This window comes from Aeromonas enterica (assembly GCF_054052465.1).
Genome location: NZ_JBSTYL010000003.1, coordinates 55009 through 110465 on the forward strand (window position 1 = coordinate 55009; position 55457 = coordinate 110465).

The following is a 55457-nucleotide window of genomic DNA, read 5'->3' on the forward strand; positions in this document are numbered from 1 at the left end:
ACAATGGCCAGGAGACGGGTGATGCCCTGGTCGAACGTACCGACAAGCTGCTCTACAAGGCCAAGGATCTGGGCCGAAACCGGGTGATGCCACTGCCCTCCTGAGGGCATCAGCACGCAAAAAGGCCGGTCAATGACCGGCCTTTTTCATCGTTGCAATACCCGGTTCAGAGGCTTTTCAGCTTCTCTTCCGGCAGGGCCAGCTCGTCGTTGTGGTTGACGCCAATGCCGCGCTCCAGCACGTGACGGGCGATGGCGTGAGCCTCTTCCAGCGAGTGCATGCTGAAAGTGCCACACTGGTATTCGTTCAACTCGGGGATCTTGGCCTGATCCTGTACGGTCAGCACATCGGCCATGGCCGCTTGCCAGGCTGCGCCAACCCGGGCCTCGTCCGGTGCGCCGATCAGGCTCATGTAGAAACCGGTACGGCAACCCATGGGGGAGATGTCGATGATCTCCACACCGTTGCCGTTCAGGTGATCACGCATGAAACCGGCAAACAGGTGCTCGAGCGTGTGAATGCCGCGTTCGGAGAGGATCTCCTGGTTCGGCACGCAGAAACGCAGATCGAACACGGTAATGGTGTCCTTGTTCGGGGTCTGCATTGTCTTGGCCACGCGTACCGCAGGGGCTTCCATGCGGGTGTGGTCAACGGTAAAACTGTCCAATAACGGCATTTCTGACTCCTGATTTGGTTACCAGAACCAGCCCCCGCTGGAGAGCTGATCCTTGCATTGTCGATACTGGGCGCCGTAGCGCTGGGCGCGAGCCTCTACCTTGCGGGAGGTCTTCATCAACCACCCCTTGCTGCGGTAGCTGCCACGCCGGTAGCCACCCCACCCTTCGTGATAGTTGAGATACTGGCCATAGGCATCCCACTTGGAGGTGCCGTTCAGCCGCTGGGCCTTGTTAGTGTACCAGCCCATGAAATCGATGGCGTCGGCAAAGTCGTCGCGACTGCTCCAGCCGTTGCCGGTTTCCCGCTGGTAATCGTCCCAGGTTTCGTCTTTCACTTGGGCATAACCATAAGCGGAGCTGGCCCGCCCGGTCGGGATGAAGAGGAAGTATCCCATCGGTGGCTGGGCATCGTGTACGAAGGAGGACTCCTGGTACATCATGGCCATTACCACCTGGATCGGTGTACCCCACTTCTCGTTCATCTTGAGTGCCGCCTTGTGCCACTCGGGTTTCTCCCGAAAGATCTGGCACAGGTTCTCCGGCTGGGCCGGCGGCCGGGTACTGCAAGCGGTCAGGCCGGCCAGCAGGCCTGCCACCGCAGCGAGGCGCATCCATGACATCAGCCGTGTTGCATCTTCGTTCTCTTGATCGTTACGAGGCACATGCATCACATCAAATCGCGTCTTCGTTCTCTTCGCCGGTACGAATACGAATGACCCGTTCCACCTCGCAGACGAAAATCTTGCCGTCACCTATCTTGCCGGTGCGGGCAGTGTTCTGGATGGCTTCCAGGCAGGCATCGAGATCCTCGTCCTGCACCACCAGCTCCACCTTCACCTTCGGCAGGAAATCCACCATGTATTCGGCGCCGCGATAGAGCTCGGTGTGCCCTTTCTGGCGGCCGAAGCCTTTGACTTCGGATACCGTCATGCCGTTGATGCCGATCTCGGCCAGGGCCTCGCGCACATCGTCCAGCTTGAACGGTTTGATGATGGCTTCAATCTTCTTCATGGTGACTCCTTACCAGTTCTGTTTGCCAAACCCGGATGTGATGGGGTAACGGCGATCCTTACCAAAGTTGCGGGCCGTGATACGGGGCCCGACGGCGGCCTGACGGCGCTTGTATTCGTTGAGATCCACCAGCCGGATCACCTTGCGCACCACCGCCTCCTCGAATCCCTCTGCCACCAGATCGGCGACCGAGGCATCCTCTTCCACGTAGCGCTTGAGGATGGCATCCAGGATGTCGTAGGGGGGCAGGCTGTCCTGATCCACCTGGTCTGGCGCAAGCTCTGCCGAGGGGGGACGGTCGATGACCCGCTGCGGGATCACGTAATCGACCGAGTTGCGATATTCGCACAATTTGAAGACCAGCGTCTTGGGCACGTCCTTGAGCACGTCGAAACCGCCCGCCATGTCACCATACAGGGTGGCATAACCCACGGCCATCTCGCTCTTGTTGCCCGTGGTCAGCACTATGCGCCGACGCTTGTTGGAGAGCGCCATCAAGAGCACGCCACGGCAGCGAGCCTGCAGGTTCTCTTCCGTGGTATCCCGGGCTGTGCCGGCAAACAGCGGTGCCAGCTGGGTCATGAAACCTTCGAACATGGGCTCGATGGAGATGATGTCGAACTCGACCCCCATCCGCTCGGCCTGCTCCTTGGCATCCTCCACACTCATCTGGGCTGTGTAGCGGAACGGCATCATCACCGCCTGCACCTTGTCCGCACCTATGGCATCGGCGGCGATGGTCAGGGTCAGGGCGGAATCGATACCGCCGGAGAGACCCAGCACGGCCCCCTGAAAACCGTTTTTGGTGATGTAGTCACGCACCGCCAGCACCAGTGCCTGATAGGTCTCGGCCAAAGGGTCGAGCGACGCGGCAGGCTCACGTTCTTTCAGCGGCTGCCCGGCGGCAAAGCGCACCAGCGCCAGCTCTTCGGCAAACGGAGCCAATTTATGGGTCAGCTCGCCCCGACCGTTGAACACCTTGGAACAACCGTCGAAAATCAGCTCGTCCTGGCCACACACCTGATTGAGATAGACCAGCGGCAAACCTGTCTGGTGACAGCGGGTCGTCATCAGCTCATGGCGGATCCAGGGTTTCTCCTGATCGTAGGGCGAGGCATTGATGGTGAGCAGCAGCTCGGCTCCCGCCGCCTTGGCGGCCAGCGCCGGGCCCGGTTGCCACAGATCTTCGCAGATAAGCAGTCCCAGCTGATGACCACGGAAGGGCACCACGCAGCTATCCGTGCCTGCGGTGAAGTAGCGCTTCTCGTCGAATACTCCGTAGTTGGGCAGATCCTGCTTGAAGTAACGGGCGATAAGCTTGCCCTGCTCATAGAGAGAAGCCGCATTATGGAGCGCAGCCCCCTCACGCCAGGGGTGACCCACCAGAATGGCACACTTGCCCTGCCAGGCCGCGATGCGAGCCAGCGCAGCGTCGACCCGTATCATCAGATCGGCACGCAACAGCAGATCCTCCGGCGGGTAGCCGGTCAGGGCCAGCTCGGAGCACACCAGCAGATCAGCACCTTGCTGCTCGGCCTGGGCGGCCGCAGCCAGCACCTTGTCACAGTTATCTTCGATGGCGCCTACCGTCAGATTCAACTGGGCAAGCATCAGAGAGAGGGCTTTTGCCATGGCGATACATCTTAAAATCGAAAATGATGGGGAATGATAAAGAAAAGGCGCTGGCTGTGCCAGCGCCCAAGGCTCAAGGGGTGCAAGTCAGGTTGGCAGCGTTGGTGACGCCATTGTCCACCAGCAGGGAACAGGGCCCGCTCAACACCTGATTGTTGGGCTGTGGCGTCATCTGCACGCTGAAAGAGGGCGGCTGCAGCATATAGGTAGTGCTGCCCTGATTGGTGTAGGAAAGATTGATGGCCAGCGTCGCATTTTCCGGGGCCTCGCACAGATAGGCTGCGGGCTGGTTGTTCGCCTGCGGTTTGTCGATACGGCAGGTCGCCCCCGAGTTTGGCGTGCTGATGCTCAGGTTGTTGAAGGTGTTCTTGCTGCAGGCCACTGGCGGTGCATTTTTACCATTTCCCCGCGTCAAACACTCGATCCGCCCACCGACCTTGATGGTCGGTACCGTCTGCTGGCTTGCATCGATTTTCACCAGCATGTCGGCACTCAATGCCAATGATTGATCCCGCGGGGAGATCAGCGAAGCGGTGATCCCCGAGTTCCCCTGATAGGCGGTAACCCGTATCGTGACGTCCCGCAGTACCTGATTGCTATCTTTGGTCGATTTTTTCGCCGTCATATAACCGCGACTGTAACTGCCGAAATAGTAGTTATTGAGATCCACCACTGTTTTCACCGCTTCATTGGTAACGGTCGCGTAATCGGTGGCGCTGCCGGTCAGCAGGGTCAGCGGCCCCATGGCCCACTCTGCCAGCATGGTCAGGTTGATATCCTGAAACGGCACCTTGGTCAGATAGTCCGTCGCGCTGGTGTCAATGCCAACCAGATAGACAGGGTCGAGCACGTCCACATAGATGCCGCGGGCGATGAGTTGCGCCGTGCCCGTGCTGACGGTGATCCCGGTCGTGGTATCTCCCCCGGCTTCCGCGCTGGAGGCCAGCCAGGCCGAAAAGTCAGTAATGGACGGCAGAGTGGCGGATGTCCCTTGGGTCCAGTTCAGGGTCGACTTCTGCCAATCGATATAGGTCTTGACCACATACTTGATGTATTTCTGATAGCTGGCCTGATTGGCAGGTTTAGCCAGAAAATCAGCAGTGGTGACCACTACCTTGGCCAAGTTCCAGTCAGGCAGAGGACGGTAATAACCATCCAGCCGGACAAAACGACAGGCATCCACATATTTGCCGCTGCTCGCCGTGCTCAAACTGCTGTTGTAACGTACCCTGCTGGTATTGAGCGGGGCATAGAAGTTGCCGAAACTCGAACCGCTGCCATCGAAGTGATCCTTGCAGCAACTGGTGCAGAGAGTGGGCTGGCCATTGACGCTGCTGTCGAGCGTCCCTGTGGTCTTGCTCTGCATCGTTCCCGCTTTCCAGTACAACTGATTGCTGGCCGAACTGTAGACCTGTCCAGGCAAATAGGCCGTCAGGCTGGATCCGTAACTACATGAGCAAGAAACTGAAGCCATATCCTGCAACACCTGCTGGGTGTTGCCTCCCGCCGCTGGCTTGTAGGTCACCGTCTCGAACTGGACCAATTTGCCGACCTGTCCATCTTTTGATGTCACTGTAGGCAACGGCTTGCTTGTCTCCTGTTTGTTGCCATCTCCCAACTCGACCGAAATGACATCCGGTGCAACCCCTGGCGTGTAATTGACCTTGGGGCCCTGCCTCGCCGTATTCAAGCCGCCATCCAGCTGAGCAGAACTCAATGATTCGATGGGCGAGACATTACCCGCCAATTGCAGCGTCCGGGTCTGTCCTTCGCTGTCTGTCCAGCCGACGTTGACCGTGATCGCCTTGCGTCCGGGGTAGCTGAGGCGATAACCCGTCGGTGCCACGTTTTGCCAATTTGAGCCATTCAGATACTGATTGGCCACCGTCCAGGTTACCGAGTAGGGCTCTCCAGACAGAGTTACGGCAGCACTTGCCGAGGTGATTTGGTTATAAGCCGTCAGCGGCGCCGTTGCGCTCACCACACCATTGAAGTTGCGAAACTCGTCCAGCTTTGACTCCGCCAACCGCATCGCCGTCTCATAGCGACGTCCATCCTGCGACACTGTCAGCGCCGACTTCGACATGGCAACCAAGCCGACGATGCCCACTCCCAGCACGACCAGCGTGATCAAAATCTCAAGCAGGCCAAATCCTTTTTGCCTATTCATCGTCATCTTCCTCTACCAGTCCCGCCAACTGCCAGGCACCTGATTTACGACCTGGAAAGCGGCGCCATTCGAGATGTTACTCAATACACTGGCATCGAACTTTGCATCATAGGTGCCGTTGGCATTTCCCAGCTGATAATTGGATACCATGGCGCCGTGCACTATGGCCCCCCCAGTCAGCTTCACATCCGTTCCGGCCGCAGCCGGATTGGATGAGTAGGCAAAGACCAGGCCGTACAACACAGTGTTGCCATTCACCGCCAGATTGCCGTTGCGTACGATCAAAATGACCGGTGCCGTTTCGGAACCTACATTGGCAGAGGGCTTGCAGTCACCATCCACTATGATGAGTCCGGTTGATGCAGGACCAAGCGAACTGCAGTCAGTCAGTCTTTGAGTGGCCCGAGCCTCCAGATTGGCCCAGCCGTTTGCGTCATCCTTTTCATTAAACAGATACCAAACCAGATCCGTCGGAAAAGAGGTGTCGTTGTCCTTGATATCTGACTGTTTATCCCCCTTTTGGCTGATGTTGGCAGAACAGCCACCGTCATAGTCACCTTGATGACAAGTTTGACCCGTGCCCGTGATGAGATCGACGTTGCCACTGGTCCAGACCGACAGAGGAACCCCAAGACCACCGCCATTGGGGTTGGCCACAATGGTGAAGTTGCCGCCAACCGCCATGCCACCTGCAACGGTCAGGGGGGCCGCAGGGGTACCGGCCAACACACTGAACCGAACAACTTTTGTTCTAACTACGGCCTCTGCCTGCGTATCGTTCAATGTTGCAGTAGAACTCACGGCGATTGGCATCACGGTTGTTGAACCTACAGCAATAGAAGGTGGATCATCTGCAACGGAAAGCACATAGCTCCCCGTTGTCAACGTGGTTGTTGCGCCGCTGGTTCGCCAAGCCGGGTCCAGTGTTAGTCGCCCAAGCCCATCCGCCAGCCCCACTTCCGCCATCGCCATGGCTTGGCGATAAAGCACTTCGTTGAGGGTCACCCGCCGATCAGCGACCAGCATCTTGCCAACCAGCAGTGAAATACCCAGCAAGATCAACATCAGCAACAAGGTGATGGTAAAGGTGGTAAAACCGGACTGTCGGCGCATATCAGTACCCATCATTACGCAATTTGATGTCCCGCTGCAGATTCAACGTCAATGCAGGTGCAGATTTGAAGCGGCCGCTCATCATCAACTGCAGCGCTCGCGCACCACTGACCTGACTGCTCGGCAGCAACCTGAGTGTCATGGCCGTTATCTCTATGGTGTCATCGGTAGAGATGAAACTGCCGTTGCCACATGTAGTGGCTCCCGTACCCTGTTTTATCCCCTTGTCTGCACTGCTGAAACTGTAAAGCAGAGTGTCACCCGTACTCAGTACACCATTGTCATCATTGTCATAGCGCACCCTGATACAGGTGTATAGGCCCGATCCCGTCGCCGTTTCATTCATCAGATCCGTTGCCGCATCAAAATAGAAACTGGAGCGGCTGCCGGATGGAGCGGCAAGAAACTGGGTCGCAGTGGCATCATAACCAGCTCGCTGAATATCGCGCGCTATCATGTCCGTCAGTAGCTGGATCTCCTGATTCAGGCGACTGGTCTGCATAGCGGTATAATTGGCCTTGAGGATAGTCGCGAACAAGGAGATGACTGCCGCCACCAGCAACAGTCCAGCCACCATGGCGACCATCAATTCGACCAGGTTGAAGCCTCGAGCCATCAATCGCATGGAGATGCTCCCGTTACTTGCTCGGTTCGGATACGTCCATTCGAGGCAATAATAACCCTGTATTCAGACGTCCCACTTTTTAGACAAATGGAACCATTTCCTAGGCTGCCATGTAGGTCTTTGAATACGCCACGGCGATTATTAATCTCAATCGCGCTTTCAAAACCCGATAACTCATAGTTTGTCGTCAAGATAATCCCATGAAACTCGCTGGCATCGACCCCCTTCCGACCTTCAATGACAGCACAGGAGTCGGCACAACTGCTACAGGATGTATCGATAGCAATGCGGTAGCACCAATTAGCATGCCCCGCATTGAATATTTTGAATGTAATGGGTTTATTGCGCTTGAGCGCTTCGGATTTGAGAAGCATCACGTCCGTATAGACGGCCTGCGTCGCCGCCTTGACCATTTGATCCTGGCGCAGCGATTGATAACTGGGGATGGCCACGGTCAACAGCAAAGCGACCAAGGCCAGAGCAACCATCAGTTCGATCAGGGTAAAACCGGCGGATCTGCCCTCTGTGCATTCCATTAGCTCAAGACTCCTTTCTTTTTGCTCATGCCAGTAGAGCGTACTGTCAGTACTATCCTATAGTATCAACCTGTTTCACGAACCATGCCGCCCATGAGAATCAAACAATCAGGTATCACGCTGCTAGAACTGATCGTTGTTGTTGCTATCGTCGCCATCATTGCGTCGATCGCCTATCCCAGCTTTACCGATGGCTTGCGCAAATCGCGCCGAGCCGAAGCCTTCAAGGGATTGCTCAGCATGCAGCTCAAGCAGGAAGAGTTTCGGGTCTCCAATACCAGCTATAGCGCCACCCCCTCCCAGGTGGGCAACCCTGTCAGCGATTACTACACCTTCACCATTTCAGGGGCGACCGCAACCGCCTATTCCCTGATCGCCACCACCAAAGGGGCTCAGGTCGGAGACAAGGCCGGCAGCACTGCCTGCGATACTCTGACCCTCAACAAGGCCGATACCAAGACACCGGCCGATTGCTGGTAACAAGCGACCGGTATTGACACCCTACCAGCACTCTGCCGCTGTCATGGTGGCACCTGACACCCCTTGCTGCCCGCCCTGATCCAGAGTCAGCAGACCGCAGGGGTCACCATTCATGACTCCGGTCGGAATCGCCGTCAGGGTATAACGGCCCCCACTGGCATCGAGTGCCAGATTGTAATAAGCCGTCCCACCATCCCTGGGCAAGGAGGCCAACCCGGCTGAAGCCAGGTTGCCGCCATCATAGTTGCCCTCGGCGGTAAACTGCCGTTCCAGATATTGGGCGGCTTCCAGCAAAGCCGCCCTGGCTTCGGCCCGTTTGGCCGAGGCGATGTAGTTGTTGTAACTGGGGTAGGCGATCACGGTCAGGATGGCCATCACGGCCACCGCAATCATCAACTCCATCAGGGAAAATCCACGTTCCATGCCAACCTCTACTCCAGTTGCAACCAGGATTGACGACCGCCCAGATCGCCCGCCCCCTCTTCCAGCGTGACCGAAATGTTGCCACTGGATCCACTGATGTATTTACGCTCCATGTCCGCATCCTCCACCACGCTCGGGGTCGTGGTGAGTTCGTCAAATTGCTTGCCACTGACCGGCACCTTGACGTCATTGCCGGCATCATCTTTGATCCCCACATAGTCGTCATCGTTGACGGCACCGTCACCATTGACATCGAATACCGAATAGGTCAAACGGGCCCCCGACACGGGATCCAGCTCCATCAACCAGGAGCGGCCGCCAAAGTCACACGCATCCGCCGAGGGGATCAGGGTGTTGAAGATCAGCCGCTTGTTGCGGTAAAGCATCTCTGAAACGGCTCGCTCCCCCACCCCCTTGCTCAGACCGGGCGACTTCAAGACCAAGTACCATCCCTTCTGGCTGGTGTAGTTGACCGCCGTGTTGGACACTACACGCACATTGAACTTGATGGTGGTGCCATTGGCGGAGTATTCGTGGGTGATGCTCTGCTGTAACAGCTGGCTGCTGAGCACGGTGGCTCCCGTATCCCAGATGCCGTAGACGGCTTCCAGCCTGGGGGTCGCCGGCAGCAACTTGTCGTCATTGGTGAAATAGCTGCCCGTCCCCATCAGCACCATGATCCCCCCCTTGGGATGGCGGATCGCCAGTGGCCGCATGGTGATGGGCTGGCGCGTACCGGCCGAGCAGATACCATTACAGGCTTGGAACAGCGGCTTGGGCTTGTTGCCGGTCTTGAAGGCGCTGCCCCACTGGGTGCTATTGTTGTCAGTCAGATCAAACTTCCACAGGTTGCCCTGCAGATCGCCGGCATAGACATAGTCAGCCACCCGATCGCCATCCTCATCCACCGGCAAGGGGGAAGAGAGGCCATTTGGCTCGCTGGCCGACCCCACCTGGGTATCTATCTCCTTGATCACTGCACCGGTTGCCAGGTCCAGCACGAACAGGCGCGCCGTCTGGCTGGTACTGTTGTAACCATTGGCCACCAATGCCACCCACTTGCTGCCTGACTTGACCCTGACCAGCGTCGGTGCCGCCAGTGCTACCCCCATCTCGACATTGGTGAACTCCCACAGCATCTTGTCGGCGGTGAAATTATCCGGTGACGTCACGTCGATGGCGAATACCGCCTTGCCGCCGGCTCCCGTCGACCCCAGCAGAACCGTTTTCCAGTTGCTGCCAAGATAGGCATCGCCCACCTTGGGTGTCCCGTCCACATAGTAACGGTGGCTGTAATCAGGCTTGGTCAACAGGCTCAGATCCCCCAGCAGGCTGGCGGGAATGTAGGCCAGCTTCTCGACGCCGTTGGCGACGCGAAAACCATGCAGCATACCGTCGTTGGCCCCCACGTAGAGCATGGGGGTACGACGGGTGATGGCCGTCGAGCCGAGGAACGTCTGGTAGCTGTCACGCTCCGTCTGGGTCAAGCCGGTAGCGCTGGCATAACCGTAATCCCGGGCCCCCACATAGACGGGATCCGAGTTGATGATGTCCCCCAGCAGATCGCTGCGGCTGCGAAACAGACCACCATTGCTTTGCTCACGGCTGCGGTCACCGCGCAGATAGGCAACCCGATTTTCCGCCTGGTTGTCGCCGGCAAGGTTGAACAGGGCACGGTTGGTGGCATTGAGATCGGCCCACGTGAAGGGAATGCCGACCCCGTTTTGCCGGGTAAAGATGCTGCGGGACGTGTGTGCCGGGATCAGCGTCGCTGCATCCCAAGCCATGGAGCCCAGCGAACCATCGCTGTTGAGGGGAATGGAAACCAGCTGCCCCGACCAGTCCCCGCTGTTGTAGCGGGCCTGATAGATGTGGGTATTGCTGTCCAGCCGGGTTGCATTGGCAGTCACCGAGCTGGCGGAGCTGTTGCGGGCCGCTATCTGGGCCAGGGTACTGCTCAGGGCCGTAGCAAAGGTGTCTGGGTCAGCGGCGCTGAAGAAATTTCCCTTGCTGTTGAGCGCCGCGTGCCACAAGTCATCGATCTTGTACTCCGGAATATAGGGCGCATTCTTGTACTCCTTGTCATCCGGATCATGGGGATTGGGCCAGCTGCTCGGGATGCCGTTGGCCGGATTGAGCGAGCCATTCACTCCCAGCCCGACGGTGAAATTGACCAGATGCTGCCAGTTGGCGGGATCCGCCGTGCTGGTCGGCACCTTGTCGGCCAGATCGGTACGCAGGTCAGTCTTCCAATACTTGTAGGCTACGTCGGCCAGGGTATTGCTGTAGCCGTCCTTGTCCTGATCCCCTACCGCAGGGGTGTCTCCGTTCCAGTAGCCATCCGTCATCAGAATGTTGTAACTCTGGCGGCAGGTGAGGTGGGGCAAGGTGCTGCTGGCACTGGCTGCCCAAGGGCCATTGTTGTCGGTGCGAGAGAAATACTCCCCCACATCCTTCAGACTGGTGCGCAGGGGCGTACCGGACGCCAGAATGTCGCGACTGTAAAGGTCGCTGAAAAATGCACTGCGATCGGTGCCGGAGAAAGGCGCTACGCCGCGGATCACGCTGCCGCTGGCATTGATGGTGGCAAAGCCCACCCGCAGGGCCTGCCCCTGACTGGCAAAGGCACGGCCGACCCCGGCTCTGGCTGCCAGGATCCGGGAACGATAGTAGGTGTACCAGTTGGCGAAATTCTGGATCTCCTCGTCATAGCTGCAGACAGGCACGCTTTTGCAGTCGCTGCGGTTGGGACGTCCGCCATAGGTACTGCCCGACTTGATCTCGACCCGGGTGTAGCTACCCACCTTTTTCACATCGCCACTGCCTTTGTAGGCAAAGTAGACGGCGGGCCAGAACGTCTCGTCACTGTTGTAGTCGCTGGAGGAGAATCCGGTGTAGTAACGCAGCGATCTCGACCGATTGTTCGTGGTGAGGTCACGGCAACCTGCTGCCGTATTGAACGGATTGTGCGGCGCACAGCTGATGCTGGCATTCGCCATCAGGGTGCCATCCGCCTTGGCCCAGGGGCGGTAGCTCTGCTGCGGGTTGTAGTAGAGTTTGTTGTTGTTGCTCGAGCGGGTATAGGCGTTGCGGTCGTTGTTGCCGGTGAAGGTCACGGTCCGGTTGTCATAGTCCTCGCTGCCATACACGTTGTCGGCACGAGGATAGACGTAGCGAGCACTGTTTTCGATCAGCCCCTCCGGCATCAACTCAAAATGCATGGAGCCGGAATCATCGAGGCTGAACATGATGTTGGGTTCGGCCCGAGTACCGAGATAGAGAGGAACCTGGGCAATATCGAGCGCGGCCTGCACCGACGAGCAGAGCAGCAAGGCCGAAAATCCGTAGCCAAACGCACGCATGGGTGGCCCTCCTAGCGGCTGTAGGTCGATTGCAACAGCACCCGGCTCTCATCCGAGAGGCCGAATCCCCTTGCCGTGATGCGATAGAGGCGACGCTCGCCTATGGGTTCGTCGACCGCCAGACTCTCGTTGCCTGCCTGGGTGTAGGGCAGTCGTTCGATGAAGTACTCGGGGGCGCGCCCCGCCAGACCGCTGTTGGCATAGGTACGCCAGGCCGTGGAGGGAGACGCGGGATCCACCGCCACTGTGACGAACTCGTACAAACCGGCGCTGTTGTCATAGGGGCCTGAATTACCGGCTTCCAGATAGCGCTCGGCGGCACGCAAACCGGCCTCCGCCGCCTGCAGCGCCTGCAGCGACTCCTTCTGGTTGCCCGCCATCTTCTCCTGCAACAGTGCGCCCTGCATGCTGGCCATCGCCAGCAGGCTCACCATGGCCAGAAAAATCAGGCTGATCACCAGCGCCATTCCCTGCTGTCGATGCATCATAGGTTCCATCCTCATGGCAGCCGGTTACGCAGAGCGACCGTGGTCTCGGCCACCCAGTACCAGTGGCTGTCGGTTGCCTGGAAGGTCGCACCGGCAAAGCTGATGGCCTGCGGGTCCGACACCACATTGCCCTGAGCGCTGCGCATCAAGAGCTGGACACCAATCCCCAGCACGTTGTCCCAGTTCGGATTGCTGGCGGCGCTCACGTAACGATCCGCCGCCCGATCCCGATTCTGATCCTCGCCGAAGGTCAGCTGAATATCGGTCACCCCTTCGACCAGCGGCATGCCGGCGGCGAGACCACTCTTGCGATAGAGGCTGTAGGGGGCGGTGGCCGAGGCGCGGGCAATGTAATAGATCCGGGTTTCCATCCGGCTCAGTATCGAACCGGCACCAAAGCGCTCCTCGACCGGGCTGCTGGCCCCGCCCCAGGAGCTGATAGCATTGCCTGGGGTGTATTTGTTGTCATTGGAGTGGCCTATGTTGACCTCGGTCCCCGCCCCCACCACCTGGGTCTGGGTGATCTGGAAGATCCGGGCCTTCTGGCAATCGGAGACCATGACGATGTCCCCCTCGCACAGGTCGCTGTAACCCTGCTTGCCGGTGCCACAGTAGTTCGCCTTGCTGGAGATCTGCTGCACGAACAGCTGGGCGGCGCTGTTGTTGCGAGTCACCGGCACCCCGGCCCCGGTCGGCCCCTGGATCAACAAGACGTCGCTACCCGACCTGGGCTTGGGCTCGCCTGCGGTGAACAGGGCAGACAAGGCGGTGGGCAGAGTGGCGGTGACATTGTCATAGCCGCGCAGATAGACGGTGAAGTTGTAGGGCAGCGCAGTCCCGCCGCCGGTGAGGGTATTGGTGATGTTCACCCCCTGCTTGCTCAGACACCCCTGATAACCCACCATTCTCAGCTCTTTTTGCAGCAGGTTGACGGCAAATCGGCTGTCTTCCTGCACCCGGGCGATGGCCTCGCCAGTCAGGTAAGTCTTATGATTACCCAAAAGAACCTGAATGATGATGCCCACCGTCAGCAGAGACAGCACCAGCGCTATCATGACCTCCACCAGACCGACCCCGGCCTGATGTCGCAGTGACGGGCGCCCGCTCATAGATCCGTCCTCAGCGTCATACTGCGCAACGAAGGCTCGGTCGGCAGCCGACTGCTGTCCCACTGGATGGTGATGGTGGCCTGCCCCGCGCTGATCACAATGGCGCCATCGCCGCTCGGCAGGCCTGTCAGCGCCTGTTTCCAGTACTGCAGATCCAACATGGCCATCGTACTGCCGGAGACCACCTCCCCCAGCCCCACGTTGTACTGGCCGAGCAGGGCCGCGCTGCGATTGGCCCGCATCATGTCGGTGATCATGTAGGCGTACTGGGTCGCCTCGGTCCGGGTCAGCGCCGACTGGTTGCTCTTGAGCGCCTGCAGTTGCAGGGTTGCCATGCCGAGGATACCGATCGACAACACCAGCACGGCGATCATGATTTCGAGCAGGGATACTCCCTGATGGCGTTTCATATGCAGCTGCTCTCCACGATGGATGGGCGCCCGGCTGGCGTAATCATGATGTCCCGTGTGGCCTCTGCCTCACAATCAGGTGGCTGCAGAGAGAACACCAGGCTTGCCTGCGCACGGCCATCGAGAAAGCCGTTGCCGCTGAAACGCAAGAGCGAGCTGTTGCTGACCAGAGTGCCGGCCCCCATGTCGGGGAAGAGCCGCAGCAACTCACCGTTATCCAGGGTGCCATTGCCGTTGCTGTCGACCCATATCTGCCAGCCCGATTCCCAGTGGTTTTGGGTCAGGTTGCTGGCGGAGGCGGAGAGGGTGACCGCCGTGTTGCGACGAATGGCTTCGGAACGGGCAAGGTTGATGGCGGCCACGAAATTGTTGGCCTGGGTGGTCAGCGTGATATTGCGCAATACCGCACTAAAGGAGGGGACTCCCAGGGTCAGCAGGATCGACACGATCGCTATGGTGACCATCAGCTCGATAAGACTAAAACCTGAACGCAAAAACATCCTGTTTCGCTCTGATTTTGTGGAGGGGCTTGTTTGCATATCCATGCGCCATCAAGCCAGATGAGAAGTTCATCAGCAGTCTAGACTGCAGCGCTTCGCTTGCAATTCAATCTACTCAAATCTTGGACATACATCATCAATTTTCGCTGGGTTCCTGCGGCATCCAGGTAAACAAGATTCATAAGAATCATGCATAAAAAAGCCACCTCGCAGGAGGTGGCTCGGGATTCATCATCTCATCCTGACCAACAGGATGCGGATCAGAGGATCCGCAGCTCGGGCGGCACTTCAAACACCACGTTCTCTTCGCGACCCGGGTGCTCGACAACCATATTGCCGCCCAGCTCGCGCAGGCGGGCGATAACGTTTTGCACCAGCACGTCCGGTGCCGAGGCGCCGGCCGTTACCCCGATGCGCTCGACCCCCTCCAGCCAGCCGGTTTCGATCATGGAGGCATCGTCGATCAGGTAGGCGCGAGCCCCCACCTTCTCGGCCAGCTCGCGCAGACGGTTGGAGTTGGAAGAGTTGCGTGACCCGACCACCAGCATGGCGTCCACCAGCCCCGCCATCTCCCGCACCGCATCCTGGCGGTTCTGGGTGGCGTAACAGATATCGTCCTTGCGCGGCCCCTGGATCTTGGGGAACTGCTTGCGCAGGGCGTCGATCACATCCGAAGTCTCATCCACACTCAGGGTAGTCTGGGTGACGAAGCAGAGATCATCCGGATTCTTCACCTGGAGTTTGGCCACATCGTCCGGCGTCTCCACCAGATACATGCCGCCTTCGCGGTTCTCGTACTGGCCCATGGTGCCGATCACCTCGGGGTGACCCGCGTGACCGATAAGCACGGCTTCGGAACCCTTGCGGCTGGCGCGATGGACTTCCATATGTACCTTGGTCACCAGCGGGCAGGTGGCATCAAATACCTTGAGGGCACGGGACTTGGCCATCTCGCGCACCGTCTTGGCCACGCCGTGGGCGGAGAAGATGACGATGCTGTCGTCCGGCACCTCGTCCAGCTCCTCGACGAACACGGCTCCCGCCTCTTTCAGCTTGTTCACCACATAGCGGTTGTGCACCACTTCATGACGGACATAGATGGGGGCACCGAATTTCTCCAGCGCGCTCTCGACTATGCTGATGGCGCGATCGACACCGGCACAGAAGCCACGGGGATTGGCGAGCAGAATATCCATCAGTACACCTCACTCATGCCGATGGCACGATCGACATCAACGCGACAGAAGCCACGGGGATTGGCGAGCAGAATATCCATCAGAGCACCTCACTCATGCCAATGGCACGATCGACATCAACGCGACAGAAGCCACGGGCATTGGCGAGCAGAATATCCATCAGAGCACCTCACTCATGCCAATGGCACGATCGACATCAACGCGACAGAAGCCACGGGCATTGGCCAGTAAAATGTCCATCAGTGAACCTGCTCCTCGTCATCAACACTCAGGATCTCCACCTCGAAGGTGACGGTATGGCCGGCCAGAGGATGGTTGAAATCGACTGTCACCGACATGCCTTCCACCGCCCGTATGATGCCGGGCAGCTCGCTGCCATTGGGCTGGTCGAACAGTATGATGGTGCCGACCTTGGGCTCCACATCGGTGCCGAACTTGGCTCTGTCCAGATGGTAGATGTTGTCGGGATTGGCGAGGCCGAACGCCTGCTCCGGCGCCAGCGTGAAGCTCTTGGCATCACCCTGTTGCAGGCCCAGCAGGCACTGCTCGAAGGTGTTGGTCAGGCTGCCATCCCCCATCCGCAAACGGGCTGGTTTGCCATGCAGCGCAGTGCTGTCCGCAACGGAACCATCCTCCAGCTTGATGGCGAAGTGGAACAGCACGCTGCTGTTGGCCGTAATTCCGGCGGCGATCGATTGACTCATGACCCTTCCCTCTTCTTCTCGGAACGGAAGCCTTCCAGCACTATCATGGCGGCACCGATAAAGATGAAGCTGTCGGCCAGATTGAACGCCGGCCAATGGGAGCGCTGCCAGTAGAAGTCGAGAAAATCGACCACGTGGCCCAATACCAGTCGATCAAACACGTTGCCAAGGGCGCCGCCGATGATCAGGGAGTAGGCGATACCGCTCCAGCGCTGAGTGACCGACTGCTTGCGCAGCCAGTGGATCAGCAGCCCGCAGATGGCAAACGCCAGCACGGCGAAGAACCAGCGCTGCCAGCCCCCCTGATCGGCCAGGAAGCTGAACGCCGCGCCCTTGTTGTAGACGTGCACCAGATTGAAGAAGGGGGTGATCTCCACCCCCGGATAGCCAAACGGCAGCAACTTGACCACGGCGAGCTTGCTCGCCTGGTCCAGTACGAATGCCAGCACAGCCAGCCACAGCCAACGCAGGCCGCTCTTGTTATGAGTCATGTTCATCAGGCAAATTGACGCGTTTCGCCGTCACCCTCAACGTTGGTGACGCAGCGGCCACAGATCTCTTCGTGACCAACTATGGTGCCCACGTCTTCAACATGGTGCCAGCAGCGGTCGCACTTGGCAGCGGCAGACTGAGCCACGTTCAGCCAGAGGTCATCGCGTTCGGTCGCAACGGAACCTTCCGGTGCACTGTCAGCCACCACCACCTTGGCCTTGGAGGTGAGCAGCACGAAGCGCAGCTCATCGGCCAGGGCATTCAGGCGCTCGGCCAGTGCCGGCTTGGCGAACAGGGTCAGTTCAGCCTGCAGGGAGCCGCCGATGCGCTTCTCGCCACGGGCAGCTTCCAGCGCCTTGTTCACTTCACCACGCACGGTCAGGATCTCGGCCCAGAAGGCATCGCCCATCTGCTCGCCGGCAGCCAGTCCGAACAGGCCGTCATACCACTCCTCGGTGAACACGAACTCGCTGCGCTCACCCGGCAGCAGGGCCCAGATTTCATCGGCGGTGAAGCTCATGATAGGCGCCATCCAGCGCACCATGGCTTCCACGATGTGATACAGAGCAGTCTGGCAGGAGCGACGAGCCAGGCTGTCCGCCTTGGCGGTGTACTGACGGTCCTTGATGACGTCCAGGTAGAAGGAGCCCATCTCGATGGAGCAGAACTGCATCAACTTCTGGGTCACGCCGTGGAAGTTGTACTCGTCGAATGCCGTCACTATCTCGGCCTGTACCGCCTTGGCACGACCCACGGCCCAGCGATCCACCACCACCATGTCAGCCGGGGCCACCATGTCAGTTGCCGGATTGAAGCCATTCAGGTTAGCCAAGAGGAAGCGGGCGGTGTTGCGGATGCGGCGATAGGCATCGGCAGAGCGCTTGAGGATCTCGTCGGAGACCGTCATCTCGCCGGTGTAATCGGTACTGGCGACCCACAGACGCAATATGTCGGCACCCAGCTTGTTCATCACGTCCTGCGGGCTGACCACGTTGCCGATGGACTTGGACATCTTGCGACCCTGACCATCTACGGTGAAGCCGTGAGTCAGCACCTGGTTGTAGGGTGCCTTGTCTTTCATGGCCACGCCGATCATCAGGGAGGACATGAACCAGCCACGGTGCTGGTCGGAACCTTCCAGATAGAGGTCGGCGGAGTGACCGTTGAACTCGGGACGGGCATCGACCACGGAGGAGTGAGTCGAGCCGGAGTCAAACCAGACGTCCAGGGTGTCGGGCACCTTGTCGTACATGTCGGCGTCGCTGCCCAGCAGCTCGGCCTTGTCCAGATCCCACCAGGCCTGAATGCCGGCCTGCTCGACCCGCTTGGCTACTTCGTGCATCAGACGCACGGATTCCGGGTGCAGTTGCTGAGTCTCCTTGTGAACAAACAGGGAGATGGGCACGCCCCAGGTACGCTGACGGGAGATGCACCAGTCAGGACGGTTCTCGACCATGGCCTGGATGCGGTTCTTGCCCCAGGCAGGTACCCAGCCGCTCTGGCCGTGCTGGGTGATCCCGTCTTTCTCGATGCGCTCTATCTCTTCCAGCGCGCGCTGACGCAGACCCTTCTGTTCCATGCTGATGAACCACTGCGGGGTGGCACGGAAGATGATCGGGGTCTTGTGACGCCAGCAGTGCGGGTAGGAGTGGTTGAACACCATGTGGTGCAGCAGGGCGCCACGCTCGTTCAACACCTCGACCACGGCCGCATTGGCCTTGAACACGTGCTGGCCGGCAAACAATTCGGTATCCGGCAGGTAAACGCCGTTGCTGCCAACCGGGTTGGCCACTTCCAGACCGTACTTCTGACCAACTACAAAGTCTTCCTGACCGTGGCCAGGGGCGGTGTGCACCGCGCCGGTACCGGCATCCAGAGTAACGTGATCACCCAGCACGACAGGCACATCGAAGCTGTAGAAGGGGTGGTTGAAACGCAACAGCTCGAGCGCAGCGCCCTTGGCATAGCCCAGGTTGTGGAACTGCTCGATACCAGCGCGGTCCATCACGTCCTTGACCAGATCGGCCGCCAGGATCAGGCGCTCCGGATGCTCGCCATCTACCTGCACCAGGGCATAGTCCAGATCGGCATGCATGGCGACGCCACGGTTGGCCGGCAGGGTCCAGGGAGTGGTGGTCCAGATCACCACGGAGAGCGGGCCCTTGCCGGTGTGGCCTTCGGGGCAGTCAAACTTGGTGGCAACGGCAGCCTCGTCGACGGCCTTGAAACGCACGTCGATGGAGGGGGAGTTCTTGTCGTAGTACTCAACCTCGGCTTCCGCCAGCGCGGAGCCACAATCGGTACACCAGTGCACCGGCTTGGAGCCTTTGTGCAAATGGCCGTTTTCGACGATCTTGGCCATGGAGCGAATGATGTTGGCTTCGGTGCCAAAATCCATGGTCAGGTAGGGATGTTCCCAGTCACCCAGCACGCCCAGACGGATGAAGTCGGTCTTCTGCGCTTCGATCTGGGTCTTGGCATATCTGCGGCACTCGGCGCGAAACTCGGCGGCGGAGACCTTCTCGCCCGGCTTGCCGACCATGCCTTCTACTTTCAGTTCGATGGGCAGACCGTGGCAATCCCAGCCGGGCACATAGGGAGAATCGAAGCCGGAGAGGCCCTTGGACTTGATGATGACATCTTTCAGGATCTTGTTGACCGAGTGACCGATGTGAATGCTGCCGTTCGCGTAGGGAGGGCCATCATGCAGAATGAAGGAGGGCTTGCCCGCTTTGGCGCGGCGAATGGCGCCGTAAAGATCCTGATCGTACCAACGTTTCAGCATGTTGGGTTCGCGTTTGGCCAGATCGCCACGCATCGGAAACTCGGTTTCCGGAAGATTCAGGGTGTGTTTATAGTCGCTCATCAGTCCTGGGTTCCCTTCTTTTCTAAAAGAGTGCTGGGTAAATTGAGTAGTGGCAGCCCGAACCAGGCTCGGGCCGCCAGGGCATCTCGTTCGATCTGCTCTTTCAAGGCGGTGAAAGAGGCAAACTTCTGCTCTTCGCGCAGCTTGTGGCGAAGCAGCACCTTGACCTGTTGACCATATAGATCGCCAGAAAAATCAAATAGATGTACTTCCAATCTGGCTTGTGTACCGCTCAAGGTAGGCCGTACACCCACATTGGCGACACCGGGGAAGGTCTTGCCGGAACATACCACTTCCACCGCGAACACGCCACCGACCGGGATCACCTGGCGTTTGAGCGCCAGATTGGCAGTGGGAAAACCTATGGTGCGACCCAGTTTGTCACCGTGGGCCACCCGACCGCTGATGGTATAAGGGCGGCCGAGCATCAGCTCCACCTCCGCCATCCGGCCGGCTTTGAGGGCCTCGCGCACCAGGGTGCTGCTGACCCGCTGGCGTTCAAGCTGGAAGCTCTGGGTGCTGATCACCTCGAAACCGAAGCGACGACCCGCCTCCTCCAGCAGGTGGAAGTCCCCTTCCCGCCCCTTGCCGAAACGAAAATCATCCCCCACCACCAGATAGTGCACACCCAGCTTCTCCACCAGCAACTGCTCGATGAAGGTAGCGGCGGACTGCTCGGCGAAGCGATGGCTGAAGCGCACGCAGAGCATGCGGTCGATCTGCATGTCCCTGAGCGCTTCGTATTTCTCCCGCAACCGGCTGAGGCGGGCTGGCGCAGCCGCCCCGGCAAACAGCTCAAGGGGCTGAGGCTCGAACAGCATGACGCAGGCGGGCAGACCGAGTTGGACGGCTTTTTCCTGCAGGCGTGCCAGCACGGCATGGTGACCCTGATGGACCCCATCAAAGTTGCCTATGGTCAATACACACCCCCGGTGACGGGGCTTGATATTGTGAATACCGCGAATAAGCTCCATCAGTGCCTTGTGCGTTGCTGCCATGGAAATCGGCGGATTATATATCAGCCAGCAGGCAGGGTCAGCCCTCATGGGCCGATTTCAGGCATCCGGGTCAAATTCCGAATGCCATCAGGATGATGCCGTACAAGGTTCACCCACCCATGGCGGCAGTGTCACTCCGGTTACTGACCCGATCTCAGGTGTCTTGGCCGAATGCCCAGCGCCAGCAGTATGACGCCATACACGGCCCCACCCAAACAGAGCAACATGGTCAGCTGCAGGCTGGCCTTGCCCATGCCCCAGGCTCCCCATTGAGCAAGATCCGGCGACAGGTAGCCAAGCAGCCCCCCCATCAGCACGGTCGCCACCAGCAGCTTGAGGCAAAAGACCCCGGTATTGCGGGACGGACGGTAGACCGACTGCTGATACAACCCCTTGAACAACAAGGCCGCATTCAAGGTACCTGAGCAGGCGGTCGACAGCGCCAGTCCCACATAGCCAAGCGGGAAGATAAAGATGAGATTGCAGACCATGTTGGCGGCCATGGACATCATCCCGATCCGCACAGGAGTACGGGTATCCTGACGGGCGTAGTAGCCGGGTGCCAGCACCTTGATCAGCATCAAGGAGAGCAAGCCTGTTGTAGAGGCCAGCAGGCTGGCACTGGACATGCTCACCTCGTGCAGGCCGAACTGACCGCGCATGAAGAGCACGCGCAGTATGGGCTCACGCAACACGGCGATTCCCACCATGGCAGGCAGGCCGAGCAACATCACCATCCGTACCCCCCAGTCCATGGTGCGGGAGAAGTCGACTGGGTCCTCATCCACGTGCTTCTTTGCCAACGCAGGCAGGATCACGGTACTGATGGCCACGGCAAACAGGCCGAGGGGAAACTCCAGCAGGCGATCCGAGTAATAGAGGTAGCTGATGGCGCCGGTAGCAAGAAAGGAAGCGAGCATGGTGTTGATCAGCAAGTTGATCTGGCTGACCGAGACACCAAACAGCGCCGGGATCATCAGGGTGCGGATCTTGATCACTCCGGGATGATGCCAACCCCACTTGGGCCACACCAACATGTTGATCTGACGCAGGAAGGGATACTGGAACAGGAACTGTACCAGCCCCCCCAGAAAGACACCGATGGCGAGGGCAATCTCTGGCCGCTCCATCAAGGGCGCAATCCACCAGGCCGCCGCTATCATGGTGAGGTTGAGAAACACCGGCGTAAACGAGGATACGGCAAAGCGGCCAAAGGTGTTGAGTATGGCTCCAGCCATGGCGGTAAAGGTGATGAACCAGAGATAGGGGAAGGTGATTTTGAGCATCAGGCTCGCCAGCTCGAACTTCTCGGCCGCCGGCCCGCCATGCAACCAGTCCCAGAACCAGCCCCAGCCAAACAGGGCCGTCAGTACCCCAGAGCCCAGCACCCCGAGCAGGGTAACTATGGTGACTATGCCACCGAGCGTGCCCGCCACGGCGGCAAGCAGTTCGCGCACCTCGTGCTCATCGCCTTTCTTCTTGTACTCCGTCATCACGGGAACAAAAGCCTGGTTGAAAGCGCCTTCGGCGAATAGCCGGCGCAGAAAGTTGGGAATGCGGTTGGCAAAGAAGAAGACGTCTGCGGCCACCCCGGCGCCGAGCAGATTGGCGATGACCACATCGCGAACCAAGCCCATCACACGGGACGCCAGCGTCATTCCGGACACTATCATGCCGGATTTGATCAATTTCTTACTCAAGACGAAGCCTCTGGAACTGTCAGAATGGAAAGAATGCTGGTAGAATCGGCCGACAGTTTAACCGCCTCCCAACAGACACACCACTGGGGGGCGGTGTTTATTTGCACAAATCATTTGACAATATGTGGTTGAGAAGGCATATTTCCGGGCCTTTTCAATACACTCGCTAAGACAGTTTTAGGAGTTTTACCTTGGCTAATATCAAATCTGCTAAGAAGCGCGCGATTCAGTCAGAGAAACGTCGTCAACACAACGCCAGCCGTCGTTCAATGACCCGTACCTATCTGAAGAAAGTAATTGCTGCCATCGCTTCTGGCGACAAAGCTGCTGCCGTTGCTGCTTTTGCTACCGCTCAGCCGATCATGGATCGCATGGCTACCAAAGGCCTGATCCACAAGAACAAAGCTGCTCGTCACAAGAGCCGCCTGTCTGCCCAGATCAAAGCTATGGCTTAATCAGCTTCGGCTGTATAAAGCTAAAAAAACCGGCCTCAGTGCCGGTTTTTATTTATCTGCGCTGCAGTAAAGTTTGTGCAGCAGACCAATCATCTCGCGCACCTCATGGCTGCGCAGCGAATAGTAGACCGTCTGGGCCTCTTTTCGCGTCTCTACCAACTCATCCCGCCGAAGCACGGCCAAGTGCTGTGACAGTGCCGACTGGCTAAGCCCTAGCACCTCGTTGAGCTCCCCCACCGACAGTTCCCGATCCTGCAGCTGACACAGAATAAACAGTCGTCGTTCATTGGCCAGCGCCTTGAGCAGTGCCACCGCCCGGCTCGCATTCGCCTCCATCTCTTCCAGTTGCATCTCATCCCCTCTCGTCCGAGGCAAGAATCATACTCTGTGACCCGTAGATTTAAAATGACAGGGTTGCCGGCTGAATCGTGGTCAAGTCCTCCTGCCCCGCGAACAGGAAGGAAAAATCACTCTCGCATACCCGTTTTACTGCCGGATGCTGGATCATCCGCTCGGCGAAGATAACGTAATACTCTTCCATCAAATCCTGGGTCTCCCCGATCAGCATCACCTCCTCCCCTTCCAGGATCTCTTCCCGATAGATGGTGGGGGCCATGAAGATGCCCTGGTTGAAGAAGCCGAAGGCCTTCATCAAGGCGGCATCGTCGAACTCCCCGAGGATGCTGGGGGAGATCCCCTGCTGCTCGAACCACTGGGTCAACTGGCGGCCCATGGCGGTACGGCGTCCCGGGATCAGCAGCTTGCGTTCCTCCAGACAGGCGGGAAAGGGCTTCTCGGGCAACGGCGCCTTGCAGAAGAAGCTGACGCCACAGCCGCCGAGTCGCTTGGAGAGCAGGCCCGCGTGCTGGCTGGAGTCAACGGGGCAGTCGGAGAGGATCATGTCGAGTTTGTGCTCGCTCAACTGTTCCAGCAGCAGCTCGTGGGTCGATTCGAAACAACGCAGGTGGATGGAGCCATCGTTGGGAATAACGGAGAGTAGTACCCGGCTGGCAAGGCGTTTGGAGAGCGCATCGGCAATGCCGACGTCGAACAGGATCTGGCTCTCCTTGCGATAGTTGACGATATCCAGCATCTCGTAGGAGAGGCTGAACATCTTGTCGGCGTAGCGAAATACCAGCTGGCCGAGCTCGGTGGCCTCGAGAGAGCGCCCCTTGCGCATCAGCAGCTTGCCACCGAGCCGCTGTTCCAACAGCTTGATCTGGCCGGTGACTGTCTGCGGGGTCAGGAAGAGGGCTTCCGCCGCCTGGGTGACGGAGCCCTTCTTCTGAGTCATCCAAAAATAGTAAAGATGGTTGTAGTTAAGGTGTGACATCCGATGGGGTTCCCGCGGTACGCGGACTCCGGTAGCAGCTGAGTTCAGCCGCCAGAATGTCATACATGTCGCTGATCGAGTCAACCTTGTTTGCGGTGAACTGCTCCATCAGGCTGGACTTGAGACGGGACTTGTCAGGGGTCCGATCCCCGCAGTAGCGCTTGTTGGAATGCTTGAGCATCTCGCCAGCCCGGCTGCTCAACGCACGCTCGCTGAAGGTTTCACCGAACTGTGCCTTGGCCTGTTTGTCTCCCAGCATGAGTGCGCTGTCGACTACCCCGTTGAGATAGGCTGAACAACTGGCTGATGCCGCATTCTGCTGGCAATCCTCCAGACTGCCCGCCCAGATCAGCGGGCTAGCCAGCATGGCCAACCATCCTAGTTTTCTCATAACCCCTCCGTGTTTTGATCCGCCTCCCGCTTGGGAAGTGCCATCCGCAGGGCGAGATAACCGACTATCGCCGCCATGGTGGAGCCCACCAGGATCCCAAGGCGTGAATAGTTGCCGTAATCCAATCCGCCATGCTCGAACGCCAGCGATGCGATGAACATCGACATGGTAAAGCCGATGCCACACAAGATACTGACCGCAAAAATATGCTTGAAGTTGACCCCGTTCGGCAGTTGGGCGATACCCAGCTTGACTGCCAGCCAGCTGATGGTGAACACCCCGAGCGGCTTGCCGATAAATAGCCCCAGCATGATGCCCATCGGTACCGGGCTCAGCAGAGACGAGAGGCCTATTCCGTCCAGTGACACTCCCGCATTGGCAAAGGCGAACAACGGCAGGATCAGGTAGGCACTCCAGGGATGCAGCGAATGTTCCAAGTGCTTGAGCGGCGAGGCATAACGCTTGCCATTGAGCGGGATCATGAAGCCCACCACCACGCCGGCCAGCGTCGCGTGGACACCAGATTTGAGCACCGCCACCCAAAGCACCAGCCCAACCAGCATGTAGAGGCTGATCCGATCCTCGCCACGGCGATTCATCCACAGCAGGGTCAGGGTCGCGAGTATGCCAACCGCCAGCGCAGTCAGCGACAGCTGCTGGGTGTAGAAGAGCGCGATGATGATGATGACCCCGAGGTCGTCCATGATAGCCAGCGCCAGCAGGAACACCTTGAGGCTCACCGGCACCCGCTTGCCAAGCAGCGCCATCACCCCGAGGGCGAAGGCAATGTCAGTCGCGGCGGGAATGGCCCAACCGGCGCGCGCCACTTCGTCCGAGTAGTTGAAAAAGGCGTAGATGAGCGCAGGGGCAAGCATGCCACCGACTGCAGCGATGGCCGGGAAGGTCGCCTGCACCCGAGAAGATAGTGCCCCTTCCAGCATCTCGCGCTTGACCTCAAGCCCGACCAGCAGGAAGAAGACCGCCATCAAGCCGTCGTTGATCCAGAGCAGCAGCGGTTTGTTGATGTCGAGCGCTGCGATGCGCACCTGCACCGGCGTATCGAGGAATGCCTGATAGCCACCAGCCAGACTCGTGTTAGCCAATATCATTGCCAGTATGGCCGCCATGATCAGAATTATTCCGGAGGCAGCCTCCAGCTTCAGGAACTTTTTGATGACGTCGCTCATGGTTAAAATATCCACATAATTACTTTACGTTGAGTCTATAACTGATAACAACTCTTGAAAAATCGTTTCTTACTGCTGAATACAACGGAAAAACCGAACAAAAACTAAAACAACGCTACCAAAGGCATCTTTCATTGCGGTACTGCCAACTCTCTATTTTCAAGCATGAAAATGAATATCTACCTGTTTTTACGCATAAAAAAGGCGCCCTGGGGCGCCTTGATATCAGATGGCGACGGGCGCCTTGATGCCGGGATGGGGGTCGTAACCCTCGATCTCGAAATCCTCAAACTTGTAGTCAAAGATCGAGTCCGGCTTGCGCTTGATCACCAAGTTCGGCAGCGGACGCGGCTCGCGTGAGAGCTGCAGCGCCGTCTGCTCCATATGATTGGAGTAGAGGTGCACGTCACCACCGGTCCAGACGAAATCCCCCACTTCCAGATCGCACTGCTGAGCCATCATGTGGGTCAGCAGTGCGTAGCTGGCGATGTTGAACGGCAGGCCGAGGAACACATCACAGCTGCGCTGGTAGAGCTGGCAGGAGAGCTTGCCGTCCGCCACATAGAACTGGAAGAAGGCGTGGCAGGGAGCCAGCGCCATCTTGTCCAGCTCGCCCACGTTCCAGGCGGAGACTATGATGCGGCGCGAATCCGGATTGTGCTTGATGTCATCCATCGCCCGCTGGATCTGATCGATGACGGTGCCATCGGCCGCCGGCCAAGAGCGCCACTGGGCACCATAGACAGGCCCCAGATCGCCGTTCTCGTCGGCCCACTCATCCCAGATGCTGACGCCGTGCTCTTTAAGATAGGCGGTATTGGTGTCGCCGTTGAGGAACCAGAGCAGCTCGTGAATGATGGAACGCAGGTGACACTTCTTGGTGGTAACCAGCGGAAAACCGTCCGCCAGATTGAAGCGCATCTGATGACCGAACAGGGAGACGGTGCCGGTGCCGGTCCGATCGGATTTGACGGAGCCCTCATCCAGGATCTTCTGCATCAGGTCGAGATAAGCCCTCATTGCTTTGCCTCCTTCGAACCGTTACCGAACAGTTGCGGGCGTTTATAGGCAGCCCAGATCATCAGGGCGCCGGCGATGATCATCGGAGTGGAGAGGATCTGGCCCATGCTGATCTCCTGGAAGTAGAGACCCAGCTGGCTGTCTGGCTGGCGGACAAACTCCACCAGGAAACGGAACAGGCCGTAGCAGAACAGGAACAGGCCTGAGATGGCACCACGGGGCGGGTTCTTGCGCCAGAACAGGTTCAGGATGATGAACAGCACCACCCCTTCCAGTGCGAACTGATAGAGCTGGGAGGGATGGCGCGGCTCCGGGCCCGCCTCCGGGAATATGATGGCCCAGGGCACATCGGTCACCCGGCCCCACAGCTCGCCATTGAGGAAGTTGCCGATGCGGCCGACACCGAGGCCGAACGGAATAAGCGGTGCCACAAAGTCGGCCACGGTGAAGAAGTGGCGCTTGGTCTTGTGGGCAAACCAGACCATCGCGGTGATGACCCCGAGCAGGCCACCGTGGAACGACATGCCACCGGTCCAGATCTTGAACAGGTAGAGGGGATCGGCCAAGAACATGTCGAAGTTGTAAAACAGCACGTAACCGACCCGACCACCCAGGATCACCCCGAGGAAGCCGTAAAACAGCAGGTCGGAGACCTCGTTGCGGGTCCAGCCGCTATTCGGTGCATCGGCACGGCGCCCCGCCAGCCACATGGCAAAGGCAAAGCCAAACAGGTACATGAGACCGTACCAGCGTACCGACAGTGGCCCCAAACTGAATGCTACAGGATCAACCTGCGAGAAAACCCAATATCCATCGTGCTGCATATGCGGCCCCAGTCATAAGAAAAGCCGCATTTTCCGATCATTCGTCAGCAGGGACAAGGCATGATTATCAATCAGGTCGTTTCGTCTTGTGACCGGCCCGCAGCAAGCCACCCAGACCGTGCTCTTCCAGGTAACGGGCGAACAGGCCACGCAGCACGTGAGGATTGTCGTGCTTGAGGCCGTCTGCCATCAGCGCGGTCAGTTCGCTCAGAGTGGATTGACGCAGCACGTACTTGATCCGGGCGATGTTGTGGGTGTTCATGCTGAAGCGCCGATAGCCCATGGCCAGCAGCAAGAGCACACCGACCGGATCACCGGCCAGCTCGCCGCATACGGAGACAGGTTTCTGGTAGCGATGGGAGGCATCGACCAGCAGCTGCAGGGCGCGGATCACCGCAGGATGGAAGGCATCATAGATGTTGGCGACGCGGGCATTGTTGCGATCCACTGCCAGCAGGTATTGCGTCAGGTCATTGCTGCCCACCGACCAGAAATCGATAAGCGGCGCCATCTCGGGCAGTATATAGAGGGCGGAAGGTACTTCGATCATCACCCCCAGACTGGGGTAGCGGATCACCGCATCGCGGCTGGCCGCTTCTTCCGACACTTCTCGCCAAGCCTGATCCAGCAGCCGGCGGGAGGCTCTGATTTCGCTGACGCTGCTGATCATCGGCAGCATGATGGCCAGGTTGTCCAGCCCCTCGCTGGCCCGCAGCATGGCCTTGAGCTGAACCAGAAACAGTTCGGGGTGATCCAGGGTGAGCCGGATCCCTCGCCAGCCAAGGAAGGGATTTTCCTCGACGATGGGGAAATAGGGCAACTGCTTGTCGCCTCCCACGTCCAGCGTACGCATGCAGACAGGGCGATTGCGATAGGTTTCCAGGATGCCGCGATAGCGCGCCGTCTGCTCCCACTCGGAGGGAAAGCTGTCCTGCAGCATGAAGGGGATTTCGGTACGATAGAGCCCGACCCCGTCCGCCAGATGATTGAGAGAGATCTCGGTGTCGGCGCTCAGGCCCGCGTTGAGCAGCAAGGAGACCGGCGTACCGTCGGCGGTTTCCGATGGCTGGTTGTCGACGCTGCGCACCAGGGTATCGAGCGCTCGCTCCTCGTTGAGCAGTTGCCGATACTCGGTCAGGATCACCTGATTGGGCTCGATGAAGAGATCGCCGCTGTAGCCGTCGACCACCAGCATGCGACCACCTATGTCGCCGAGCGGCAGATCCACCCCCATGATGGCCGCTACCCCCATGGCGCGGGCCAGTATAGCGGCATGGGAGTTGGTGCCGCCCTTGAGGGAGACTACCCCGGTCAGGAATTCCCGCGGTACTTCGGCGAGTATGGTAGCCGTCACCTCATCGGCGACCAGCACCACGGGCTCGCCGACCGTGATGTGTTCCGGTTCATTCTGCACCAGTCGGCTGATGAGCCGCTGGGCTATGTCCTTCACATCGGTGGATCGCTCCTGCAGGTAGGGATCCTTCATCCCCTTGAACTGATCGATCAGCCGGTCGCTGATGAGCTTGACCGCCGACACCGCCGTCCAGTGTTCCTTGCTCACCTTGTTGCGGATGGGCTTGATGTAACCGGGATCGTTGAGCAGATGCAAATAGATGTCGAAGATGGCGACCGAATCCTGGCTGTAGCTCTCGCGAAACCGCAGCGCCAGACTCTCCAGATCGTGGCGTACCTCTTCCACCGCCACATTCAGCCGCTCCAGCTGCTTGGCGTGCTCCTCATCCTTACGCGGGGTGATGGAGCTGAGCTCCTTGCGGGGCCGCCACACCCAGGCCTTGGCCATGGCAATGCCGCTGGCCCCGGCGATGCCGCGCAGCGGCTTGCTCCAGTCAGTCTTCTGCAACCAGCCCTTGGCCTGCGCCTGGGCGATGCGGGCCGCCAGCTGGGCCGCCAGCGTGACCATAAAGGACTCCTCCCCCTCATCGAAGAGGCGACTGTCCTTCTGCTGCACCACCAGAATGCCCACCACCTGACGCTGATGCATGATGGGGGCGCCAAGGAAGGAGCGAAACGCCTCTTCGGCGACATCGGGCAGGAATTTGAAACTGGGATGGGAGGGGGCATCGGCCAGGTTGATCAGCTCTTCGCGCTGACCCACCAGACCGACTATGCCCTGCTCGAATGGCAGGGTCGCCTTGCCTACCGCCGACTCGGCCAGACCATCGGTCGCAGCCAGCCGGTAGCGGCGCATGTCCGGTTCAGAGACATAGACGGAACAGCAATCCACCATCATAGCCAGTCGGGTCTGGCTGACCAATGCCTGCAGGGCCAGCTCCAGGGTGTTGGCTTCGGCCATGCTTTCGACGATGCGTCTGAGTTCCGTCAGCAACTAGGTGTGCTCCTTAGCGAGAGCGGTTGCGCCGCCCATCTTTCCGATTAACTTGCACCACAGGCACTGGCATCGCCAGCGGCGCAAACTCCTTCATCACCCGCCGATAGACTTCTCGCTTGAAGGAGACAACCTGGCGTACCGGATACCAGAAGCTGACCCAACGCCAATCATCAAACTCGGGGTGGCCATGACAGCCAAACTGGATCCCGGACTCCCTGCCCGGATCCAGCTGTAGCAAGAACCATTTTTGTTTTTGGCCAATACAGACCGGTGAACTGTCCCAACGAACAAGACGTTTTGGCAAGCGGTACTTCAGCCAGTTGCGACTGGTGGCCATGATGGTCACATCCTCGGGCTTGAGGCCTATCTCCTCATACAGCTCACGATACATGGCCTGCTCAGGCGTCTCACCGTCATCAACCCCCCCCTGCGGAAACTGCCAGGAGTGCTGCCCATAGCGCTTAGCCCACAATACTTGCCCGTCACGGTTACAGATCACGATTCCGACATTGGGACGAAACCCGTCGCCATCTATCACGTGATCACCTTATAAAGGCTGAATCTATAAGGAGATTGTTCCACATTCACCCCGTAGCAGCAAACAAGGACTGCAATCCTCCACTCATGAATAACTTTCAATTTCAAGCCGACTTATAAACAAACCCGAGGATCAAGTCCCGCAAGTTGCCCACCCAGACTGTGCATAAGCCTGTGAGCAAGCGGGTATATACAGTAGTTTTATTTATCTGCTCTACCCTGGGCTTCAGCATACAGCATGATGATAAAAACTAAATATGTATTTAAATACATGGTGTTAAATGCATGATGCTGGATCAAGATCCATGTCTTTCCCGGCCGAAGATCCGGGATCCAGATTGTGAACAAGTTCGACTGTTCAAAGATCCAGCACGGCTAATTTATCCACAGGCTTGGCACACTATCTGCCCTGTCATCGCAGCAAAAATCACTGTTATTTCACATTTTTTTGTAACAACACCCCGACTATTACCGCTTCTAATCAGTTATCCAAGATTTCTGTGGATAACTGTGTGCAACAGCATGAGCAAACCCTTGGACAACTATTTCAAGTCGGGATCCTGTTTGGGATAGATCGGCACGACAAAGACAAATCCTTTAAAAATCATTATGATAAGTACCTAAATACAAAACCGTCCCCTATGCGTACCCCCTCGACAGGATCGGTTATAAAAACAGCGATCCTCACCGGGGATCAGACTTGCTAGAATAATCACCCTTTGCAGGAGCCATGCATGCCCACCCAACCCCAGTCCGAGCAGGAGTTATTGAGCCGAGCCTATGCCATGGCGGGCTTCACGCTGGCACAACTGGCTGCCGATGCCGGCATCGCCGTCCCGCGGGATCTGAGGCGGGACAAGGGTTGGGTCGGCCAGCTGATCGAGTGGCAGCTAGGTGCCAGCGCCGGCAGCAAGCCGGAGCAGGACTTCCCGGATCTCGGCATAGAGCTCAAGACGATCCCCATCGATCCTCATGGCAAGCCGCTGGAGACCACCTTCGTCTGCGTGGCGCCGTTGATCGGCGTCAGCGGCCAGCGTTGGGAGCAGTCGAACGTGCGCAACAAACTCTCGCGAGTACTCTGGATCCCGGTAGAAGGCAGCCGCAATATCCCCATCGGCGAGCGCAGGATCGGCATGCCGCTGATGTGGAGCCCGAGCGAAGAGGAAGAGAGACTGCTGCGCCAGGACTGGGAGGAGTTGATGGACATGATAGTGCTGGGAGAGGTGGAGCAGATCAGCGCCCGCTACGGCCAGGTGATACAGCTACGTCCCAAGGCGGCCAACAACAAGGCACTGACTCGCGCCATCGGCCGCAACGGCCAGCCGATCCTGACCCTGCCACGGGGCTTTTACCTCAAGATAGGATTCACTCATAGCCTGCTGCAGCGCAACTTTGCCCTGCCCGTTTGATCTGCACTATCAATATCCTTGTCATAAAGTGATATAAAAATAGGTAGAACCCCTTTCTTCGCAATCAATGACAAGGAGGCGTCATGCCGATCAACAAGCAATTTCTCAAGTCTCGTCCCGAGGTCAAGGTGACCTTCGCAGTGGAAAAAGAGGCAGCAGGAGAGGCCGAGCAGGTGCTGTTGCTGGGGGAGTTCAGCCAGTGGCAACCCATAGAGCTCAAACGGATGAAAAGCGGTGAGTTCAAGACCACCCTGAATCTGCCCACCGATGGCCCCAGCCATTTCGAATACTGCTACCAGCTGGTGCAACCGAACGGTGAGACTCACTACGACAACGACTGGGCGGCGGATGACTACGTACCCGGCCCCTTCGGACGTGACAACTCGGTGGTGCGGGTTAGTCAGTAGACGACAAGCAGAACACTGGCACGTCTGGCCAGCCCCCGAATTGCGGATACAAAAAAGGCTCGCCATTGGCGAGCCTTTTCACTACCTGTCGAGCTTTTCGCCGACATACCGACACCAATTCGAATCGAATTAGTTGAGCTTCTCTTTGATACGAGCAGCTTTGCCGGACAGGTTGCGCAGGTAGTACAGTTTGGCGCGGCGAACATCACCACGACGCTTCAGTTCTACACTGTGGATCAGCGGAGAGTGAGTCTGGAATACACGCTCAACACCTTCGCCGTTGGAGATCTTGCGAACGGTGAAAGCAGAGTGCAGACCGCGGTTACGCTTGGCAATAACGATGCCTTCGAAAGCCTGCAGACGCTCTTTGCCACCTTCTTTAACACGAACTTGAACACGTACGGTGTCGCCCTGGGCAAATGCCGGGATGTCGGTACGCAGTTGCTCTTGTTCAAGCTGCTGAATAATCTTGCTCATTGTCTTTCCTTACCTAGGATAAACTGAAAACTCTACTTAACGCTGTCACGCACTTCGCGGACATACTCGGCAAGAAGTGATTCTTGCTCGTCAGTCAGAGCTAGGTTGTTAATAAGTTCCGGCCTTCTTTGCCAGGTTCGTCCGAGCGACTGTTTGAGACGCCAGCGTCGAATCACTTCGTGATTGCCGCTTGTCAGCGCCTCGGGCACCGCCAATCCATCCAACAACTCCGGCCGAGTGTAGTGGGGATGATCCAGCAGGCCATCCGTGAAGGAGTCCTGCTCGGCACTGGCCTGATCGCCCAAAACCCCGGGGACCAGACGCGAAACCGCATCGATCAGGGTCATGGCAGGCAACTCGCCACCACTTAACACGTAATCCCCGATAGACCACTCTTCGTCGACTTCGGTTTGTATCACGCGTTCATCGATACCTTCGTATCGACCGGCGACCAGAATCAGTTTCTGATTCGTCGCCAACTCGGTCACGCCCGCTTGAGTCAGCTTGCGTCCCTGAGGAGAGAGATAGATGACTTTCGCCCCGTCTCCCGCCGCTTGCTTGGCTGCATGAATCGCGTCACGCAGCGGCTGAACCATCATTAACATGCCGGGCCCACCACCATAAGGACGATCGTCGACCGTACGGTGTTTGTCGTGGGTAAAGTCCCGGGGGTTCCAGCACTCAATCTGCAGCAGGCCACTCTTGACGGCCCGACCCGTTACCCCGTGCTCGGTAATGGCTCGGAACATTTCTGGGAAGAGGCTAATCACCCCAATCCACATAAGAAACCTCCGGCACTTGTGTTACCGCGGGAAACTAGAAACCAGGATCCCAATCAACTTCGATTGTGCGAGCAGTCAGATCAATGTTCTTGATCACCTGCTCTTCCAGGAACGGAATCAACCGCTCCTTTGCGCCAAAGGCATCTTTTACATTGGCCTCAACCACCAACACATCGTTGGAGCCGGTTTCCATCAATTCGGTCACCTTGCCCAGGTCGTATCCCTTGGTGGTCGATACCGAGCAACCAATCAGGTCACGCCAGTAGAACTCACCTTCAGGCAACGCAGGCAACAGATCGGCGGGAACGCCAATCTCGACATTGGTCAATGCCAGGGCATCTTCACGCAGATCGATACCCTCGATCTTGCAAATCAAACCCTTGTTGTGACGCTTCCAGGCCGAAACCTTGAGTTCACGCCACGCCCCGTTCTGATTGATCAGCCAGGGGTTGTAATCGAAAATCGCTTCGGCAACATCGGTGAAGGAGTTCACTTTAAGCCAGCCCTTGATGCCATAAACGGTACCCAGGGTGCCCAGAACTATAGGTTTTTCCACCTTAACTCCTTACCGTTGGGCTGATTAAGCAGCTTTGGCAGCGTCTTTGATCAGCTTGGCAACGCGGTCAGAAACAGCGGCACCAGTAGCAACCCAATGCTCAATACGAGCCATGTCCAGGTTCAGCTTTTCGGCAGAACCAGAAGCAACCGGGTTGAAGAAACCAACGCGCTCGATGAAGCGACCGTCACGGGCGCAACGGCTGTCAGAAACTACTACCTGGTAAAACGGACGCTTTTTCGCGCCACCACGTTGTAAACGAATGGTTACCATATCGTCCTCATTAACATCTAATGAACAAGGCCCGCAAACACGCGGACCCTAGCTTAAAATAAGCCGCGTAATTCTACTTGGATTCGTAATAATTGCAACCAAGCCAGCCATTTTTTGCACAAGGCTCACAATGAAAAGGGCCCACCTTTGGTGAGCCCTTGGCCTGGCTGAAACGGTCGGGATCAGAAAGGTCCGCGACCACCACCGAATCCTGGCGGCAACATGTTCTTCATCTGGCCCATCATCTTGCGCATGCCGCCCTTGCCGGACATCTTCTTCATCATGCGCTGCATCTCGGTGAACTGCTTGAGCAACTTGTTCACATCCTGCACCTGCATACCGGAACCGGCAGCGATACGGCGCTTGCGAGAGCCCTTGATGAGATCGGGGTGGGCACGCTCCCTGGGCGTCATGGAGCTGATGATGGCCTCCATTCGCACGGTCAGCTTGTCATCCATCTGATCTTTGACGTTGTCCGGCAGACCGGACATGCCCGGCAGCTTGTCGAGCATACCCATCATGCCGCCCATGTTGCGCATCTGGGCCAGCTGTTCGCGGAAGTCTTCCAGATCGAAGCCCTTGCCACTCTTGACCTTGTTGGCCAGCTTGGCGGCTTTTTCTTTGTCGACATTGCGCTCCACTTCCTCGATAAGCGACAGCACATCGCCCATGCCGAGGATGCGGGAGGCGAGACGATCCGGATGGAACGGCTCCAGCGCATCTGTCTTCTCACCCATACCGATGAACTTGACCGGCTTGCCGGTGATGTGGCGCACGGAAAGGGCGGCACCACCGCGAGCGTCGCCGTCCGCCTTGGTGAGGATCACGCCGGTGAGCGGCAGCGCCTCGTTGAACGCCTTGGCGGTGTTGGCGGCATCCTGACCCGTCATGGCGTCCACCACGAACAGGGTCTCGATCGGCTTGATGGTGGCGTGGAGATGGATGATCTCGTCCATCATGTCGCTGTCGACGTGCAGACGACCGGCGGTATCCACTATCACCACGTCATAGAACTTCTTGCGCGCCTGATCGATGGCGGCGGTGGCGATGTCGACCGGTTTCTGACTGGCGTCGCTCGGGAAGAAATCGACACCGATGTCGCTCGCCAGCGTCTCCAGCTGCTTGATCGCCGCAGGGCGATAGACGTCGGCACTGACAACCAGCACCTTCTTCTTGCTGCGTTCTTTTAGCAGCTTGGCCAGTTTGCCGACCGTGGTGGTCTTACCGGCGCCCTGCAGACCCGCCATCAATATGATGGCCGGCGGCTGGGCAGCCAGATTGAGCTGTTCGTTGGCTTCGCCCATCACGGAAACCAGTTCACCGTGCACTATCTTGATGAAGGCTTGGCCAGGACTCAGGGACTTGGCCACTTCTTGGCCAACGGCCCGCTCCTTGACGCGAGCGACGAAGTCACGCACCACCGGCAGGGCGACGTCCGCCTCGAGCAGCGCCATGCGGACTTCGCGCAAGGTATCCTTGATGTTCTCTTCGGTCAGGCGACCGCGCCCACTGACATTGCGCAAGGTGCGCGAGAGTCGTTCAGTCAAATTCTCAAACATGACGGATTCCGGTTCTTGGCGTAATAAATTGGGGGCATTATAACCCAGAGCGGACGCGAGGACGATTATTCACCGCACGGCAGCAATGGGGACCTGCTCCCTATATATGGGCAGATCGGCGGTAGCACAACTGGCGAGCACATCTTGTGCAAGGTATACTGCCTCTCCTATTCCCAACTGCCTGTTCAACAACGACCTGGTTATGATCGTGATCTCTGTTCTGGCCCTGGCGTTCTATCTGCTGGCCATCATCGCCTCGCTGCACCTGCTGCTCAGTGCCAAACCTGTGGGGCAAGCTCCCCTGTTTGCCTGTATCGGACTGGCCCTGATCGGGCACGGCGCCGCCGTGGCCGGCGAAGTGCTGGTGACCCATTCAGGACAGAATCTGAGCATGCTCAACGTCGCGTCCCTGGTCAGCCTCATCATCAGCTGCTTCATGACCTGCGTCACCCGCCGCTTCAACGGCTGGATCCTGCTGCCCGTGGTCTACAGTTTCTCCGCCCTGCTGCTGGCCGCCAGCGCCCTGATCCCGGGTCGCTATATCACCCATCTGGAGGCCCATCCCCAGCTGCTGCTGCACATAGGGCTCGCGCTGATGGCCTATTCGGTACTGATGATCGCCTGCCTGTTCGCGCTGCAGCTCGCCTGTCTGGACAGGCAGCTGAAGTCGCGCAAGATCAGTCAGTTGCCGGCCATGCCTCCCTTGATGACGGTCGAGAAACGGCTGTTCCAGCTCATCTCGGCGGGCCTGTTCCTGCTGACCCTCTCCATCGCCTCCGGCCTCTTCTTCCTGGAAGACATGTTCGCCCAGGGCAAATCCCACAAGGCGATCCTCTCGATCCTGGCCTGGTGCGTCTACGTGCTGCTGCTGTGGGGTCATCACACCCGTGGCTGGCGCGGTCGCAAGGTCATCACCCTGAGCCTGATCGGCAGCTTCATCCTGACCCTTGCCTATTTCGGTAGCCGCTTCGTCAAAGAAGTCCTGCTGAGCTGATACTCACCCCCCTTTACTCACCCAGCCCCCACAGGAGCCCTTCTTGGACAGCATATCAACGAGCACATTATTGATTGTTCTCGTTATTTTGATCCTCTTGTCTGCTTTTTTCTCAAGTTCTGAAACCGGCATGATGTCGCTCAACCGCTACAAGCTGCGGCATCTGGCTCAAACCAAGCACAAGGCTGCCCGTCGGGTAGAAAAGCTGCTGTCCCGCCCGGATCGTCTGCTGGGCCTGATCCTGATCGGCAACAACCTGGTCAACATCCTCGCCTCGGCCATCGCCACCATAGTCTGCATCAGGCTGTTTGGCGCCTTCGGGGTGGCCATTGCCACCTTCGGCCTGACCCTGATAGTGCTGGTGTTTGGCGAAGTGACCCCCAAGACACTGGCGGCCATGTACCCGGAGAAGATCGCCTATCCCGCCTCCTGGATCCTCAAGGGGCTGATGGTGCCGCTCTACCCCTTTGTCTGGCTGATCAACGGCATCACCAGCGGCCTGCTCAAGCTGCTTCGGCTCCATCCCAACAAGGATGACTCCCTCAACACCGAGGAGCTGCGCACCATAGTCAACGAGGCGGGCAGCCTGATCCCCCAGCGCCATCAGGAGATGCTGCTCAGCATTCTGGATCTGGACAAGATGACGGTGGAACACATCATGGTGCCACGCAGCGATATCTACGCCATCGACATCAACGATGACTGGAAGACCATACTGCGTCAGCTGGCCCACTGCGCCCACACCAAGATCCTGCTCTACCGCGACAGCATCGACGATGTGGTGGGCTTCCTGCACGCCCGCGATGCGCTGCGGCTGATGGCCAGGGATCAGTTCAACAAGTCGAGCCTGCTGCGGGAAGTGGACGAGATCTACTTCATCCCGGAAGGCACGCCGCTCAACGTGCAACTGGCCAAGTTCCAGCGCAACAAGGAGCGGATCGGCCTCATAGTGGATGAGTACGGGGATATTCAGGGGTTGATCACCCTGGATGACATACTGGAAGAGATAGTGGGCGACTTCACCACCTCCATGACACCGGCGCCCAGCGACGAGATCCACCCCCAGCCGGATGGCTCGTTTCTGGTGGAGGGCTCGGCCAGCATTCGCGAGCTGAACAAGGAGATGAACTGGCGGTTGCCCATCGACGGGCCCAGAACCCTGAACGGTGTCATTCTGGAATACCTGGAGGAGATCCCCCAGCCCAACATCAGCCTGAGGCTGGCCGGCTATCCCATCGAGATCCTGGAAGTGGAGAACAACATGGTGAAGATGGCGCGGATCATGCCAGATTTATACCGCAACGAGTCGGGATTCGAAGATTGAAAAAAGGCTGCCGATGGCAGCCTTTTTTATCTCACTCGCTCTCCTCGTCCGGCTCCAGCACCAGAGTCGGGATCAAGTCGCCGAACACCTTCTGCAGCTCCTCGCGATTGGCCAGCAGGTCTTGCAGCGTATAGCTGTCCATCACCGCCAAAAAGGCGTTCATCGCCTCCTTCAGGGCATTCTTCAACAAGCAGACAGAGACTATGTGGCAGGCGGGCGAGTTGCAGTCGATGCCGTCCAGATTGCCCTCCAGCGCCCGGATCACCTGGCCGATGTTGACTGTCTCCGGCGCGCAGGCCATGCGGATCCCGCCATTCTTGCCACGCTGGGATTGCAGATAGCCCAGCTTCACCAGTTGATTCACCACCTTGACCATGTGGTTGCGGGAGACGCCATACAAGGCGGAGACCTTGGCCACGCTCGACATTTCGCCCTGTGGCAGGGTCGCCAGATAGAGCAGGGCTCTCAATCCAAAATCGGTATAGCTAGTTAGTCTCATAGTGCCTGTGTCGCATAACGCGGAAAATTGATTATTGATTCAGATCAAATAAACATCTAGGATGCAGCTTATTAAGTGACATTTTAGATGTTCAATTAGCAAGGACCTCCTATGTTAGACCAAGCCACCATCGCCGTCATCAAAAGCACCATCCCTTTGCTCGAATCGGCGGGGCCTGCCCTCACCCAGCATTTCTACCAGCGCATGTTCAGTCACAACCCGGAACTGAAGGATATTTTCAACCTGGCGCACCAGCGCAGTGGCGGTCAACCGCTGGCGCTGTTCAACGCGGTGGCGGCTTACGCCAGGAATATCGACAACCTGGGAGCCCTGGCCGGCGCGGTGGAACGTATTGCCCACAAGCACACGGGTTTCATGATCCAGCCGGAACAATATCACATTGTAGGTAGTCATCTCTTGGCCACGCTCAAAGAATTGGGTGGAAGTGCGGTCACCGAAGAGGTGCTGGATGCCTGGGGCAAGGCTTACGGTGTGCTGGCCAGCATCTTCATCGGCCGGGAGAGCGAGATCTATCAGGAGAAGGCGAGTCAGACCGGTGGCTGGCAGGGTCCCCGCCCCTTTATCATCAAGGAGAAACGGGTCGAGAGCGAGCTCATCACCTCCTTCGTACTGGCGCCGCTCGATGGCAAACCCGTGCTTCACTTCAAGCCGGGCCAGTACCTCAGCATCAAGCTGGCCCACCCAGAGCTGGAGTATCAGGAGATCCGCCAATACTCTCTCTCCGATGCGCCGAACGGTCGCGATTACCGCATCAGCGTCAAGCGCGAGCCTCAGGGCCAGGTCTCCAACCTGCTGCACGACCATCTGCATGCTGGCGATCAGGTGGAGTTGATGCCGCCGACCGGCGACTTCTTCCTGCAGGCCGATGCCAGCACGCCCGTGGTGTTGCTCTCCGCCGGCGTGGGCCTCACCCCCATGCTGAGCATGCTCAACCAGCTGCTGGCCAAGGGCCATGCGGCCGACATCTGCTGGCTGCATGGCTGTGAACAGGGTGCACTGCACGCCTTCAAGGAGGATATCCAGCGCAAGCACGAGCAGCATGACCAGCTGCAGAGCCGGGTCTGGTATCGGGAGCCGGAGGCTCAGGATGAACAGGGGAAGGACTACGACTTCCACGGCACCATGGACTTGAGCCAGGTGGCCGAGTTGCTGGCGCCGCAGGCCCACTACTACTTCTGCGGTCCGCTTGGCTTCATGCAGGCAATCAAGGCGCAGTTGAGCGCGGCGGGCATACCGGCCGATCAGCTGCACTATGAAGTTTTTGGTCCCCATCAGGATCTTTAAACGGGGTTGCCCCATATAAAGCAAGGAGGATCCAGCCTGTCATGGCACGGCGGCCGGATCCGGACCCACAGATGCAGATCTGTGGGTCATTTTTATTCAGTGCATCGCCTTGGCACGGACGATGGCATTGGCCGGCATGCGTTTGGCCAGGCGGCTCAGCAGGCTGGTCGCCTTCTGATGCAGCGCCTTGTCACCGATCACAGTGCTGTGCAGCCAGTGGTAGGCCTCTTCATAATCCAACGGGCTGCCCATCCCCTGCAGCAGCATCTCGACCCACTCGACCTGTGCCCGTTGAAATCCCAGACTGGCGGCTTCACGCATCAGGGTCTCGGCCTTGACCAGATCCTGCTGCACCAATGTGCCCTTCCAGTAGTAACGGCCCAGCTGTTCCAGCGCCGGTGCCAGCCCTTGATTGGCCGCCTCCCACATGAATTTGACCCCGAGCTCGGCATCGGGCTTGATGCACACCCCCCAGGCCAGCATGTCGCCCCACAGAAACTGATAGGCCGGCACCTTCATCACCTCTGCCCGCACCTCTATATCCTGAGTGAGCTGGCACCTGTCCTGCTTCACCTGCTGCAAGTGACGACCCTGTTCAATCCAGTTGAGCAGCTCGTCCTGGCGATAGAGGGGGACCGCCTGCAAATTGCTGCTGTCGATACCCAGACCGCCACCACCCGATGGCGTGCTGGTCATGGGCCGGCTGGTCGGAGAGAGCCCGCTCTCCGCTGTGGAGGCGGGGGATGGGGTCGCGAGCGCAGATCCCGTTGCAACGGGAGCAGGCTCAGCTGCTGGTGTCGACTCGGACGCCACAGGCAAGGGGGCGGCAGCGGGGACAGCGCCGGATCCGGCAGGCTGGACGGTAGCGGTTGACGGCTCGGCGGCAGATACCGCGCTCTGGGCCGCAACCGCTGGCGACTCGGCGGCAGACACTGCGCTCTGGGATGCCATCGCCTGCTCGGCAGCGGAAACCGCGCTGCTCGCTGTGGGGGTGGCGGCGGATGCCTGAGGCTCCGCGCCCTGTACCTGGGTGGTCAGCAAACAGACAAGGCCGACAAGGGTAAGTGGTTTCATCATAAGGTTCTCCTGCTGCTCTCTGTTATCGGCAGCCGGCCCCATCCCCTTAGCCCGTCGCCATCTGCATCTGTCACCCATGACAAAGGGGAGCCGAAGCTCCCCTTTTTTGCCAGCCATACGGCTTACTTGACGAAGTCGACACCCAGCTGGATATCGGCTTTCAGGGTGGCCAGCATGCCATCCATAGCCGCTTGCTCGAAGGCACTCAGCTTGCCGTAGTCCAGTATGGTTTCGACGCCGTTCTTGCCCAGCTGTATGGGTTGCGCGAAGAAGGTGGCATGCTTGCCATCCCCTTCCACATAGGCGCACTCGATGACGTTGGCTTCGCCCTGCAGACCCTTGATCAGCGACAGACCGAAACGGCAGGCCGCCTGGCCCATAGAAAGGGTGGCAGATCCGCCACCGGCCTTGGCTTCCACCACTTCGGTGCCGGCGTTCTGGATACGCTTGGTCATGGCTGCCACTTCTTCGGCAGTGAAGGAAGCGCCTTCGATCTGAGACAGCAGCGGCAGTATGGTCACGCCACTGTGACCACCGATCACGTTGACACGCACCTTGTCGACGTTCAGGCCCTTGGCCTCGGCCACGAAGGTCTCGGCACGGATCACGTCCAGGGTGGTGACGCCGAACAGGCGGCGCTTGTCATAGACACCGGCTTTCTTCAGCACTTCGGCGGCGATGGCGACCGTGGTGTTGACCGGGTTGGTGATGATGCCGATCAGCGCTTTCGGGCAAGTAGCGGCACATTTTTCCACCAGGTTCTTGACGATACCGGCGTTGATATTGAACAGATCGGAACGATCCATGCCGGGCTTGCGCGCCACACCGGCGGAGATCAGCACCACATCGGCGCCGACCAGAGCCGGGCTCGGATCTTCACCGCAGAAACCTTTTACTTTCACGTCAGTCGGGATATGGCTCAGATCGACCGCCACACCCGGAGTGACCGGGGCTATGTCATACAGGCTCAGTTCGGAACCAGCAGGCAGGCGATTTTTCAACAGCAGAGCGAGGGCTTGGCCTATGCCACCGGCGGCACCCAGAACGGCAACTTTCATGATCAACTCCATGTTTAAGCGTAGGTTTAAGGTTGTTTCTTGTTGTGCGCCCAACCTTAATGGATCCCCCCCTAAAAAACAATCTGATAACAGTTGCAATCACGGGTTCTGTGAGCCAAGAAACAGGCGGCGAATAAAAATGGGGGGAAATGCAGAAAATCAGAGGGGAAGCACAGATTTCCTGCACTTCCCCCCACCATAAATAGGTAGTTCTACCGAACTCAGGCCTGGAATGCCAAGGCTCGCCGCTCACACCAGCGGAACCCAATTGTTAACAATCCGTTCATGGTCAGATAGAGTCCACCGGCCACGGTGAACACCGCCAGAGTGTCATACGTCTGGGCGTTGAGGCGCTGGGCCAGACCCATCACATCCATGATGGTGATGGTGCTGGCGAGCGAACTCCCCTTGAGCACCAGGATCACCTCGTTGGAATAGGCGGGTACCAGCCGCCGGGCGGCGTGGCGCACCTTCATCCACAGAGTCTGCCCGGCCGAGAAGCCGAGCGCGCGGCATGCCTCTACCTCGCCGGACGGAATGGCGTCCAGCGCCCCCTTGAACAAGCGGGTGGAGTAAGCCGCCGTGTTGAAGCCAAGGGCCAGCACGGCGCAGAACCAGGGCTGCTTGAGCAGCGGCCAGAGCGGCCCGGACTTGAGCCACTCGAACTGGCCCGGTCCATAGTAGATGAGGAAGATCTGGATGAGCAGCGGCGTGCCGGTGAAGATCAGTACCCACAGTTGCACCAGCTGGGTCGCCACTGGAATCCGGCGCTCCAGCACCCAGGTCATGGCGACGGCCAGCAGCACGCCGAGCAGCAAGCTCAGTGCCGTCAGTTGCAGGGTGATCGCCAGACCACCCAGCAGCGTCATAAGATAGTCCTGCATGATCAGCCTCCATAACGACGGGTGTAACGGGCCGCCAGTGTGAGATTGAGGCCAAACTCGCTCACCAAGTTCACCAACGAGGTCATGAGATAGTTCTTCATTGTCCTTAACCTCCGTAGCGACGGGTATAACGGGCTGCCTGCTTGAGGCCGAACTCGCTCACCAGACTGATGGCCAGATAGATGAGGGCTGCGGCGGCATACCAGGTAAAGGGTTCATAGGTGCTGGCCGAGGCCATCTGGGCCTGACGCATCATCTCGTTCACCCCTATGAGGGAGACCAGCGCCGTGTCCTTGAGCAGCACCAGCCACTGGTTGCCGAGCCCCGGCAGGGCATGACGCCAGGCCTGGGGCAGCACGATTCGAAAGAAGATGTGCCCCTTGCCGAGACCGAGCGCCAGTGCCGCCAGCCGCTGCCCGGCCGGCACCGCATTGAGCGCGGCCCGCAGGGTCTGGGTGGCATAGCTGGCAAACAGCAGGGAGAGCGCCAGCACGCCGCAGGCGAACGGGCTGAACTCCACATACTCGCCGGTGATGAGGAACAGCACCTGGGTCGAGCCGAAGTAGATGAACAGCACCACCAGCAACTCGGGCAGGCCACGGATCAGCGTGGTGAGTGTGACCACCGGCCACACCAGCGCGCGCTGCTTGCTGAGCTCGGCGGCGCTGAACGCCAGCGCCAGCACCATGCCCCCGACCAGTGATGCCAAGGCCAGCCCGATGGTCATCCAGGCTGCATCCAACAACAGGCTCAACATGGCTTACTGCGCGAAGTATTTGTCGAAGATTTTCTGATAGGTGCCGTTGGCCTTGATCTCGGCCAGCCCCTTGTTCAGCTGAGTCAGCAGCTCCTGATTACCCTTGGCCACGGCGATGCCAAAACCGGTACCGAAGTACTTGGCGTCGGTCACAGGGGTGCCGATCACGGCATACTCCTTGTGCTGCTTGAGCCAGTCGGCGGCGACCGCAGTATCGGCAAAGACGCCGTCGGTACGGCCGTTCATCATGTCGAGGAAGGCACTCTGGTAGCTGGCGTAGGGCACGGTCAGCAGGCCCTTGCTGATCCAGTTGTCCACCAGATAGGACTGGTGGGAGGTGCCGTTCTGTACACCGACTGTCTTGTCCACCAACTCTTCCGGCCCCTTGAAGACGCCCTTCTTGGCAACGAACACTGCGGAGTTTTCGTAATAGATGTCGGAGAAGTCGACCTGGGCGGCCCGCTCCGGGGTCACGTCCATGGCGGCGATGGCGGCGTCATAGCGACGGAACTTGAGGCTGGGGATCAGGCTGTCGAAGGCCTGGTTGTGGAAGCTGCACTCCAGCTTGGCCTGCGCGCAGATGGCACGGGCCAGATCGATGTCAAACCCCTGGAACTCGTTCTTGTCATCCAGGTATTCGAACGGAGCATAAGTGGCCTCGGTGGCGAACTTGATCTCCTTGGCCAGCACCGAGGTGCTCAACAGGCCCATGGCAGCAACCAGCAACAGACTCTTTTTCATGACAGCTTCCTTATCGATTTGAATATCAATGCATCAAGAACTCGGCAAACCGGCTGGTTTGCGGGGATTTGAAAATGGCGGCGGAGCCGGATTCGATGATCCGCCCCTTCTCCAGATAGATCACCTGACTGGCCACCTTGCGGGCGAACTCCACCTCGTGAGTCACCACCACCTGAGTGATGCCGGTCTGGCCCAGATTGCGGATGATCTCCGCCACCTCTTTGGTGATCTCGGGATCGAGGGCCGCCGTCGGCTCGTCAAACAGCAGCACCTGCGGATCCATCATCAGCGTACGGGCGATAGCCACCCGCTGCTGCTGGCCACCGGAGAGCCGGGCAGGCCAGGCATCACGCTTGTCCGCCAGTTGCAGCTGGGTCAGCAGGTAGGCGCCCTTTTCGATGGCCGCCGCCTTGCTCATGCCGAGCAGCTTGAGGGGGGCCTCGATCAGGTTCTCCATCACGGTCAGATGTGGCCACAGATTGTACTGCTGGAACACCATGCCCACCTTGCGGCGCAGCGCCTGTGCCTGACGGTTGAATTCGGCGGCAGAGAGGCTGGACGGGAAAGAAAATTCACTTTCACCTATGCGCAATACACCGGCATCCGGGGTGTCCAGCAGGTTCATCATGCGCAGCAGCGAACTCTTGCCGGCACCGCTCGGGCCCAGCAGCACCAAGGTCTCACCGGGTGCAGTCCGAAAGCTGACATCTTGCAGTACCGGCACCTTGTGCCAGGATTTTTCGATACCGATTAATTCAATACCCATACAGCCCAATTGAATAAGTTTTCAAAATTTCGTCCCGATTTTAGCCCCAACATGGGTGGATGCAAGCTAATTTTGAATCAATATGCAGAACAAGCGCCGCTTCCTTGCAAAAATAGGCACATGAATGCAAAATGGGCGCGCTGTTCATATCTGCCGCCTGAGCGTGACAGGCAGCCACACCTCCTCATTCGTGAGTCCAAGATGAAGCATAACGACAAGCAAGAAAAACTGGCCAAGGCCTTTAAAGCCTTGCTGAAAGAAGAACGATTTGGCTCCCAGGCAGAGATAGTGACTGCCCTGCAAGAGATGGGCTTCGAAAACATCAACCAGTCCAAGGTATCGCGCATGCTGAGCCGCTTCGGCGCCGTTCGCACCCGCAATGCCAAGATGGAGATGGTTTACTGCCTGCCGGTGGAGCTGGGTGTACCCACCACCTCCAGCCCGCTCAAGAACCTGGTACTGGACGTCGACCACAACGGCGCCCTGGTGGTGATCCACACCAGCCCGGGGGCGGCCCAGCTCATCGCTCGTCTGCTCGACTCCCTCGGCAAGGCCGAAGGGATCCTCGGCACCATAGCCGGTGATGACACCATCTTCATCACCCCGACCAGCGACACCGACATCGAAGAGCTCTACCTCTCCGCCCTCGAGCTGTTCGAACAAACCCCTTAATCAGGCTCGTCCGTCCCGCTGTGGTGACGCCCCCTGAACGAAAAATCCCGGCCTTGGCCGGGATTTTTGTTGGTGACGTCAACCGCGCTTATTTACCCTGCGAAACCAGATAATCCTCGGAAGGCGCGAAGAAGGCGGCCCCGGTCACGGCCCTGGTAAAGCGCAGCAGATGGTCGAAGTGACTGCCCTCCCCCTTGTACATGCTGGCCAGCATGGCATTGAAGTGCAGCGGCGTGCGGCAGCAGGAGATGAAGTAGAGCCCCTGCTCGGTCATGGTGCCCCAGGGCATGCTCTGGCGCAGTATCTCCATGGACTCGCCCTTCGGGGTCTTGAGGTTGACCCGCTTGATGTGGGCGGTCAGCGGCTTGTCGGCAGATTCATACTCTATGTTGTCGGCCTTGGTGCGACCTATGATGTCTTCCTGCTCCTTCAGGGCCAGCGTCTCCCAGTCGCTCATGGCGTGGACCCAGCGCTGGACGTGGATATAGGAGCCACCGGCAAACTCGCCGCCGTCGAGCAGCGCCACTTCGGCGCGGTGCTCATCCTGCGGGTTCTCGGTGCCGTCGACGAAGCCGGTCAGATCCCGGCAATCCAGATTGCGGAAACCACGCACCTCTTCCGCCAGTGCCACCCGCCCCGCCAACAAGGCCATCACGCGCTGACCGGCGTGGTGCAGTACATCGACCCGATCGGCGCGCAGCTGCACGAAGAGATCAAACGGGGTATTCGGCGCCTTGTGACCATTGGCTTCCTGAGCCATAAAGCCACGGAACTGGGGCGGACGGGCGGCAGGGTAGAGACCATCCCAGGCATCGGCACCGACGGCGACCAGACCGCTGAAACCGGCATCGGGGAAATCGGCGGCAACCGCCTGCCACAGGGCAGGCAAGCCGGCCAGACGGGCGACCAGTTCGGCTCCGTCGCCGGTGCGATTGAACATCAGATAGAGGGCATGCAGATTCGGCTCTGCACAGATCCCGGCTTGGGCTTTCATGTATTTCTCCCCTGAACAGGCATTAGCGAGGTTGGCGTTGCGCGATTATAAACCAGAGTGAATCCAGTTCCTTGATTTCACAACGATATCAGGTCTGTCACGACAATGGATCAAACAGCACGAGCGCATGCGGGGCAAGGTTGACCCGTGCCCGCGTCCCGTCAAGCGGCTCGCCAATGCTGGCCTCGAGCCGCTGGCCGCCACACTCGAACAGCACCCGGCAGTGATGGCCGAGGAACTGCTGCTCTACCACCTTGAGCTCGCCCTCCGTGGCGTTCTCCAGCAACAGCTGCTGGGGTCTGAGCATCAATTGCAACAACTCGCCCACGGCGCGGCCGTGAGGCTCGGTGCCGCACACCACCCCCAGCGACGTCTGCACGCAGTGGCTGTCCACCACCTCGGCGGCCAGGTAGTTGACCCCACCGAGAAATTCCGCCACGAAGCGGTTCTGCGGCCGGCGATAGAGCTGCTCCGGCTGGCCCACCTGTTCTATGTGGCCGGCACGAAACAGCGCCAGCCGGTCGGCGAAGGCGAACGCCTCTTCCTTGCTGTGGCTGACGAAGATGGCGCCGATCCCCTGTTGCTTGAGCAGGGCACGGATCTCGAGAATGAGCTTCATCCGCACCTGGGTATCTATGTTGGAGAAAGGCTCGTCCAGCAGCATCAGCCTGGGCTTGCACACCAGGGCGCGGGCGATGGCGACCCTCTGCTGCTGGCCGCCGGAGAGCTCATGCGGATAACGCTCCCCGAGCCCCTGCAGATTGACCAGCGTCAGCGCCTCATCCACTTGCTGCTGGCGGGCACGGCGATCGAGCCGGGTCAGGCCGAAGCCGACGTTCTCGGCCACCGTCAGGTGCGGAAAGAGGGCGTAATCCTGAAAGATCATGCCGATGTTGCGCGCCTCGGGCGGCACGCAGCCCCCAGGCCCATCCAGCAGGGTATCGCCAAGACGGATTTTGCCCTCGGCCAGCGGCAGCAGACCGGCGATGGCCTTGAGCAGCGTGGTCTTGCCACAGCCACTCGCTCCCAGCAGGCAGACGATCTCGTTGTCGGCCACCGTCAGGGAGAGCTGTTCCAGCACATTGCGACCGTTGTAACGGCAACTGACATTTTCAACTTGCAAGCAAGACACCGCTGGCTTCCCCTTATGTTTTAAATTCGGCGCAGCCACTCGCTACCTTCAAACAGGCAGACGATCTCGTTGTCGGCCACTGTCAGGAACAGCTGTTCCAGCACATTGCGGCCGTTGTAACGGCAACTGACATTTTCAACCTGCAAACAGGACAAGGCTGGCTTCCTCTCATTTCTGGCGGGGCGCTCGCCTCTTGGTCAAGCACACCGCATACCATTTCATTGGCCGACGTGGCCGCTCAGTGGCCCGGGCTATCCAGACTGCGGTTGACCCAGATAAGCGGCAACAAGCCCACCAATACGATGACGATGGCGCCGAGCGCCCCCCGCTCCAGCATCTCATCCGAGACGAATTGATAGACGTGGGTCGCCAGGGTATCGAAGTTGAACGGCCGCAGCAGCAGGGCGGCGGGCAGCTCCTTCATGGATTCGATGAACACCAGCATGGCGCCGGCAAACAGGCCGCGGCGCACCAGTGGCAGATGAACCCGGCGCAGCATGCCGCCATCCCCCTGCCCCAGCGAGCGGGCCGCCATATCGAGGCTGGGGGAGATCTTGCCCATGCTGCTCTCCACCGAACCGATGGCGATGGCTACGAAGCGCACCAGATAGCCGAATACGATGGCGGTAATGGTGCCGGTCAGCAGCAGACCGGGGCCCTGGCGGCCGAGCCACTCGGCCAGATCATTGATGGCAAAATCGAGGGCCGTCAGCGGTACCAGCACGCCGATGGCCAGCACTGTGCCCGGCATGGCGTACCCCATGGCAGAGATGCGCAGGGGCAGCAGGCTCTTGCTCCCGCCATCGAGGCGGCGGAAGAAGCCGAGCAGCAGGGCGATGCCCATGGCGAGCAGGGCGGTCAGTGCCGAGATGAGCAGACTGTTGCCGGCGAAGCGGACAAACTCCGGCGTCCATGACAATTCGAAATAGCGCACCCCGTAGTCGAGCAGGATGAAGAACGGCAGGCCGAAGCCGGCCAGCACCAATCCCCAGCACCAGCACCCGGCCAGCACGCGACTCATCCCCTTGAGCGGGTAGCGCAGCGGCTGTTCGTGACCCATGGATTTCTGGAACACCTGCTGACGGCGGCGGGAACGACGCTCAAAGGCGATCAGCACCACCACGGCCAGCAGCATCAAACAAGAAAGCTTGGCGGCGGTGGCCAGACTGCCGTAACCAAGCCAGGTATCGTAGACTGCCGTGGTCAGGGTATTGACGGCAAAGAAGTGGACGGTGGCAAAATCGGCCAGGGTCTCCATCGCCACCAGCGACACGGCGACCATGATGGCAGGGCGTGCCAGCGGCAGACTGAGACGGCGAAAGCTCTGCCAGGGAGTGCAGCCGAGCAGGCGGCTGGAGTGGATCAGGCTGACTGACTGCTCCAGAAAGGAGGCGCGCGTCAGCAGATAAACATAAGGGAACAGCACCAGCGCCAGCACCCAGGCCGCACCGCCAAGGGAGCGAATAGCCGGAAACCAGTAATCTGCCGGACTGTTCCAGCCAAACAGATCTCGCAATCCGGCCTGCAGCGGGCCCGAATAGTCGAGCAGGTCGGTATAGACGTAGGCAACGATATAGGAGGGCATCGCCATCGGCAGCATCAGTGCCCACTGCAGGGCGCGCCGCCCCGGCACCTGACACATGGCCACCAGCCAGGCGGTCGGAACCCCGAACAGCAGGCTGAGCAGCACAACACTCGCCACCAGCCCCAGCGTATTGCCGAGGTAGTCGAGCAGTACCGTATCGGCGAGGTGACGAAACAGGTCGCCATCTGCCGAGAAGGCAGAGAAAACCAGGGCAAGTACTGGCAAACCCAGCAGCAGGGCGGTGGCCCAGCTACCGGCAATCAATCCACAATTTTTCATGAGACCACAGAAGTTGATGGGGCCTTAGGCCCCATCTGATTACAAGTCGAATTTCACTTCATCCAGCAGCTGCAAGGCGTCCTTGCGGTGCTTGGCATAATCGCTGACCGGCAGGGGGTCAGACTTGAAACTGCCCCAGGACTTGACCATCGCGGAAGGCTCGACACCGGCCTTGACCGGGTACTCGGCATTCACGTCCGCATACATGTGCTGGGCAGTGTCACCAGCCAGAAACTCCATCAGCTTGCGAGCTTCATCTTTGTTCTTGGCGTACTTGGTCATGGCCACGCCGCTTATGTTGACGTGGGCACCGCGGTCAGCCTGGTTCGGGAAGTTGATGTAGACCGCATCGGCCCAGGACTTCTGCGCCGGATCTTTCAACATGGCGCCCAGGTAGTAACTGTTGCCGAGCGACAGGTCGCAGATGCCATCCTTGATCGCCTTGACCTGATCCCGGTCGTTGCCCTGCGGCTTGCGCGCCAGGTTGGCCTTGACCCCTTCCAGCCAGGTCTTGGCACCCACCATGCCGTGATGGGCGATCATGGAAGAAACCAGCGCCACATTGTACTCATGCTTGCCGCTGCGGGTACAAATTTTCCCTTTGAATTCAGGTTTGGCCAGATCTTCGTAGCTGATGGTGTCGAGCTTGCCGAGGCGATCCTTGCTCGAATAGATGGCACGCACCCGGGTGGTCAGGGCGAACCAGCGATTTTCAGGATCGCGATAGATGGCGGGGATATTCTCCTGCAGTATCTTGCTGTCTACCGACTGCACCAACCCCTTGTCGACCAGATCGGTCAGCCGGCTGATGTCGACGGTCAGCATGAGGTCGGCCGGGGAGAGCTTGCCTTCCCGCTCCAGACGCTCGTTCAGCCCTTCTTTGGCAAATACCACGTTGACCTTGATGCCCGATTCCTTCTCGAACTGCTGGATGATGGGCTTGATCAGCTCATCCTGCCGGTTGGAGTAGACGTTCACTTCCCCTGCCGCCAACGCTCCCTGAGCAGCCAGGGTCGAAAAAGCCAGAGCCAACATCTTCATTTTCATCATCCATTCCTTGAATTGCTATATCGAGTGATAACCATTGTTGTTTGTATTTTGCATTGACCTCGATAGCCGGATCAAGAAAACATCGAGTACAAGATCACATATTTAAACGCCGTTCAAACAAAAGGGCCGGATAGAATCCTATCCAGCCCCACCATGGAGTCAATCAGCGACTTCACGCCAGCAATCTACCCGAACCGGCCAATTCGCAACAGAGTGACCTTGCTCAACCCAGCATCACGAGTCAGCGATCAGAGTGCCTCATCGTCGCTCTCGCCGGTACGAATACGCACGGCCTGCAGCAGGTCGTAGACGAAGATCTTGCCGTCACCGATCTTGCCGGTGTAGGCCGCCTTGCAAATCGCCTCGATCACCCCTTCGACGTTGTCATCGGTTGTCGCTATTTCCAGCTTCACCTTGGGTAAGAAGTCGACCTGGTACTCGGCTCCCCGGTATAATTCGGTGTGGCCCTTCTGACGGCCAAACCCTTTGACCTCGGACACGGTCAGACCCTCGACCCCCAGGTTGGCGACGGCTTCGCGTACATCGTCCAACTTGAAGGGTTTGATAATCGCAGTAATCAGCTTCATCTGGTTGCTCCCAATCCATGGTATGTCATGAATTGGGAATCAATTCTTGTGCCAAGTCTTTTTATTGTTTAATTTCAAAAAGATAGCATTTTTGTTCGAGATGGATATCCCCCGACATCACCAAGGGCGCGCATCTCGCCCCATAATGAGGCACCAAGCTGAACCAGCCTCTCCCGATGCACCAAACAAGAGCACCGCAGTATGTTAGTCATCTCCAACAGCGTGACCTTGCCCTGGCATGAGCTGCAGTTTCAAGCCATGCGGGCTCAGGGTGCCGGCGGTCAGCACGTCAACAAGACCGACTCCGCCGTCTGGTTGCGCTTCGATTACCGCAGCTCCCCCAGCCTGCCGGACCTCTACAAGGAGGGACTCGACAAGTTGAGCGACAGCCGGGTACACGACGGTTTTATCCAGATCCGCGTCGAGACCCATCGCAGCCAGGACATGAACCGCAAGGAGGCCATGAGCCGCCTGGTGGAACTGTTGAAGAAGGCCGCCTGGCGCCCCAAGGCCCGTCATGCCACCAAGCCAACCCGCAGCTCCCAGCGCAAGCGGGTCGACGCCAAGAAGCGCAAGGGCGACATCAAGTCGGCCCGCGGCAAACCCGTGCTGGAGTGATACTGCCAGCCTTACGACTTGCCCACGCCAAGGATGAGAGAAGATGAGATACAGTTTTTGCGACAGCGCCCACGGCCCCCTGCTCATCGCCATCGATCAGGATGGCTTGCGTCACGTGGAGTTCATGCAGGGTGAGCGCCCCATAATACCAACCCAGCAGTGGCGTCAGGATGATCTGGCGCTGGCACCCTACGTCGAGCAGTTCGCCGCTTATTTCGCCGGCCGCCTGCAACGCTTCGAGCTGCCGCTCGCCGCCAAAGGCACCCCGTTCCAGCAATCGGTATGGCGCGCCCTGTGCGATATTCCCTACGGCGAGACCGTCAGCTATCTCGAAATAGCCCAGTCAATCGGCAACCACAAGGCGGTACGAGCGGTGGGCGCCGCCAATGGCCGCAACCCCCTCAGCATCATAGTGCCCTGCCACAGGGTGATAGGGCGCAGTGGCGAGCTGACCGGTTATGCCGGCGGCATCCCCATCAAACGCTGGTTGCTGGCTCTGGAACAACAGAGCGCCGGTTCATTTGAATTGACTCCCTGATAACAGCGACATCCCTGTAAAACTCTGGCTGCTGGCTCTGGAACAACAGAGCACTAGTTCATTTGAGTCGTGACGCCCTGTTAACAGCCACATCCCTGTGAAACGCGGGCTTCAGGCACTGGATTGGCCTCTGTTTCGCGTTTAGCAAAATGAACACAGTATGAAGAATCGCCTCAGAAGGGCTTCAGACAGGGTCAGGCATCATGGCTTCACACTTGGATGGCATGGCTCATCCCTCATTCAAGTGGCACCCATGTGACGCTTCCAATCTGTCTTTTTCCCCGCGCCTCCTCTGAGGCGCTTTTTTTGCCCGCACGCAGCCACAAAAAAGCCCGCCGAAGCGGGCTCTGACCGGAAGGTGCCAGCTTCGAGGTCAATCAAAGGGCGAGGAACAAGCCTGCCAGCGAGGCGCTCATCAGGTTCGCCAGCACACCTGCCAAGATGGCTCGCATGCCGTAACGGGCGATGAAGGATTTGCGCTCCGGCACCATGGCGCCCAGGCCACCGATCAGGATCGCCATGGAGGAGATGTTGGCGAAACCGCACAGGGCAAAGGTGACGATGGCCTTGCTCGATTCGTTCAACGTCTGATCCTGCACCAGGGCGATGAAGGCGACGAATTCGTTGATGACGATCTTGGTCCCGATCAGGGCACCGGCCGCCTGGGCCTGATCCCAGGGCACGCCGATCAGCCAGGAGACGGGGGCGAACAGCCAGCCCAGGATGATCTGGAAGCTCAACTCCAGTCCAACCAGATCACCGGCCCAGCCCAGCAGCCCGTTGAGCATGGCGATCACCCCGACGAAGGCCAGCAGAGTCGCACCGACCGCAACCGCTATGTTGAGGCCAGCCATGGCGCCATCGGCCGCCGCTTCGATCACATTGGTCGCACGGGGGATCTCCACGTCCTGATGGTGATCCACCTCGCCGATTCCGGGCGGTACCAGGATCTTGGCCATGGCCAGACCGGCCGGCGCCGACATGAAGGCCGCCGCTATCAGGTATTTCAGCTCGACCCCGATACTGGCGTAGCCCACCAGGGTGCCGCCGGCCACGGAGGCAAGACCGCAGCTCATCACGGCGAAGAACTGGGAGTCAGACATCTTGGAGAGGTAGGGTTTGACCACCAGCGGCGCTTCCACCATGCCGACGAAGATGTTGGCGGTGGCGGAGAGGCTCTCGGCGCGGCCGGTGCCCAGCAACTTCTGCAGACCGCCGCCCAGCAGGGCGATGACCCGCGGCATCAGGCCTATGTGATAGAGGATGGCGATCACCGCGGAGAAGAAGATGATGACCGGCAGTACGTTGAAGGCAAAGATGAAGCCCAGCTTGAACTTGGCCAGATCGCCGAACAGGAAGGCGATCCCCTCCTGGCCGTAGCCGATCACGCTGCTGACGCTCTCGCTGACCCCGTTCAGAATGTGCTGACCGGCAGGCAGCCAGAGCACCAGGCCGGCGAATAAGACTTGCAGGCAGAGGGCGAGGCCCACTGTTCGCAACGGGATACGACGACGATTATCAGAGCAGAGCACGGCCAGGGCCAGGATACTCAGTATGCCGAGCAGGGCTATCATAGGGACTCCATCAAGGGGGACAAAAGATGGGCGCGGATTCTGCGCCCCATGCTCCGCCACTGCAAGCCCGCTTGGTTACAGCCCTGTTAGCAAAAACGTTTTCGCGATACCGGTTGCGCCAACCCGCTGATTTGGTTCAATTTTGGTATCACGAGAAAGCCAGTGTTCTTATATAGAAACGATTATTCCTCTGCACCGGACAATTTGCCGCCGAGCCAAGGGGCCAGCCGCTGTTCCCAATAGGGATTGGGGCCGAAGCTCTCCTTGAGGAAATCGATGAACAGCCGGATCTTGGGATCCAGATGCTCGCGCCGGGCGTAGACGGCGTGCACCGCCATCTTCTGGTTCGGCCGCCACTGGGGCAGCAGGGGGATCAACTGACCGGACTGCAACTCCTTGTCCAGCAAGTAATTGGCGACATAGGCGATGCCGAGCCCGGCCAGGGCGGCATCCCGTACCGCCTCCGCCAGATCCACCCGGTAGTTGCCGGCCACCTGCACCGTCTGACGCTCCTTGCCCTGGCGAAACGACCACTCATGGTAGCGCCGCTCCCGACTCTGGTAGGTGATGCAGTTGTGCTGGGCCAGATCTTTGGGGTGCAACGGGGTGCCGTGGCTCAGCAGATAGTCCGGCGAGGCCACCAGCACGAAGTGGATATCCGCCAGCCGCTGCCCCACCAGCGCCTCGGGCTTGTCTTCATAGGTGGTGATCCAGAGATCCAGCCCCTCATCCACCAGATTGGTTCTGTGATCGAACAGGGAGACTTCCAGCTCCAGCTCGGGGTAGCGATCCTGAAACGCCTTGAGGCGCGGGATCACGTGCAGCCGGCCAAAGGACTGACCGACCCCCAGATGCAGGATGCCGCTTACCTTGCCACGGCGCTCCGCCACCATGGAGTCCGCCTCCAGCGCTACCGCCACCAGGGCTCGGCAATGACGGGCATACTCCTGGCCGAGTTCGGTCAGGGAGAA

At 58.9% G+C, this 55457-nt stretch carries 59 protein-coding genes and 1 pseudogene (2 of these 60 only partly in view); 12 read left to right on the forward strand and 48 right to left on the reverse strand.

The window, feature by feature from the left end:
- Window positions 1–104, forward strand: the final stretch of a protein-coding gene (locus ACW5XD_RS04320; protein WP_456493792.1) for a GGDEF domain-containing protein. Its footprint begins 919 nt before the window's first position; 104 of the gene's 1023 nt are visible here — the last part of the coding sequence; the start codon falls outside the window, past its left edge; it ends in the stop codon at window positions 102–104.
- A gap of 62 nt (window positions 105–166) precedes the next feature.
- On the opposite strand, the gene luxS is transcribed toward ACW5XD_RS04320, so the two are convergent.
- The 8 genes from luxS to ACW5XD_RS04360 all read right to left on the reverse strand — a co-directional run bounded on the left by luxS (window position 167) and on the right by ACW5XD_RS04360 (window position 7764).
- Window positions 167–676 carry an S-ribosylhomocysteine lyase gene (gene luxS, locus ACW5XD_RS04325; protein WP_241278978.1) on the reverse strand — a complete coding sequence of 170 codons (510 nt, stop codon included), beginning with the start codon at window positions 674–676 and terminating at the stop codon, window positions 167–169.
- Window positions 677–694: 18 nt separating this feature from the next.
- Window positions 695–1288 carry a transglycosylase SLT domain-containing protein gene (locus tag ACW5XD_RS04330; protein ID WP_276203889.1) on the reverse strand — a complete coding sequence of 198 codons (594 nt, stop codon included), beginning with the start codon at window positions 1286–1288 and terminating at the stop codon, window positions 695–697.
- Window positions 1289–1349: 61 nt separating this feature from the next.
- On the reverse strand, window positions 1350–1688 hold the full coding sequence (glnB, locus tag ACW5XD_RS04335) for a nitrogen regulatory protein P-II (RefSeq protein WP_005308848.1): 339 nt from the start codon (window positions 1686–1688) through the stop codon (window positions 1350–1352).
- Between the two features lie 9 nt (window positions 1689–1697).
- Window positions 1698–3320: an NAD+ synthase gene (locus tag ACW5XD_RS04340; protein ID WP_456493793.1), complete on the reverse strand. Its 1623-nt coding sequence runs from the start codon at window positions 3318–3320 to the stop codon at window positions 1698–1700.
- Window positions 3321–3393: 73 nt separating this feature from the next.
- Window positions 3394–5490, reverse strand: a complete 2097-nt coding sequence (locus ACW5XD_RS04345) for a type IV pilus modification PilV family protein (RefSeq protein WP_456493794.1) — start codon at window positions 5488–5490, stop codon at window positions 3394–3396.
- 12 nt (window positions 5491–5502) lie between these two features.
- The gene (locus tag ACW5XD_RS04350) at window positions 5503–6603 is read right to left on the reverse strand and encodes a PilX N-terminal domain-containing pilus assembly protein (protein WP_456493795.1); all 1101 of its coding nucleotides are present in this window, start codon (window positions 6601–6603) and stop codon (window positions 5503–5505) included.
- Between the two features lies 1 nt (window position 6604).
- The gene (locus tag ACW5XD_RS04355) at window positions 6605–7228 is read right to left on the reverse strand and encodes a prepilin-type N-terminal cleavage/methylation domain-containing protein (protein ID WP_456493796.1); all 624 of its coding nucleotides are present in this window, start codon (window positions 7226–7228) and stop codon (window positions 6605–6607) included.
- Window positions 7219–7764, reverse strand: a complete 546-nt coding sequence (locus ACW5XD_RS04360; protein WP_456493797.1) for a GspH/FimT family pseudopilin — start codon at window positions 7762–7764, stop codon at window positions 7219–7221. The genes ACW5XD_RS04355 and ACW5XD_RS04360 overlap by 10 nt, the downstream gene beginning before the upstream one ends.
- A 93-nt stretch (window positions 7765–7857) precedes the next feature.
- Between ACW5XD_RS04360 and ACW5XD_RS04365 the strand changes: the two genes are divergently transcribed.
- Window positions 7858–8244 (forward strand): type IV pilin protein, encoded by a 387-nt coding sequence (locus ACW5XD_RS04365; RefSeq protein WP_456493798.1) that lies wholly within the window; start codon window positions 7858–7860, stop codon window positions 8242–8244.
- 21 nt (window positions 8245–8265) lie between these two features.
- Here the strand turns inward: ACW5XD_RS04365 and tppA are convergent, their stop codons facing one another.
- The 12 genes from tppA to murJ all read right to left on the reverse strand — a co-directional run bounded on the left by tppA (window position 8266) and on the right by murJ (window position 22492).
- The gene (tppA, locus tag ACW5XD_RS04370) at window positions 8266–8667 is read right to left on the reverse strand and encodes a type IVa pilus pseudopilin TppA (RefSeq protein ID WP_456493799.1); all 402 of its coding nucleotides are present in this window, start codon (window positions 8665–8667) and stop codon (window positions 8266–8268) included.
- 8 nt (window positions 8668–8675) lie between these two features.
- Window positions 8676–12029 (reverse strand): pilus assembly protein, encoded by a 3354-nt coding sequence (locus ACW5XD_RS04375; RefSeq protein WP_456493800.1) that lies wholly within the window; start codon window positions 12027–12029, stop codon window positions 8676–8678.
- Between the two features lie 11 nt (window positions 12030–12040).
- A complete protein-coding gene (locus ACW5XD_RS04380; RefSeq protein WP_456493801.1) occupies window positions 12041–12517 on the reverse strand; it encodes a pilus assembly PilX family protein in 477 nt (158 codons plus the stop codon).
- 11 nt (window positions 12518–12528) lie between these two features.
- Window positions 12529–13626, reverse strand: coding sequence for a PilW family protein (locus tag ACW5XD_RS04385; RefSeq protein WP_456493802.1), 1098 nt, complete (start codon window positions 13624–13626; stop codon window positions 12529–12531).
- Complete coding sequence (gene pilV, locus ACW5XD_RS04390; protein WP_456493803.1) at window positions 13623–14036, reverse strand: type IV pilus modification protein PilV; 414 nt, start codon at window positions 14034–14036, stop codon at window positions 13623–13625. Before pilV ends, ACW5XD_RS04385 begins: the two co-directional genes overlap by 4 nt.
- The gene (tppE, locus tag ACW5XD_RS04395; protein ID WP_456493804.1) at window positions 14033–14536 is read right to left on the reverse strand and encodes a type IVa pilus pseudopilin TppE; all 504 of its coding nucleotides are present in this window, start codon (window positions 14534–14536) and stop codon (window positions 14033–14035) included. The genes pilV and tppE overlap by 4 nt, the downstream gene beginning before the upstream one ends.
- A gap of 260 nt (window positions 14537–14796) precedes the next feature.
- Window positions 14797–15732, reverse strand: a complete 936-nt coding sequence (ispH, locus tag ACW5XD_RS04400; protein WP_043557522.1) for a 4-hydroxy-3-methylbut-2-enyl diphosphate reductase — start codon at window positions 15730–15732, stop codon at window positions 14797–14799.
- Window positions 15733–15971: 239 nt separating this feature from the next.
- Window positions 15972–16424: an FKBP-type peptidyl-prolyl cis-trans isomerase gene (gene fkpB / locus ACW5XD_RS04405; RefSeq protein WP_456494063.1), complete on the reverse strand. Its 453-nt coding sequence runs from the start codon at window positions 16422–16424 to the stop codon at window positions 15972–15974.
- Between the two features lie 8 nt (window positions 16425–16432).
- A complete protein-coding gene (lspA, locus tag ACW5XD_RS04410; protein ID WP_456493805.1) occupies window positions 16433–16933 on the reverse strand; it encodes a signal peptidase II in 501 nt (166 codons plus the stop codon).
- A complete protein-coding gene (gene ileS / locus ACW5XD_RS04415; RefSeq protein WP_456493806.1) occupies window positions 16933–19794 on the reverse strand; it encodes an isoleucine--tRNA ligase in 2862 nt (953 codons plus the stop codon). Before ileS ends, lspA begins: the two co-directional genes overlap by 1 nt.
- Window positions 19794–20768 carry a bifunctional riboflavin kinase/FAD synthetase gene (gene ribF / locus ACW5XD_RS04420; RefSeq protein ID WP_456494064.1) on the reverse strand — a complete coding sequence of 325 codons (975 nt, stop codon included), beginning with the start codon at window positions 20766–20768 and terminating at the stop codon, window positions 19794–19796. The genes ileS and ribF overlap by 1 nt, the downstream gene beginning before the upstream one ends.
- A 164-nt stretch (window positions 20769–20932) precedes the next feature.
- Entirely contained in the window at window positions 20933–22492 is a 1560-nt protein-coding gene (gene murJ / locus ACW5XD_RS04425; protein ID WP_456493807.1) for a murein biosynthesis integral membrane protein MurJ, read from the reverse strand.
- Window positions 22493–22683: 191 nt separating this feature from the next.
- On the opposite strand from murJ, the gene rpsT reads away from it, so the two are divergent.
- A complete protein-coding gene (rpsT, locus tag ACW5XD_RS04430; RefSeq protein WP_005892298.1) occupies window positions 22684–22947 on the forward strand; it encodes a 30S ribosomal protein S20 in 264 nt (87 codons plus the stop codon).
- Window positions 22948–22995: 48 nt separating this feature from the next.
- Here rpsT and ACW5XD_RS04435 read toward each other — a convergent pair whose 3' ends face one another.
- The 8 genes from ACW5XD_RS04435 to rppH form a co-directional block, all read right to left on the reverse strand.
- On the reverse strand, window positions 22996–23298 hold the full coding sequence (locus ACW5XD_RS04435) for an ArsR/SmtB family transcription factor (protein WP_456493808.1): 303 nt from the start codon (window positions 23296–23298) through the stop codon (window positions 22996–22998).
- Window positions 23299–23347: 49 nt separating this feature from the next.
- Window positions 23348–24280 (reverse strand): transcriptional activator NhaR, encoded by a 933-nt coding sequence (gene nhaR / locus ACW5XD_RS04440; RefSeq protein ID WP_456493809.1) that lies wholly within the window; start codon window positions 24278–24280, stop codon window positions 23348–23350.
- Window positions 24267–24671, reverse strand: coding sequence for a hypothetical protein (locus ACW5XD_RS04445; RefSeq protein ID WP_456493810.1), 405 nt, complete (start codon window positions 24669–24671; stop codon window positions 24267–24269). The genes nhaR and ACW5XD_RS04445 overlap by 14 nt, the downstream gene beginning before the upstream one ends.
- Window positions 24668–25858, reverse strand: a complete 1191-nt coding sequence (gene nhaA / locus ACW5XD_RS04450) for a Na+/H+ antiporter NhaA (RefSeq protein ID WP_456493811.1) — start codon at window positions 25856–25858, stop codon at window positions 24668–24670. The genes ACW5XD_RS04445 and nhaA overlap by 4 nt, the downstream gene beginning before the upstream one ends.
- Window positions 25859–26083: 225 nt before the next feature.
- On the reverse strand, window positions 26084–26878 hold the full coding sequence (thyA, locus tag ACW5XD_RS04455) for a thymidylate synthase (protein ID WP_456493812.1): 795 nt from the start codon (window positions 26876–26878) through the stop codon (window positions 26084–26086).
- On the reverse strand, window positions 26875–27702 hold the full coding sequence (lgt, locus tag ACW5XD_RS04460; RefSeq protein WP_456493813.1) for a prolipoprotein diacylglyceryl transferase: 828 nt from the start codon (window positions 27700–27702) through the stop codon (window positions 26875–26877). Before lgt ends, thyA begins: the two co-directional genes overlap by 4 nt.
- A gap of 67 nt (window positions 27703–27769) precedes the next feature.
- Window positions 27770–30049, reverse strand: coding sequence for a phosphoenolpyruvate--protein phosphotransferase (gene ptsP / locus ACW5XD_RS04465; protein ID WP_456493814.1), 2280 nt, complete (start codon window positions 30047–30049; stop codon window positions 27770–27772).
- Between the two features lie 13 nt (window positions 30050–30062).
- Window positions 30063–30590 carry an RNA pyrophosphohydrolase gene (gene rppH, locus ACW5XD_RS04470; RefSeq protein WP_456493815.1) on the reverse strand — a complete coding sequence of 176 codons (528 nt, stop codon included), beginning with the start codon at window positions 30588–30590 and terminating at the stop codon, window positions 30063–30065.
- Window positions 30591–31323: 733 nt separating this feature from the next.
- On the opposite strand from rppH, the gene mutH reads away from it, so the two are divergent.
- Window positions 31324–31998, forward strand: coding sequence for a DNA mismatch repair endonuclease MutH (mutH, locus tag ACW5XD_RS04475; protein ID WP_456493816.1), 675 nt, complete (start codon window positions 31324–31326; stop codon window positions 31996–31998).
- An 83-nt stretch (window positions 31999–32081) separates the two neighbouring features.
- A complete protein-coding gene (locus ACW5XD_RS04480; RefSeq protein ID WP_456493817.1) occupies window positions 32082–32405 on the forward strand; it encodes an isoamylase early set domain-containing protein in 324 nt (107 codons plus the stop codon).
- 129 nt (window positions 32406–32534) lie between these two features.
- Here the strand turns inward: ACW5XD_RS04480 and rplS are convergent, their stop codons facing one another.
- The 5 genes from rplS to ffh all read right to left on the reverse strand — a co-directional run bounded on the left by rplS (window position 32535) and on the right by ffh (window position 36052).
- Window positions 32535–32882, reverse strand: a complete 348-nt coding sequence (rplS, locus tag ACW5XD_RS04485) for a 50S ribosomal protein L19 (RefSeq protein ID WP_005313505.1) — start codon at window positions 32880–32882, stop codon at window positions 32535–32537.
- Window positions 32883–32914: 32 nt separating this feature from the next.
- Window positions 32915–33664: a tRNA (guanosine(37)-N1)-methyltransferase TrmD gene (gene trmD / locus ACW5XD_RS04490; RefSeq protein WP_011704631.1), complete on the reverse strand. Its 750-nt coding sequence runs from the start codon at window positions 33662–33664 to the stop codon at window positions 32915–32917.
- A 34-nt stretch (window positions 33665–33698) separates the two neighbouring features.
- Window positions 33699–34220: a ribosome maturation factor RimM gene (rimM, locus tag ACW5XD_RS04495; RefSeq protein WP_456493818.1), complete on the reverse strand. Its 522-nt coding sequence runs from the start codon at window positions 34218–34220 to the stop codon at window positions 33699–33701.
- Between the two features lie 24 nt (window positions 34221–34244).
- Window positions 34245–34493: a 30S ribosomal protein S16 gene (rpsP, locus tag ACW5XD_RS04500; protein ID WP_456493819.1), complete on the reverse strand. Its 249-nt coding sequence runs from the start codon at window positions 34491–34493 to the stop codon at window positions 34245–34247.
- A gap of 182 nt (window positions 34494–34675) precedes the next feature.
- Window positions 34676–36052: a signal recognition particle protein gene (gene ffh, locus ACW5XD_RS04505; protein WP_042038808.1), complete on the reverse strand. Its 1377-nt coding sequence runs from the start codon at window positions 36050–36052 to the stop codon at window positions 34676–34678.
- Between the two features lie 202 nt (window positions 36053–36254).
- On the opposite strand from ffh, the gene ACW5XD_RS04510 reads away from it, so the two are divergent.
- Together ACW5XD_RS04510 and ACW5XD_RS04515 are read left to right on the forward strand one after the other, a co-directional pair.
- Window positions 36255–37046 (forward strand): cytochrome C assembly family protein, encoded by a 792-nt coding sequence (locus ACW5XD_RS04510; RefSeq protein WP_065402074.1) that lies wholly within the window; start codon window positions 36255–36257, stop codon window positions 37044–37046.
- A 43-nt stretch (window positions 37047–37089) separates the two neighbouring features.
- Complete coding sequence (locus ACW5XD_RS04515; protein WP_456493820.1) at window positions 37090–38370, forward strand: HlyC/CorC family transporter; 1281 nt, start codon at window positions 37090–37092, stop codon at window positions 38368–38370.
- A 31-nt stretch (window positions 38371–38401) separates the two neighbouring features.
- Here the strand turns inward: ACW5XD_RS04515 and ACW5XD_RS04520 are convergent, their stop codons facing one another.
- The gene (locus ACW5XD_RS04520; protein WP_456493821.1) at window positions 38402–38869 is read right to left on the reverse strand and encodes an Rrf2 family transcriptional regulator; all 468 of its coding nucleotides are present in this window, start codon (window positions 38867–38869) and stop codon (window positions 38402–38404) included.
- Between the two features lie 111 nt (window positions 38870–38980).
- On the opposite strand from ACW5XD_RS04520, the gene hmpA reads away from it, so the two are divergent.
- The gene (gene hmpA, locus ACW5XD_RS04525; RefSeq protein WP_456493822.1) at window positions 38981–40174 is read left to right on the forward strand and encodes an NO-inducible flavohemoprotein; all 1194 of its coding nucleotides are present in this window, start codon (window positions 38981–38983) and stop codon (window positions 40172–40174) included.
- Window positions 40175–40270: 96 nt separating this feature from the next.
- Here the strand turns inward: hmpA and ACW5XD_RS04530 are convergent, their stop codons facing one another.
- Window positions 40271–40870 (reverse strand): tetratricopeptide repeat protein, encoded by a 600-nt coding sequence (locus ACW5XD_RS04530; RefSeq protein ID WP_456493823.1) that lies wholly within the window; start codon window positions 40868–40870, stop codon window positions 40271–40273.
- Between ACW5XD_RS04530 and ACW5XD_RS04535 the strand changes: the two genes are divergently transcribed.
- Window positions 40869–41183: a hypothetical protein gene (locus ACW5XD_RS04535; RefSeq protein ID WP_456493824.1), complete on the forward strand. Its 315-nt coding sequence runs from the start codon at window positions 40869–40871 to the stop codon at window positions 41181–41183. The two genes, ACW5XD_RS04530 and ACW5XD_RS04535, sit on opposite strands and share 2 nt — an antisense overlap.
- Before the next feature lie 190 nt (window positions 41184–41373).
- Here the strand turns inward: ACW5XD_RS04535 and mdh are convergent, their stop codons facing one another.
- From mdh to ACW5XD_RS04560, 5 genes are all read right to left on the reverse strand, one after another.
- A complete protein-coding gene (mdh, locus tag ACW5XD_RS04540; protein ID WP_456493825.1) occupies window positions 41374–42309 on the reverse strand; it encodes a malate dehydrogenase in 936 nt (311 codons plus the stop codon).
- Window positions 42310–42530: 221 nt separating this feature from the next.
- Entirely contained in the window at window positions 42531–43193 is a 663-nt protein-coding gene (gene artM / locus ACW5XD_RS04545; protein WP_456493826.1) for an arginine ABC transporter permease ArtM, read from the reverse strand.
- Between the two features lie 106 nt (window positions 43194–43299).
- The gene (artQ, locus tag ACW5XD_RS04550; protein WP_456493827.1) at window positions 43300–43950 is read right to left on the reverse strand and encodes an arginine ABC transporter permease ArtQ; all 651 of its coding nucleotides are present in this window, start codon (window positions 43948–43950) and stop codon (window positions 43300–43302) included.
- Window positions 43951–43953: 3 nt separating this feature from the next.
- Window positions 43954–44691, reverse strand: a complete 738-nt coding sequence (locus ACW5XD_RS04555) for a transporter substrate-binding domain-containing protein (protein ID WP_456493828.1) — start codon at window positions 44689–44691, stop codon at window positions 43954–43956.
- Window positions 44692–44716: 25 nt separating this feature from the next.
- Window positions 44717–45457 (reverse strand): ATP-binding cassette domain-containing protein, encoded by a 741-nt coding sequence (locus ACW5XD_RS04560; RefSeq protein WP_456493829.1) that lies wholly within the window; start codon window positions 45455–45457, stop codon window positions 44717–44719.
- 201 nt (window positions 45458–45658) lie between these two features.
- On the opposite strand from ACW5XD_RS04560, the gene argR reads away from it, so the two are divergent.
- Entirely contained in the window at window positions 45659–46129 is a 471-nt protein-coding gene (argR, locus tag ACW5XD_RS04565; RefSeq protein ID WP_005308670.1) for a transcriptional regulator ArgR, read from the forward strand.
- An 88-nt stretch (window positions 46130–46217) separates the two neighbouring features.
- Here the strand turns inward: argR and ACW5XD_RS04570 are convergent, their stop codons facing one another.
- The 6 genes and pseudogenes from ACW5XD_RS04570 to glnK form a co-directional block, all read right to left on the reverse strand.
- Entirely contained in the window at window positions 46218–47123 is a 906-nt protein-coding gene (locus ACW5XD_RS04570; RefSeq protein WP_456493830.1) for a Dyp-type peroxidase, read from the reverse strand.
- 97 nt (window positions 47124–47220) lie between these two features.
- Window positions 47221–48255 carry an ABC transporter ATP-binding protein gene (locus tag ACW5XD_RS04575; RefSeq protein ID WP_456493831.1) on the reverse strand — a complete coding sequence of 345 codons (1035 nt, stop codon included), beginning with the start codon at window positions 48253–48255 and terminating at the stop codon, window positions 47221–47223.
- Between the two features lie 41 nt (window positions 48256–48296).
- Window positions 48297–48410: pseudogene (locus tag ACW5XD_RS04580) on the reverse strand (ABC transporter ATP-binding protein); the annotation flags it as partial.
- Window positions 48411–48493: 83 nt separating this feature from the next.
- Window positions 48494–50119: an ABC transporter permease gene (locus ACW5XD_RS04585; RefSeq protein WP_456493832.1), complete on the reverse strand. Its 1626-nt coding sequence runs from the start codon at window positions 50117–50119 to the stop codon at window positions 48494–48496.
- A gap of 39 nt (window positions 50120–50158) precedes the next feature.
- The gene (locus ACW5XD_RS04590) at window positions 50159–51166 is read right to left on the reverse strand and encodes a Fe(3+) ABC transporter substrate-binding protein (protein WP_456493833.1); all 1008 of its coding nucleotides are present in this window, start codon (window positions 51164–51166) and stop codon (window positions 50159–50161) included.
- Between the two features lie 251 nt (window positions 51167–51417).
- A complete protein-coding gene (gene glnK, locus ACW5XD_RS04595; RefSeq protein ID WP_456493834.1) occupies window positions 51418–51756 on the reverse strand; it encodes a P-II family nitrogen regulator in 339 nt (112 codons plus the stop codon).
- A gap of 201 nt (window positions 51757–51957) precedes the next feature.
- Between glnK and arfB the strand changes: the two genes are divergently transcribed.
- Window positions 51958–52374 (forward strand): alternative ribosome rescue aminoacyl-tRNA hydrolase ArfB, encoded by a 417-nt coding sequence (gene arfB / locus ACW5XD_RS04600; RefSeq protein WP_042038790.1) that lies wholly within the window; start codon window positions 51958–51960, stop codon window positions 52372–52374.
- Between the two features lie 43 nt (window positions 52375–52417).
- Entirely contained in the window at window positions 52418–52912 is a 495-nt protein-coding gene (locus ACW5XD_RS04605) for a methylated-DNA--[protein]-cysteine S-methyltransferase (RefSeq protein ID WP_456493835.1), read from the forward strand.
- Window positions 52913–53289: 377 nt separating this feature from the next.
- Here ACW5XD_RS04605 and ACW5XD_RS04610 read toward each other — a convergent pair whose 3' ends face one another.
- Both ACW5XD_RS04610 and ACW5XD_RS04615 read right to left on the reverse strand, forming a co-directional pair.
- Entirely contained in the window at window positions 53290–54486 is a 1197-nt protein-coding gene (locus ACW5XD_RS04610) for a NupC/NupG family nucleoside CNT transporter (protein WP_456493836.1), read from the reverse strand.
- 182 nt (window positions 54487–54668) lie between these two features.
- On the reverse strand, window positions 54669–55457 hold the 3' portion of the coding sequence (locus ACW5XD_RS04615; RefSeq protein ID WP_456494065.1) for a LysR family transcriptional regulator. Its footprint extends 147 nt past the window's final position; 789 of the gene's 936 nt are visible here — the last part of the coding sequence; its start codon lies beyond the right edge, outside the window; it ends in the stop codon at window positions 54669–54671.

What these genes read in the sequence shown, in the direction of transcription:
- ACW5XD_RS04375 (WP_456493800.1), bottom strand. Translation starts at nt 12,029, where the DNA reads ATGCGTGCGTTTGGCTACGGATTTTCGGCCTTGCTGCTCTGCTCGTCG.
- trmD (WP_011704631.1), bottom strand. Translation starts at nt 33,664, where the DNA reads ATGTGGATTGGGGTGATTAGCCTCTTCCCAGAAATGTTCCGAGCCATT.
- ACW5XD_RS04585 (WP_456493832.1), bottom strand. Translation starts at nt 50,119, where the DNA reads ATGAAAAATTGTGGATTGATTGCCGGTAGCTGGGCCACCGCCCTGCTG.
- nhaA (WP_456493811.1), bottom strand. Translation starts at nt 25,858, where the DNA reads ATGAGCGACGTCATCAAAAAGTTCCTGAAGCTGGAGGCTGCCTCCGGA.
- lspA (WP_456493805.1), bottom strand. Translation starts at nt 16,933, where the DNA reads ATGAACATGACTCATAACAAGAGCGGCCTGCGTTGGCTGTGGCTGGCT.
- glnK (WP_456493834.1), bottom strand. Translation starts at nt 51,756, where the DNA reads ATGAAGCTGATTACTGCGATTATCAAACCCTTCAAGTTGGACGATGTA.
- ACW5XD_RS04535 (WP_456493824.1), top strand. Translation starts at nt 40,869, where the DNA reads ATGGGCCGGCTGGTCGGAGAGAGCCCGCTCTCCGCTGTGGAGGCGGGG.
- rpsP (WP_456493819.1), bottom strand. Translation starts at nt 34,493, where the DNA reads ATGGTAACCATTCGTTTACAACGTGGTGGCGCGAAAAAGCGTCCGTTT.
- mutH (WP_456493816.1), top strand. Translation starts at nt 31,324, where the DNA reads ATGCCCACCCAACCCCAGTCCGAGCAGGAGTTATTGAGCCGAGCCTAT.
- ileS (WP_456493806.1), bottom strand. Translation starts at nt 19,794, where the DNA reads ATGAGCGACTATAAACACACCCTGAATCTTCCGGAAACCGAGTTTCCG.
- lgt (WP_456493813.1), bottom strand. Translation starts at nt 27,702, where the DNA reads ATGCAGCACGATGGATATTGGGTTTTCTCGCAGGTTGATCCTGTAGCA.
- ACW5XD_RS04360 (WP_456493797.1), bottom strand. Translation starts at nt 7,764, where the DNA reads ATGGAATGCACAGAGGGCAGATCCGCCGGTTTTACCCTGATCGAACTG.
- ACW5XD_RS04510 (WP_065402074.1), top strand. Translation starts at nt 36,255, where the DNA reads ATGATCGTGATCTCTGTTCTGGCCCTGGCGTTCTATCTGCTGGCCATC.
- tppE (WP_456493804.1), bottom strand. Translation starts at nt 14,536, where the DNA reads ATGTTTTTGCGTTCAGGTTTTAGTCTTATCGAGCTGATGGTCACCATA.
- artQ (WP_456493827.1), bottom strand. Translation starts at nt 43,950, where the DNA reads ATGTTGAGCCTGTTGTTGGATGCAGCCTGGATGACCATCGGGCTGGCC.
- ACW5XD_RS04610 (WP_456493836.1), bottom strand. Translation starts at nt 54,486, where the DNA reads ATGATAGCCCTGCTCGGCATACTGAGTATCCTGGCCCTGGCCGTGCTC.
- ACW5XD_RS04520 (WP_456493821.1), bottom strand. Translation starts at nt 38,869, where the DNA reads ATGAGACTAACTAGCTATACCGATTTTGGATTGAGAGCCCTGCTCTAT.
- ACW5XD_RS04570 (WP_456493830.1), bottom strand. Translation starts at nt 47,123, where the DNA reads ATGAAAGCCCAAGCCGGGATCTGTGCAGAGCCGAATCTGCATGCCCTC.
- ffh (WP_042038808.1), bottom strand. Translation starts at nt 36,052, where the DNA reads ATGTTTGAGAATTTGACTGAACGACTCTCGCGCACCTTGCGCAATGTC.
- ACW5XD_RS04355 (WP_456493796.1), bottom strand. Translation starts at nt 7,228, where the DNA reads ATGCGATTGATGGCTCGAGGCTTCAACCTGGTCGAATTGATGGTCGCC.
- mdh (WP_456493825.1), bottom strand. Translation starts at nt 42,309, where the DNA reads ATGAAAGTTGCCGTTCTGGGTGCCGCCGGTGGCATAGGCCAAGCCCTC.
- ACW5XD_RS04345 (WP_456493794.1), bottom strand. Translation starts at nt 5,490, where the DNA reads ATGAATAGGCAAAAAGGATTTGGCCTGCTTGAGATTTTGATCACGCTG.
- ribF (WP_456494064.1), bottom strand. Translation starts at nt 20,768, where the DNA reads ATGGAGCTTATTCGCGGTATTCACAATATCAAGCCCCGTCACCGGGGG.
- ACW5XD_RS04385 (WP_456493802.1), bottom strand. Translation starts at nt 13,626, where the DNA reads ATGAGCGGGCGCCCGTCACTGCGACATCAGGCCGGGGTCGGTCTGGTG.
- ACW5XD_RS04590 (WP_456493833.1), bottom strand. Translation starts at nt 51,166, where the DNA reads ATGAAAATGAAGATGTTGGCTCTGGCTTTTTCGACCCTGGCTGCTCAG.
- tppA (WP_456493799.1), bottom strand. Translation starts at nt 8,667, where the DNA reads ATGGAACGTGGATTTTCCCTGATGGAGTTGATGATTGCGGTGGCCGTG.
- ACW5XD_RS04350 (WP_456493795.1), bottom strand. Translation starts at nt 6,603, where the DNA reads ATGCGCCGACAGTCCGGTTTTACCACCTTTACCATCACCTTGTTGCTG.
- pilV (WP_456493803.1), bottom strand. Translation starts at nt 14,036, where the DNA reads ATGAAACGCCATCAGGGAGTATCCCTGCTCGAAATCATGATCGCCGTG.
- ACW5XD_RS04365 (WP_456493798.1), top strand. Translation starts at nt 7,858, where the DNA reads ATGAGAATCAAACAATCAGGTATCACGCTGCTAGAACTGATCGTTGTT.
- ACW5XD_RS04330 (WP_276203889.1), bottom strand. Translation starts at nt 1,288, where the DNA reads ATGCGCCTCGCTGCGGTGGCAGGCCTGCTGGCCGGCCTGACCGCTTGC.
- ACW5XD_RS04380 (WP_456493801.1), bottom strand. Translation starts at nt 12,517, where the DNA reads ATGATGCATCGACAGCAGGGAATGGCGCTGGTGATCAGCCTGATTTTT.
- rplS (WP_005313505.1), bottom strand. Translation starts at nt 32,882, where the DNA reads ATGAGCAAGATTATTCAGCAGCTTGAACAAGAGCAACTGCGTACCGAC.
- ACW5XD_RS04340 (WP_456493793.1), bottom strand. Translation starts at nt 3,320, where the DNA reads ATGGCAAAAGCCCTCTCTCTGATGCTTGCCCAGTTGAATCTGACGGTA.
- arfB (WP_042038790.1), top strand. Translation starts at nt 51,958, where the DNA reads ATGTTAGTCATCTCCAACAGCGTGACCTTGCCCTGGCATGAGCTGCAG.
- ACW5XD_RS04560 (WP_456493829.1), bottom strand. Translation starts at nt 45,457, where the DNA reads ATGGGTATTGAATTAATCGGTATCGAAAAATCCTGGCACAAGGTGCCG.
- ACW5XD_RS04445 (WP_456493810.1), bottom strand. Translation starts at nt 24,671, where the DNA reads ATGAGAAAACTAGGATGGTTGGCCATGCTGGCTAGCCCGCTGATCTGG.
- glnB (WP_005308848.1), bottom strand. Translation starts at nt 1,688, where the DNA reads ATGAAGAAGATTGAAGCCATCATCAAACCGTTCAAGCTGGACGATGTG.
- luxS (WP_241278978.1), bottom strand. Translation starts at nt 676, where the DNA reads ATGCCGTTATTGGACAGTTTTACCGTTGACCACACCCGCATGGAAGCC.
- nhaR (WP_456493809.1), bottom strand. Translation starts at nt 24,280, where the DNA reads ATGTCACACCTTAACTACAACCATCTTTACTATTTTTGGATGACTCAG.
- argR (WP_005308670.1), top strand. Translation starts at nt 45,659, where the DNA reads ATGAAGCATAACGACAAGCAAGAAAAACTGGCCAAGGCCTTTAAAGCC.
- ACW5XD_RS04605 (WP_456493835.1), top strand. Translation starts at nt 52,418, where the DNA reads ATGAGATACAGTTTTTGCGACAGCGCCCACGGCCCCCTGCTCATCGCC.
- artM (WP_456493826.1), bottom strand. Translation starts at nt 43,193, where the DNA reads ATGCAGGACTATCTTATGACGCTGCTGGGTGGTCTGGCGATCACCCTG.
- ACW5XD_RS04480 (WP_456493817.1), top strand. Translation starts at nt 32,082, where the DNA reads ATGCCGATCAACAAGCAATTTCTCAAGTCTCGTCCCGAGGTCAAGGTG.
- ACW5XD_RS04435 (WP_456493808.1), bottom strand. Translation starts at nt 23,298, where the DNA reads ATGCAACTGGAAGAGATGGAGGCGAATGCGAGCCGGGCGGTGGCACTG.
- ACW5XD_RS04530 (WP_456493823.1), bottom strand. Translation starts at nt 40,870, where the DNA reads ATGACCAGCACGCCATCGGGTGGTGGCGGTCTGGGTATCGACAGCAGC.
- ispH (WP_043557522.1), bottom strand. Translation starts at nt 15,732, where the DNA reads ATGGATATTCTGCTCGCCAATCCCCGTGGCTTCTGTGCCGGTGTCGAT.
- ACW5XD_RS04555 (WP_456493828.1), bottom strand. Translation starts at nt 44,691, where the DNA reads ATGAAAAAGAGTCTGTTGCTGGTTGCTGCCATGGGCCTGTTGAGCACC.
- thyA (WP_456493812.1), bottom strand. Translation starts at nt 26,878, where the DNA reads ATGAGGGCTTATCTCGACCTGATGCAGAAGATCCTGGATGAGGGCTCC.
- hmpA (WP_456493822.1), top strand. Translation starts at nt 38,981, where the DNA reads ATGTTAGACCAAGCCACCATCGCCGTCATCAAAAGCACCATCCCTTTG.